Raw genomic sequence first — 57,337 nt, 5'->3', positions numbered from 1 at the left:
TCGCGGCTAAAGCCGCTCCCACAGCCGACCAGCAGCTAGCCTCTCGCACTCAGCACTCAGCACTTCAACCCTGCCTCTCATGGGCAATCGCCCGATGCCCGATATCCCGGCGGTAATAGACATCATCCCACTCAATCTTGTCCGCCAGGGCATAGGCTCGGTCGCGGGCATCGGCAATGGTGTCACCCAGAGCGGTGGCACAGAGAACGCGACCACCGGCGGTAACCACTCGGCCGTCCTTGTCGGCGGTGCCGGCATGGAAAACCTTTTCCATTCCATCTTCCTGCTGGGGTAGACCCTTGATCACATCGCCCTTGCGATACTCGCCGGGATAACCGCCCGCGGCCATGACAACGCCCACGGCGGCGCGATCGTCCCAACGGGCCTCGACATCGGCCAGGTCACGGTCCAGGGCTTCCAGGCACAGTTTGGCCAGATCCGAGCGCAGACGCATGAGAATGGGCTGGGTCTCGGGATCGCCAAAGCGGCAATTGAACTCCAGCACCTTGGGGCTGCCATCCGAGGCAATCATCAGGCCGGCATAGAGAAAGCCGGTATAGGGATTGCCGTCCTGGGCCATGCCCGACACGGTGGGGCGGATAACCTCGTCCATGATCCGCTGCTCGATTTCGGGCGTCACCAGGGGGGCCGGGGAGACCGCACCCATGCCACCGGTGTTGGGGCCGGTGTCACCATCGTCCCGGGCCTTGTGATCCTGGGAGGTGGCCAGGGGCAGAATATGTTCGCCGTCGGCCATGACGATGAAGGAGGCTTCCTCGCCTTCCAGAAACTCTTCAACCACTACCCGGTGGCCTGCATCGCCAAAGGCATTGCCTTCCAGCATGTCGTGGACGGCGGCAACCGCTTCTTCCACGGTCTGGGCAACCACAACGCCCTTGCCGGCGGCGAGGCCATCGGCCTTGACCACGATGGGGGCGCCACGCTCACGGATCCAGGCTTCGGCCTGCCTGGGGTCGGTGAAACTGTCGTAGGCGGCGGTGGGGATGCCGTGGCGGGCCATGAAGCGCTTGGAAAAGGCCTTGGAGCCTTCCAGCTGGGCCGCGCCCCGGTTGGGGCCAAAGCAGCGCAGATGATTCTCGCGGAAACGATCAACAATCCCTTCCACCAGCGGTGCTTCCGGACCCACGACGGTCAGCTCGATGGATTCGCGCAGGGCAAACTCCAGCAGCCCGTCGATATCGGTCGCCTGCAGTGGCAGATTGCTGATTCGGGGTTCCCTTGCGGTGCCGGCATTGCCCGGTGCGACGAAAACCTGATCCACCTCGGCGGAATGAGCCAGCTTCCAGGCCAGGGCATGTTCCCGGCCACCACCACCAACGACGAGTATTTTCATGATTCTTGCCTTCGGAGAACTTGGGGGTTAATTCACGGTTTTCGGATTCTATCATCCGGCTACGAGCTACGAGCTACGAGCTACGAGCTACGAGCTACGAGCTACGAGCTACGAGCCACGAGCTAGCCGTGCCTGCTCACCGTCCGTTGCTCGAAGCTCGTAGCTCAAAACTCAATGCCGGAAATGCCGCATGCCGGTGAAGACCATGGCGATGCCGTGCTCGTCGGCTGCGGCGATGACTTCATCGTCACGGCGGGAGCCGCCCGGCTGGATGACTGCCTTGACGCCGCGCTCTGCGGCGGCGTCGATACCGTCGCGGAAGGGGAAGAAGGCATCAGAAGCCATGGCGGCGCCGGTCAGTGACAGCCCGGCCTGTTCGGCCTTGATGGCGGCGATTCGGGCACTGTCCACCCGGCTCATCTGGCCGGCACCAATGCCCAGGGTGCGTCCCTCGCCTGCGTAGACGATGGCATTGGACTTGACGAAGCGGGCCACCTTCCAGGCGAACATCAGCTTTTCAAGCTCAGCCGCCTCGGGCTGGCGACGGGTGGGGAACTGAAGCTGATCCGGGCTGACAATGTCCACATCACGATCCTGGACCAGCAGGCCGCCGGCCACACGGCGATAGTCGTGCTGGCGAAGTGGTGCTTCCGGCCATTGGCCGCAGGCCATTACCCGGACATTCTTCTTGCCGGACAGGGCTTCAAGAGCATCGGCCTGGAAGCTGGGGGCAATGATGACTTCCAGGAACTGGCGGTCAACGATGGCCTGAGCGGTGGGCCCGTCCACTTCCCGGTTGAAGGCAATGATGCCGCCGAAGGCGGAGGTGGAATCGGTGGCGAAGGCGGCGTCGTAAGCCGCGACCAGATCCTGACCCTCGGCCACGCCACAGGGATTGCCATGCTTGACGATGACACAGGCGGGTTGCTCGAAGCTCTTGACGCATTCAAGGGCAGCGTCGGCATCGGCTACATTGTTGTAGGACAGGGGTTTGCCCTGGTGCTGCACGGCCGTGGTGATGGTGCCGGCCGGGGCGCGAAGGTCGGCATAGAAAGCAGCGGCCTGGTGGGGGTTTTCGCCGTAGCGCATATCGGCACGCTTGCGAAAGCTTGCCGCGTACTGATTGGGAAAGACCGGGGCGCGATCACCCTGCTCAAAGCGTTCAAGTGCGGCCGTCACGGCGGTGTCATAACGCGCGGTGTAGCCATAGGCCTGGATGGCCAGACGGAATCGGGTCTCGGCGCTGACCGTTCCCTGCTGCGCGTCAAGCTCCCGGCTGAGGGCATCGTAATCACCGGGGTTTACTACCACGGTTACTCGATCATGGTTCTTGGCGGCGGCGCGAATCATGGCCGGACCGCCGATATCAATGTTCTCGATGGCCTCTTCGAGGCTGCAGTCGGGCTTGGCCACGGTTCGCTCGAAGGGATAGAGGTTCACCACCAGCAGGTCGATGGCTTCAATGCCGTGCTCGGCCATCACCGCTTCATCCTGATCCCGTCGGCCGAGCAGGGCGCCGTGGATCTTGGGATGCAGGGTCTTGACTCGGCCACCCATGATTTCCGGAAAGCCGGTGACCTCGGCCACATCGGTCACAGGCAGGCCTTCTTCGCGCAACATGGCGGCAGTGCCACCAGTGGAAAGCAGTTCAACACCGTGACTGTGCAGGGTTCTGGCCAGATCGGCCACGCCGGACTTGTCGGAAACGCTAATGAGTGCCCGCTTTATGCTTTGCATGTTCATGGTCTGTTGCTGATGGCCCGGGGACGGGCGCTGTGATTGACACAAACCACCGGGACCCACGCCAGGGCGGGTCGGTTGGCGGTCAGGCTTGCGGCTGTCGTCGATTCAGTCGATCAGCCCGTGGGTTCGAAGCTTCTTGCGCAGAGTCGTCCGGTTGATGCCCAGTATCTCGGCAGCCCGCGACTGGTTGCCATCGGTGTAGCTGAGGACACGCCGCAAGAGCGGCTGTTCCACCTGCTGCATCACCATGGCATAGAGATCGTTGGGCGCGGTCCCGTCAAGGTCCTGGAAATAGCGTTCCAGAGCCTGATCAATCGCTTGACAGAGGGGAGCTGATTTATTCTCCCGGCTACCATTCAACACTGCTTTACCTTCGCTGTTGCCCCCATGGCCAGTCAGCCCGTCGATCGAATGATCCGGGGCTTCCTTGACGGCCAGTCCTCGAATGCTCATGCGGCGACTACCTCCCTTGCTTGTTCACCAGCGGATTGCCAGTGTCCACCGGCCAGCCAGGCTTCAGTCAGCGCCAGCTGTTCCCTTGCCGATGACAGACGAACCACTTGCTTTCTCCAGCTTTCCCCGTCGGGCCGGGTTCTGGAATACCAGCCCAAATGCTTGCGTGCGATGCGTACACCCGTGAATTCACCGTAAAACCGGTAAAGGTTTTCCAGATGTTCCAGCATGATTGCGCGGATCTCTTCCGTGTCGGGCGGAGGCAGCTTTCTGCCCGTTTCCAGATAGTGCACGATTTCGCGGAAGATCCAGGGGCGCCCCTGGGCAGCGCGACCTATCATGATGCCGTCTGCGCCAGTAAAGTCCAGTACTTCTTGAGCTCGCTCGGGAGAGTCGATATCCCCATTGGCGATGATCGGAATCGAAACCGCAGCCTTGACCGCGCGAACGGTTTCGAACTCCGCCTCTCCGCGATACATATCCACTCGCGTGCGGCCATGCAGAGCCAGTGCCTGAATCCCTGATTGCTCCGCAATCTGCGCAATGCGAAGGGCATTGCGATTGGATGGGGCTGGCCCTGTGCGGGTTTTCAGGGTCACCGGCACCGAGACGGCGGTCGACACGGCTTCCAGAATTCGGCCCACCAGTGCTTCGTCGGCCAGCAGGGCGGAGCCTGCCATGCGGTTGCAGACCTTCTTGGCCGGGCAGCCCATGTTGATGTCGATGATCTGTGCACCCTGGTCCACATTGAAGCGGGCCGCTTCGGCCAGTTGCTCGGGATCGGCGCCGGCAATCTGGACAATGATGGGTGCCCCCTCGCCGTCATGATTCATCCGCTGGCGAGTCTTGCGGCTGCTACGCAGGCTGGGGTCGGCGGTGACCATCTCTGATGGCGCAAAGCCTGCCCCCAGCCGTTTGCAGAGCTGACGGAAGGGCCGGTCGGTGACCCCCGCCATGGGCGCCAGCGCAACATTGTTGGGCATTTGGACCGGGCCAATGCGCAGCATGGGGTCAAGTCCTCAGGGCATGCAGTCATGCCGGCTTGCGGTGAGGGGAAGGGGGGGATTCTAGCGTTTTCGAGCGCCCCTGTCAGTGCCGATAGCTGGCGGCACCGCCCCGCTGGTGGCGACAGAGATAGGCCCCGTCTTCCTCCCAGCAGGCTTCCAGGTGAAAGCCCACCGCATCGTCTCCCGGGTCCAGCAGTTCCAACCGCAAAGCCAGTCTCGCGCCAGCCGCGATGGTGTCTTCCACCTCGGTTCCATGGACCCATTGCTCGGGCTGGAAGAAGCCCTGACCGCGACTCATTCCCCAGTGGTCCTCCAGGCGAACATAGATCGCCGGCAAGGGTTGTGCTTCGTCACTGGTGTTCTCCACCACCGCGGTGAGTCGCAGCACACCCGGGCGGTCGCTGCTGCCGGCGATGTCGGCGCGATGGATCTCCAGGGCAGCCAGGTCCCGGGGGACCGTCACTGGCTGGCCGATGGCCTCATAGGCTGCGGAGACGGGGTCACCAAGGATTCCGTGTTCACTCCAGTAGTCCCGTTCCAGGTGGATCATCTGCATTCCCAGCAGCAGGAGTAGCGTTACGCAGCCGAAGGTCCACAGCAGTGGGCGACCGGGGGCTTGAGGGCTGCTTTCCTCGGGCGCCATCCAGTCGGGAAGTGTTTCCTCGACGGCAGGCTCTTGCTTGTCTTCGATGTCGCCGGCGTCGTCACGGGCCGGAGTATCCGTTTCAAGGTCGTTGCCGCTGCTTTCAAACAGATCCTGGGTTTCGGGGGCAGTGGCCTGGGCCGGTTTCTCCGTGGCCTCGGTTTCCCCATCCGGCAGGTCATGCTGCAAGCGGCTGAGGGCATTGAAAGTGGTGGTACACAGTGAACAGCGTACTTCACCCTCGGCCGCCCGAAGGTGGTCGGTGCGTACCCGAAAATAACTTCCACATTGGGGGCACTGGGTGAACATCAGCCGGCCTTAGCTTCCTGGGAATCGCGGTCTTCGTCGTCCAAGTCTACGCTTTTCGGCCGTGGAGCAGGACCCATTCTTCCTGGCGTTCGAATTCCAGGTCGGGAAAGTCTGGGCGATAGGCCGCGGCGACGTCCTCGGCCTGTTCCTGCAGAATGCCGGTCAGGGCGATCCGACCGCCGGACGGCAGCAGGCCCGCTAGTCTCGGTGCCAGCTCAATCAGCGGGTTGGCCAGGATGTTGGCTACCACCAGGTCCACCTTGAGCGCTGGACAGCTTTCCGGATCATGAACGCTGAGCCTGTCGGCGACGCCGTTGGCGCGGGCATTTTCCAGCGTGGCCTGAAGTGCCTGCGGGTCGTTGTCCACGGCAATGATCTCCGTCGCGCCCAGGCGGGCGGCACTCACCGCCAGAATCCCGGAGCCACTGCCATAATCCATCACCCGGTCTCCGTCACCCACGGTATCGGCCAGCCAGGCCAGGCACATGGCAGTCGTGGGATGGGTGCCGGTTCCAAAGGCCAGGCCGGGCGGGATGCGCACCACGGTGGCGGTATCGGGGATGTCTGATTCCTGTTCGCCGGGGCTGATCCAGAAATCATCACGGATGCGCTGCGGCCGGGCATGCTGGGACCAGACCAGGCTCCAGTCCCGGTCCTCCAGCACTTCGACTTCCCAGTTTGGCTGTTCATTGCCGGGCCATGCCGCAAGCAGGGCCTCGCCCAGTGTCTGGCCACCCCGCTCGGCGGGGAACAGACCCGAAACCAGGGTCTGCTGCCAGAGCGGGGTTTCACCCACGCCGGGTTCCAGCAGGGGTTCGTCGCCGGCGTCTTCCAGCATGACGGCCTGGGCACCCAGCTCTTCCAGGATTTCCTCTACCTGTTCCGCCGGCAATTCCGCCGTGCCGACGATCAGTTTGAGCCAGTTCATGAAGCAGCGGGGCTCATGCCTGGTTGTCCAGCTTCTTGTGCAGGTAGTGGATATCGGTACCGCCGGCCTGGAAGTTGCTGTCCGTTACCAGGTCCTGGTGCAGGGCCACATTGGTGCGAATGCCTTCCACCACGATCTCGGTCAGGGCCTGGCGCATGCGGCGCAGTGCCGATTCCCGGGTCTCGCCATGGGCCAGCAGCTTGCCGATCAGGGAGTCGTAATAGGGCGGCACGGTGTAGCCGTTGTAGATGTGGGAATCCACTCGGATGCCCGGGCCGCCGGGAGCATGCCAGTTGAGGATGCGACCGGGGGAAGGCGCGAAGCTTCTCGGGTCCTCGGCATTGATCCGGCATTCCACCGCATGGCCCTGGATCTTGATGTCGGACTGCTTGTAGGACAGCTTTTCACCGCCAGCGATGAGCAGCTGTTCCTTGACGATGTCCACGCCGGTCACCATTTCGGTCACCGGATGCTCCACCTGGACCCGGGTGTTCATCTCAATGAAGTAGAAGTTGCCGTCTTCATAGAGGAATTCGAAGGTGCCGGCACCGCGATAGCCAATTTCCAGGCAGGCCTGGACGCAACGATCACCCATGCGCTGGCGTTCTTCCTCGCTGATCCCGGGGGCCGGGGCTTCCTCGATGACCTTCTGGTGACGCCGTTGCATGGAGCAATCACGCTCACCCAGGTGAATGGCGTTGCCCTGGCCGTCAGCCAGTACCTGGAATTCCACGTGCCGTGGTCGCTGCAGGTACTTCTCCATGTAGACCATGTCGTTGCTGAAAGCGGCCTTGGCTTCGTTCTTGGTGGTGTTGATGGCCTCGATGAGGTCTTGCTCTTCATGCACCACCCGCATGCCACGACCGCCGCCGCCACCGGCAGCCTTGATCAGGACCGGGTAACCAATCTCGGCGGCAATGCGCAGGTTTTCCCGATCATCATCACCCAGGGCGCCGCCGGAACCGGGAACGGTGGGCACTCCCGCCTCCTTCATGGCTTCAATGGCGGATACCTTGTCGCCCATCAGGCGGATCGTTTCCGCCTTGGGGCCGATGAAAACGAACCCGCTCTTTTCCACCCGCTCGGCGAAATCGGCATTCTCGGAAAGGAAACCGTAGCCGGGATGGATGGCCTTGGCGTCGGTGACTTCCGCCGCGCTGATGATGGCCGGCATGCTGAGGTAGCTTTCCGCCGAGGACGGCGGGCCAATGCAGACCGATTCATCGGCCAGCAGCACATGTTTTTGATCGCTATCTGCCGTGGAATGTACCGCCACGGCTTCGATGCCCAACTCGCGGCAAGCGCGCAGTACGCGCAGGGCGATTTCACCGCGGTTGGCAATGAGAACCTTGTCCAGCATGGAGTCTTTTCCTGTCGCTAGTCTGTGTCAGGCCGTGGGCCGTTCTTAGGACGTACCCCCAGTTGCGGTTAATCAGCCAATCACGAACAGCGGCTGCCCGTACTCCACCGGCTCGCCGTTTTCCACCAGGATCGCCTTGATGGTGCCGGACTTGTCGGCTTCGATCTGGTTCATCATTTTCATTGCTTCGACAATGCAGATGGTGTCGCCTTCCTTGACCTGCTGCCCCACTTCCACAAAGGGCTTGGAAGTGGGGGAAGGGGCCCGATAGAAAGTGCCCACCATGGGTGATTCCACCTTGTGACCGGCCGGAATGTCATCGCCGGCGTCATCAGCGGCAGCACCGTCATCCGCGGGCGCCGGACTCTGCTGGGCAGCCTGCGGCGCCGGAGCCGGGGCGGGAGGCGCGGCATAGTATTGCGGTTGGGCATTGGGCTGGTGGCGACTGATGCGGACCGATTCCTCGCCTTCGGTGATTTCGATCTCGGAGATGCCCGATTCCTCGAGCAGTTCGATCAGGCGCTTGACCTTTCTGATATCCATTGGTGCTCCCAGGGTCTTGTGTTCAGGATGATCGGAAACGCTGGTCCAGCGCCCGCAGGGCACATTCATAGCCCAAGGCGCCGAGACCGGAAATGCTTCCGATGGCGATGTCGGAGAAATAGGAAACCTGCCGGAACGATTCACGGGCAAAGGGATTGCTGAGATGGACTTCCACCATCGGCAGCGCGCTGGCGAGGACGGCATCTCGCAGGGCGATGCTGCTGTGGGTAAAGGCGGCGGGATTGAGGATCAGGCCATCGATCTGTGCGTCGGCCGCCCGATGAATCCGCTCGATCAGGGCGTGTTCGGCGTTGCTCTGAAAGCTGTCCAGCTGGTGGCCGAGATCCTCAGCCAGTTGTCGCAGGCGGGACTCGATCTCCGCCAGGGTGCTGTGGCCGTAGTGCGACGGCTCACGCTGCCCGAGGCGGTCGAGATTGGGGCCATTGACAACCAGAATGCTCGCCAAGACACGCGCTCCATTACCCAGAATTCCCGATTCATTCCCTGATCAAGGCCGGATGGCATCCTTTTCGGCGCTGATCGGCACCGTATCCGGGCAGGTTCGATAACGGGCAATTGTGGATCATCGTGGACGGCTTGTCCACGGTGTGGGCGGGAAATTTTGACAATTCGCCGACATTCGGGGCATATCGCCCCGTTATGTCAACAATCCGCTTGTGTGCCGACTCACTCGGCGTTCTGCCCTTCCAGGGCCGGGGCGAGCAGGGGCGGAACATCTTCGTCCACGATCAGGCCCAGATGGAAGTTCACGATCTTCCCGTTCCGGTCCACCACGAAAGTATGGGGCAGGCCGAGAGTGCTGCTGCCGAAGGCCTCGAGTACTTCCAGGGTTTCATTTTCCCCCACCATCAGGGGGTAATTGATGCCGTAGTCCTCGGCGAAGCGGATGACCGGCTCCGCCTCGTCCAGGGCAATGCCCAGCACGGTAACCCCCTGGTCGGCATAGTTCTCCTGCAGCTCCACCAGTAGTGGTACCTCTTCCCGACAGGGCGCACACCAGGTCCCCCAGAAATTGATCACCAGGATATCGCCTTCCCACTCGTCGACATGGCGTTCATTGCCTTCGGGATCAGGCATGGAGAAGCTGGGCAACTCTTCTGCCAGGCCGCGCTCGGGCGGCGCCTCGGGCGGCGCCTCGTTATTGCCGGCGGTGAACCAGTGGTAGGCGCCGAAACCAAGGATGCCGGCACCAATCATCAGGCCAATCAGGAGGGGAAGGGCAGTATCTCTCATTGCGAATTCATCCTTGCCTGGAAGTCTTCCTGGACCCGAGCCAGGTGGCGGTCAAATTCGCCTGGTGCCATGAAGCCCACCAGGCGCAGGGAGCGGATTTCCTCTCCCCGGTGATCAAAGAACAGGATGGCCGGGGGGCCGAAGAGTTCGTGGGCTTCGAGCAGTTCCCGGTGGTCTTGCGTGTAGTCGGTGACATCCGCCTTCAGCAGGTCGAAGCGCTCCAGCCGATCGCGGACGTCCGGATCGGTGAAGGTTCGCCGTTCCATGCGGACACAGTCCACGCACCAGTCGGCATAGAACTCCAGCATCAGCGGGCGATTGCGTTCCTCATCCAGATTGCTGGACAGTTCCGGCTGGCTGCCAATCATGGCAAAGGCGGGGGCGGTGGTCCCGCTGCCCGATCCCAGTTCTGTCAGCAGGCTGCCTTGCATGGGTCGCAAGGGGTCTTTGCCGCCCAGTGCGGCGGCAAGCAGCAGGACCATGCCCCAGGCCAGGATCAACAGGCCGGCACCCTTGCGGAAGCGGCGCCAACCGCCGGCGGCGGCATTGAGGTTATCCAGTGCGCCCAGATAGACCCCCGCCATGACCAGCAGTGCGGACCACAGCAACAGGCCGGCAGCGGCGGGCAGGATCCGCTCCAGCATCCACACGCCCACGGCCAGCAGCAGGAAGCCGAAGACGATTTTCACGGCATTCATCCACGGGCCGGTGCGGGGCATCAGGCGCCCGGCGGAGGTGCCCACTACCAGGAGCAGGATGCCCATGCCCATGGACATGGAGAACAGGGCCAGGCCACCGCGCACGGCGTCACCGGTCTGGCCAATGACCAGCAGGGCACCGGCCAGCGGTGCGGCCACACAGGGCCCGACGATCAAGGCGGAGAGAAAGCCCATGGCGCCGACGCCGGTGTAGTTGCCCGCCTGCTGTCGACTGGAGAGCCGGGAGAGGGCGTTCTGGAGGCTCTGGGGAACCTGCAACTGATAGAAGCCGAACATGGACAGGGCGAGCAGACCGAACACCAGGGCAAAAGTTACCAGTACCGCCGGATGCTGGAGGGCGGCTTGCAGGTTATGGCCCAGCAGGCCTGCGGCAACCCCGGCGGTGGTGTAGGTCAGGGCCATGGCCAGCACGTAGGTCAGGGAGAGGCCGAAGGCCCTTCGGGTGCTGACCCGTTCACCCTGGCCAAGAATCAGGCTCGAGAGAATGGGCACCATGGGCAGCACGCAGGGGGTGAAGCTCAAAAGCAGGCCGAAGCCGAAGAAGATCAGCGCGATCAGGGCCGGGTGGCCGTCGGCCACCAGACCGGCCAGGCGGTCCTGGTCGGAGGCGCCCGTCGGCGCTTCTACCGAGGGCTGCTCAGCATCCTGGCCAGCACCGCCGGATGCCAGAACCACCGGGCTGTCCCGATCCATTGGCGGATAGCAGAGGCCGGCATCGGCGCAGCCCTGGAAGCGGACATTGAGCATCACTTCCTGGCCGGGTTCCCCGCCCTCCACCGGAATCTCAATGACCGCTCGGCCACGGTGGACCAGACTTTCGCCGAAAAACTCGTCTTCAATCAGTTCCGCTTCGGGATAGATCGGCTCGCCCAGGCTCAGCCCCTCGGTCGGGGTGGTGAAATCGAAGCGGTGCTGATAGAGGTAGTATTCCTCGGCCACCGTCCACTCCACCTGCAAGGTGGATTCGTCAGGGGAGTGGACCGCCATCACGAAGGCTTCGTCCGGATGCAGGAAATCGCCGCCGGACATGCCGGGGACATCCAGACCCTGACTGAATGCAGAGCCCGTGGAGAGCAGGATCAGGGTTAAGGCGGTGAGCAGAGCCCGCCAGCTGTGTGTGAGACGGGCTTTTTTCATGGGCGGGTTTCGGCGCTTAGCCAATCCAGGTAGCTGTTCAGCCCGGCCTCGATGGGAAGGGCAATGACTTCCGGGACTTCATAGGGGTGGAGTTCGGGAATCCTCTGGATCAAGGCCTCCCGCCGGTCCTTGGCGGTCTTGATCACCAGCAGGCATTCTGGGTCCGTCTCCACCTTTCCCTTCCATTCGTAGATCGAGGTCAGGCCGGGAATGAGGTTGGCACAGGCGGCCAGCTTTTCCGCCACCAGCGCGCCGGCGATCCGACGGCCGCTGTCCTCGTCCGGGCAGGTACAGAAAATGACGCAATGCTCTGACATGGGTCGGTCCCGATTGCTGGTAATGGATGCAGACGGATTGCGGTCCATATGCAGGCGGGGAGGATAACGCGCCAGGCTGAACTGTGCCAGGGCCGCCCCCAGCAGGGCGAGACTGCGTCTCAGTCCTGATTCGCGAGCGCTTCCGCTTCCAGTCGGTGGCCGTTGCGGAACAGGATCAGGCGCTTGCCCGCCTGGCCGTCATCGGTTTCGGAGAAGACCAGCTCCAGGGGCTGGTTTCGGTGGAAAAAACGACCGTCCGGTGCCGGGTAAAGCGGGCGGCTGGGTCCATCGCCACTGCTCAGTAGGAGCCGGTCCCGATCTGCCTGGATGTGAATATCCTCGTCCGCGCCAATCCGGTAGATGCCGGCGTAGCGCTGAAGTTCCGCGGCGGGCCGCTGGGCGACTTCCCGTGAAGCCTTGCTCTCGGTGCGATGCATCCGGTGACCAAGCTGGACCGCCCCATTGGGGGTTTCAATGCGTAGCTGATCGACGGCGCCATCTTCCCCGGCCAGGAAGTGGACTTCGGAATCCACCCCCCGGGTGAAAAAACGCTGACCATTGATGGAATACAGTCGAAGCGGGGGACGGCCGGGGGCCCGAATGAACAGGTCCGCGTCACGCTGGCGGACTGTCACGACGAAACCCGGTGCCATCTGATAACGGCCGACGTAGAGGGCACCGAGGTCTCGGTCCAGCGGTTGTCCCTCGCGCAATGGGGGGAGTCCCTCGCCATTGCCTTCCAGGGTGGCGAAGCCCAGGGATTCAAGGTTGGTGCCGGTATTCGACAGCACCACCACGGAGCGCTCCTGATCACGGTCAAAGGCCGCGAAGGCTGAGTAGCCGGCAGTTCGCCCGCTGTGCCAGAAAATTTGCCGGCTATCGTCCTCAAAAAGCTGCCAACCCAGGCCCATGCCATAACCATGGTCCCCCAGATTCATTTGTGGCCGGGTGATCAGTGCCAGGGCATCGGCCAGCGGGCCGCTGGGATCACGATTCAGTTCGACCCAGCGCAGCAGATCCCGGGCACTGGCCTTGAGGCCGGCGGCGGGCTTGAACGCCGACAACTCCCAGGACGGGGCGCTGTTGAGGTCGTAATCGTGGCCGGGCGTCAGCTGATCGAGTATGCGGTCCCGCGGTCGGGCGGCAATCTCGTCCAGTGCCAGCGGTGCCAACAGCGCCTCTTCCACCTGTGTGGCGAAATCACTGTCTGCATATTCCGCCAATAGTTGTCCGAGCAGCGCGTAGCCGAGGTTGGAATAGGCGAAGTGCTTGCCGGGTTCACCGGCCAGCGGATGTTGCTCCAGGAAGGCATTCAGCCGCTCCGGGGTGTAGCTTTCAAACATCCGGAGAGGATCATTGGGGTCGAGATCGTCCGGTGTGTTGGGCAGGCCGCTGACATGGGTGGCCAGTTGCCACAGGGCAACCTCTTCGCGGAGGCGGCGGTCGAGGCGGGAGTCATCGGGCAGCAGGCGATTAACCGGATCGTCCAGGGACAGGTCGCCCGCGGCGATATGGGCGGCCAGCAGGGCGGCGGTGAAGGGCTTGGTCAGCGATCCAATCTCGTAGACGCTTTCCGGTGTGGGGGCGGTGCCCTTTTCCGTGGTGCCGCCAAAGGCCTTCCAGCTTTCCCGGCCATTTTCCCGCACGCCGATCAGGATGGAGCGATAGTGACCCGCCTCCACCCGTTCCTCGGCGGCTGCCCGGACCGTGTCGCTGACCAGGGGCGGCTCGGCCGTTGCCAGGCCGGGAAGCAGGGCGATAGCCGGGGCCAGCAGCAGACAGAGCCACAGCCACGGATTCGCGAAACGGCGGGCAGGGGACACTGCCAACCGCTCCGGCCTTGGTCGTCGCCCCCCTGACCGGGGTACAATGACTGCTCGCAAAGCTTCCATGCCTATTAGCTTACATCAGGCCAGCCAAATGTCCGCCACCGCCGAAGATATCAGTAACTCCGTCCGTCGCCAGGGCAAGCGCCTGCGCAACCAGACCGGCCGCGCCATCCAGGATTTCAATATGATCGAGGACGGCGACCGGGTCATGGTCTGCCTCTCCGGTGGCAAGGACTCCTATACATTGCTGGACATGCTGCTCCAGCTCCAGCGGGTGGCTCCGGTGCGATTCGAGCTGCGGGCGGTCAACCTTGACCAGAAGCAGCCCGGCTTCCCCGAGCATGTCCTGCCGGACTACCTGGAGTCCCTGGGCGTGGACTATCACGTGATCGAGCAGGACACTTATAGTGTGGTCAAGCGGGTGGTGCCGGAGAACAAGAGTTTCTGCGGCCTGTGTTCCCGCATGCGGCGAGGGGCGCTCTATGAGTACGCCCACCGGGAAGGCTTCAACAAGATCGCCCTCGGCCATCACCGGGATGACATCGTCGAGACCCTGTTTTTGAATCTCTTCAATGGTGGCCGCCTCAAGGCCATGCCGCCCAAGCTCAAGTCCGACGACGGCCGTAATGTGGTGATCCGTCCGCTCGCCTATTGCCGGGAGGAGGAAATCGCCCGCTACGCCCGTGCCTGCGAGTACCCCATCATTCCCTGCAATCTCTGCGGCTCCCAGGACAATCTCCAGCGCCAGGCCATCAAGGCGATGCTGGCTGAATGGGAAAAAACCGCCCCGGGCCGGATCGACTCCATATTCACCGCCATTCAGAACGTCTCCCCCTCCCAGCTGGCCGACCGGGCGTTGTTCGATTTCGCCAGCCTGCGGGTGGGAGAAAGTTCCCAGTAAACAGTTCCCAGTGAACAGTGGGCCGTGCCTGCCGAGCGGCCTGCTGTTTCCTGCAATGTTGGCACCAGACTGAGCGTTGAGAATGACCGGCTTCGCCGAAGTAGCACGGCATATCCGCCGGCACGGCCCCACTGTTCACTGGGAACTGTTCACTGGGAACTTTTTTCCCTCCTCCCCCCTTGACTCCGCAAAGACCGTCCCTATTATTAGCACTCGAATTCGGTGAGTGCTAACAAAGGTCCGCCTCCGGGCGTTGCCGGCGTAGGGCTCGCCATCCTTGTCAGTACCAACCTGAAACCGTGGAGGAGAGACTCCCATGAAGATGCGTCCGTTGCATGACCGCGTGGTCGTCAAGCGCGTTGAGGAAGAAACCAAGACCGAAGGCGGGATCGTGATCCCCGATTCCGCGGCCGAGAAGCCGATCCGTGGCGAAGTGGTCGCCGTGGGTAGCGGCAAGCCCCTGGATAGCGGCGAAACCCGCGCCCTGGATGTGAAGGTCGGGGACAAGGTTCTGTTCGGCAAGTTCGCCGGCACCGAAGTGAAGGTGGACGGCGAGGAAGTTCTGGTGATGCGCGAAGACGACATCATGGCGGTCTTCGAAGGCTGAACATCGCGCACCCGAAAGATCCGAAACATCTGTGGAAACAAATTTCAAAGAGGTGAACAGCAATGGCTGCTAAAGAAGTCCGTTTTGGTGAAAGCGCCCGTGGTCGCATGGTTCGCGGCGTCAACACCCTGGCCGATGCGGTCAAGGTGACCCTGGGCCCGCGTGGCCGCAATGTGGTGCTGGACAAGAGCTTCGGCGCCCCCACCGTGACCAAGGACGGCGTGTCCGTCGCCAAGGAAATCGAGCTGGACGACAAGTTCGAGAACATGGGCGCCCAAATGGTCAAGGAAGTTGCCTCCCAGACTTCCGACGAAGCCGGTGACGGCACCACCACCGCCACCGTGCTGGCCCAGTCCATCCTCAAGGAAGGCATGAAGGCCATCGCCGCCGGCATGGCGCCGATGGAAGTGAAGCGGGGCATCGACAAGGCCACCAAGGCCGCCGTCGAGGAAATCCGCAAGCTGTCCAAGCCCTGCGATGACGACAAGTCCATCGCCCAGGTGGGCACCATCTCCGCCAACTCCGACGAGGAAATCGGCCGACTGATCGCCGATGCCATGAAGAAGGTCGGCAAGGAAGGCGTGATCACCGTCGAGGAAGGCCAGGGCCTGGAAAACGACCTGGACGTGGTCGAGGGCATGCAGTTCGACCGCGGCTACCTCAGCCCCTACTTCGTCACCAACCAGCAGAGCATGACTGCCGAGCTGGAAGACCCCTACATCCTCATTCACGACAAGAAGATCTCCAACATCCGTGATCTGTTGCCGGTGCTGGAGAACGTGGCCAAGTCCAACAAGCCGCTGATGATCGTGGCCGAGGACATTGAAGGCGAAGCCCTGGCCACTCTGGTGGTCAACAACATCCGTGGCATCGTCAAGGTTGCTGCCGTTAAGGCTCCCGGCTTCGGCGATCGTCGCAAGGCCATGCTGGAAGACCTGGCTGTCCTGACCGGCGGCACCGTGATCTCCGAGGAAGTGGGTCTGTCCCTGGAGAAGGCTACCCTGGATCACCTGGGTACCGCCAAGAAGGTGCAGGTCTCCAAGGACGACACCACCGTGGTGGATGGTGGCGGCGACAACGCCCGCATCAAGGAGCGCGTTGACCAGATCCGTGGCCAGATCGAAGAGTCCAGCTCTGATTACGATCGCGAGAAGCTGCAAGAGCGCGTGGCCAAGCTGGCCGGCGGTGTGGCCGTGATCAAGGTCGGTGCGGCCACCGAAGTGGAAATGAAAGAGAAGAAGGCGCGCGTGGAAGATGCCCTGCACGCCACCCGTGCTGCGGTTGAGGAAGGCATCGTGCCTGGCGGTGGCGTGGCCCTGCTGCGTGCCCGCGTCGGCATCGAGAAGCTGACCGGCGACAACACCGATCAGAACACCGGTGTGGACATCCTGCGTCGTGCCATGGAAGAGCCCCTGCGTCAGATCGTCTACAACGCCGGCGGCAAGCCTGACGTGGTGGTGGCCAAGGTGGCCGAAGGCAAGGACAACTTCGGCTTCAACGCGGCCAAGAATGAGTTTGGCGACATGGTCGAGTTCGGTATCCTGGATCCCACCAAGGTGACCCGGACGGCCCTGCAGAACGCCGCTTCCGTGGCGGCTCTGATGCTCACCACCGAAGCCATGGTGGCTGAGCTGCCGAAGGACGATGACAACGCCGGTGCCGGTGCCGACATGGGCGGCATGGGCGGCATGGGTGGCATGGGCGGCATGATGTAAGACGCCGTTCCATCTCCGCTCATCCTCAGGGATGACTGGAAGGCCCCGCCTGATTTCAGGCGGGGCCTTTTCGTATCCGGATGTCGGCCGTTCTCCTTGGGCCACGCAAAGCACTAGCTTCGTGCTATCTTAGGGAAAGAGCGACCACAAATCGCAAAGGGAGCGGGATGAAAAGCGAGCCCGAGGAAGGCTGGAAAGCACGTTATCACACTGTACTTCAGCAGATGTCGGAGGAGGCCCGGGCGGCTGCGCGGCTCGAAGAGCGTCTGCGCCAGGCCGTCAGCCGGATCGCGGTATTGGGTCTGGGCGGCGATCGCGAATTGGACCGACGCCTGGAACGGCTTCGTCAGGCTATCCACACTGACACGGCCAGCGATGAAGTGCTCTCACTGGTTGATGCCATCAGTGCGCGGGTGCGCCTGCTGGCCGAGACCGCGGGTTCCGAGTCTCATGCCCCAGGTCGTGAGCCTTTGCGGGCCTTGCTGCTGAATCTGCTCACCCTGCTGCGCCGCCTGGACCCCGATGATGCGCGCCTGGCCGGCTTGCTGAGTCGCGTCCATCGGGCGGAAACGCAAGATCTGGCCGCCTTGTCGATGGCGGTGGAGAACCTCCTTACCGAGAAACTGAATGCGGCTTCCGAAGCCGCCCAGCGTGGCGTGTTTGGGCGTTTGCTAGGTGGCAGTCGGGCGCGAAAGGGACAGAGTGTTGAAGCCCTGGAGCTGATTATTGATCGGCTACAGACGCGCTGGCCGGAGCAGGGCTTGCAGGTTCTGGCGCAACGGCTCAAGCAGGAAGGCGGTGATGCCCTGATTCCGGTGGCGGTTGAGCTTGCCGGGATGATGGAGCAGGCCCTGGAGCAACCCGAGGATGACAGCGCGTCCGTCGAGCGGGTGAAGCCGGCGCTGGAGGGGCCAAAGGCCCTGCGCCAGGTACTCTCCGCCCTGCGGTTGCCCGATGAGTTCGCTGACTCAGCCGATGCCCTGGCCCGGCAGGCCGAGGAGGCCTTCAGTGATCCGGATTGTCTGGCCGGCTGGCTGACGGAGTTATCCGGGGTCATTCGCCACTATCGTACCCAGGTGGAACAGGAGCGGAAGGGCTTGCGGGCCTTCCTGGAGAAGACGCTCAATCGCCTGGCGGAACTTGATGGCCATATCGATGCCGAGGACGAGGAGCGTCGCCGCTCCGCAGAGCAGACTCACGAGGTGGATCAGCGCCTCAGTGGTAGTCTCCATGAAATGCAGCGAGGCATTGCCGACAGCCAGGACATGGGTCAGTTGCAGAAGATGATCACGCGGCATCTGGATGCCCTGGGCAAGGGCCTGAAATTACGCCGGCGCCTGGATGACGAACGGGAGCGGGCGATGGAAAGACGTTTTTCCGAAATGCGCGAGCGGGTGGAAGAGCTGGAGCGCGAGAGCGATCAGTTGCGCGACAGTCTGCGTCGAGAGTCACGACGTTCCGTGCTCGATCCCTTGACTCGTCTGCCCAATCGCCAGGCCTGGCGGGAACGCATCGGTTACGAACGGGCCCGTCAGCAGCGCCGCTCCCAACCACTGTCCTTGCTGGTTTGTGCCCTGGATGAGATCAATCTGATCAATGAGCGTCTGGGCCCCGAGGCTGGTGATGTGGCAATTGCCGATTTTGCCGAGAAGCTGGCAGGCAGCATCCGTCCTGGTGATTTCGTGGCCCGCCTGGAAGGGGTGGAGTTTGTGCTCATCCTGCCGGATATGGATGCGGATGCCGCGATTGAACAAGCCAAACGTCTGGGCGGGGAACTGGCCACCGGTGAGTTCACCTATGAAGACATTCCGTTCTCACTCTCCGCATTGTTTGGCGTGGCCAGTTTCGAGGAGGACGACGACAGTCCAGACAAGGTCTTGCGCCGTGCCCGCAGTGCCCTGAGAGAAGCCCGTGAGTCCGGCGAAACCTGTCGCTATGCGCCCAATGGTGTTGGCGCGGAGTCTGGCCGGCCGCCGATGGCCTGAATTCATCCCTTTGTCTTGCTGATGAACCAGCAGTGATGAATCCGGGGGTTTCGCTTGAAATCCTCGGGGATGCTGGCCTTGGTCATATCCTGAATCTTCAGCCCCTGACTGTCGTCGAGTTGCAGGCGGAAATCCCGCCGATTGCAGGAGAAGACCAGCAAGCCATCCGGGACCAGACGGTCCAGGGCGGCCTGAATGAGGGCCGGGTGGTCGCGCTGGATGTCCAGCGTGGTGTCAGTATCGCTGGAGTTCGAGAATGTGGGCGGGTCCAGCAGGATCAGGTCCCAGCGGCCAGTCTGACGATTGAGCCATTCCACGCAATCGGCACGGACCAGACGATGGTCGTCGCCTTTGAAGCCGTTGATCGCCAGGTTGCGTTCCGCCCAGCGCAAATAGTTGCGGTTGAGATCCACGCTGGTGGTGTTACGGGCGCCACCGAGTGCGGCATGGACGCTGGCGGTGCCGGTGTAGGCAAATAGATTCAGGAAACGTTTGCCCCGGGCTTTCTCCCGGAGCCAGGCCCGCACCGGCCGATGGTCGAGAAACAGGCCACTGTCGTTGTAGTCGCTCAGGTTGACGATCAGGCGGGCCGGCCCCTCCTGCACGGTCAATTCCAGCTCCCGCTGGTCCAGTCGATTGTATTGTTCACGGCCTTTTTGCGGTCGCCGGGTCCGCAGATGAATATTCTCGCCCGGGATGTCCAGGGCATGACTGACCGCGGTCAGTCCGGCCGCCAGTCGCCGACGGGCCTTGTCGGCCGGGATCTGCTTGGGTGCGGCGTATTCCTGGACCAGGGCGTGAGCGCCATAGCAGTCCACCGCCAGGGCGAATTCCGGGATGTCGGCGTCGTAGGCTCGAAAGGCGTCGGTCTCCTCTCGACGGGCCCAGCGGCGCAGGTGACGCAGATTTTTCTGCAGGCGGTTCTCCAGGTCTCGACCTTCCCGTGCCGGCGGCGACCATAGCTGAACCAGATGACAGTCAATGGCCCCGTTTCTGAAGCGATGACTGCGACGGCGATCCAGGCCGGTGTAGCGGTCCAGATCGGGCTCCGGCATAAGCATTGCGGCATGCCAGCGCTGGAAGGGCCCTCTCAGCCGTTCACCCAATCGGGTGTAGAGGCTGGGCAGGGCCTTGCGATCCTCCAGGCGTTCTCCGTAGGGCGGGTTGCCGATCACCAGGCCGGATTGGCAATTCGGCGGCGCCTCGAGCACCGTCATTTCCCGGTGGCTGAATACCAGCCAGTCTCCCAGGCCAGCCGCCTGGGCATTGGCGCAGGCAGCCGCAATAGCGTCCGGGTCCTTGTCATAACCGCGCAGAACGCCTGGCAGTGATGACAGTTGCCGCAGCTTGTGGCGCGCCTCGGACAGCAGTCGCTGCCAGTGGTCGGGGTCGTGTTGCGGCCAGCCGGCGAAGCCCCAGTGACTGCGATGGACGCCGGCAGGAATGCCCGCGGCCATCATGGCAGCCTCAATGACTAGGGTGCCGCTGCCACAGAAGGGATCCACGAGGTTGCCCTGTTCGGGCCATCCGGCGGCCATCAGCACGGCCGCGGCGAGATTTTCCTTGATCGGGGCGCTGACGCTGCGGCGGCGATACCCGCGCTGGTGTAGCGGCCCACCCCCGAGATCCCGATACAGGCTCAGACGCTCACCATCGAAATGGGCGTAAATCTGCACATCCGGACGGTCCGGGGTAAGCCTGGGACTTTCCAGTCCCTTGGCGCGGAGCTGGTCGACGATGACGTCCTTCAGGCGTTGCTGGCCGAAGCGGCTGTGGCGCAGCCATCCCCCGGTTCCCCGGAAGTCCATGCCCAGGCTGCCGTCGGGCGGCAATTGGGCAGCCCAGTCCACCTGGTCCACCGTGCTGACAAAGGCGGCGTCATCGTCCGCCGGTCCCTGATGGAGGGGGAGCAGCACACGGGAGGCAACTCGGCTGTGCAGGCAGCAGCGATAAACCCCTTCCAGGTCGGTCTCCACCCGAATCATCCGCCCGCTGCGGCCAGTGACCGGCAATGACAGGGCGGCGAGCTCCTTTTCCAGCCAGGGGCCGCAATGAGGAGGGCAGAGCAGGACCAGGTCCACGATTGACTCCTTGGGTATCTGTGAAAGGCCCAATTGGGGCCGTTGAGCGGGCATGATACCTGATCAATGCCCCTTATCACGGGGGGCCCCATAGGGGGCATTGGCATCCCCCACGCAGAATGTGGATAATGCGTGTGGGTTACGGTTGGACTGGGAGTGTTCAACCAAATCCCCAATTGCTTAAGAATACAAACGCGTTTCCTTTTAGAGGGAGGTTAGATCATGATCAACCGCAAGCAGTTTGCTCTTGCTGCCGCTGGTGCCTTTGCACTGAGTTCCGGTGCCGCCATGGCCCAGGGCAGTGTGGGCGCATACTACGCCGATTTTGGTGACCTGGACGGATTCGGCCTGGAGGCCGATTTCGTGGTTGCCGATCAGTTCCGCCTGTTCGCCGACGTTACTATGCTTGACGAAGGCGATGTCGAGCAGGATATCGTCCGTTTTGGTGGTGGTTACCTGATGCAGATGAACGACCAGATGTCTCTGGAGTTCGGTGCTTCCTTCCAGAACTGGGATTTCAGTAACCCCTTCTTCTCCTTTGACGATGATGCCATCGGTGTTCACGGTGCCCTGAACTACGCGGTCACCCCCGAGTTCACGTTCACGGCCAAGGCCGAGTTCCTGATGTTCGACATGATGGATGACGACGACATCGTGATCGGCCTGCGGGGCAGCTACAACGTGACCCCGGAAATCGCCATTTTTGGTGGTGCCGACATCTACAATCATGACGTGATCGACGAAACCCTGATCCGCTTCGGCGCCAGCTTCAACTTCTGAAGCGGTTGATCGGAATTGAAGGGATTCAGCTTGGCGGGGAGGCCGGATGGTCTCCCCGCTTTCTTTTTTCCTGACCCACCTTGCTGCATCATGGCCGGACTACTTCAGTGAACCGGCATGAGTGATGTGATGGACCTGCCCCCCGCCCCAGCCACCCATCTGAGCGAAAGTCAGCGACGGCAACTGTCAGAGCACGACGGCGATCGCCTGCTGGGAATCAGTCCCTTTTTGGCCTCGGCCTTCAATCGGGATGCCGGTCTCGCTGATTGGCTGCTGGCCGATGAGCGCCTCTCCCGCCCGCAAACTCCGGAATCCATTGTCGAGCGCGCCCAGCCGATAGCCGAGGCCGACAGTGAAGCCGAGCTCATGCGTCGGCTGCGGCAGGCTCGCAATCGGGAGCTGGTGCTGGCCCTCTGGCGTGACCTCACCGGGCGCTCCGAGCTTGCCGAAACCCTGGCGGCAGTCAGTGCCCTGGCGGACTGTCTGATCAGTCTGGCCCACGACTGGGTGGAGGCCGAGCTGCAACAGCGTCATGGTATTCCCCGCGATGGGCAGGGCAATGCGCAGCGCATGGTGGTCCTGGGTCTGGGCAAGCTGGGTGGTGGAGAGCTCAACTTCTCCTCCGATGTGGACCTGATCTTTGCTTTCCCGGAAGCTGGCGAGACGGATGGTGGTCGCGTTCTGGACAATGAGCAGTTCTTCACCCGCCTGGGCCGTCGCCTGATTCGGGTCCTGGATGAGATCACCCCGGACGGCCAGGCCTATCGGGTGGACATGCGCCTGCGGCCCTTCGGCGATAGTGGGCCGCTGGTCATGAACTTCAATGGCATGGAAACCTATTACCAGCTCCATGGCCGGGAATGGGAGCGCTATGCCCTGATCAAGGCCCGCCCGGTCGCCGGGGACCTGGCGGCGGGGGAGGCCTTGATGAAGGATCTTCAGCCCTTCGTCTATCGTCGCTACCTGGACTATTCGGTCTTTTCCTCGCTGCGGGAAATGAAGCAGGGCATCCGCCGCGAGGTCCGCCGCAAGGGCCTGGAGAACAACATCAAGCTCGGGCGGGGCGGCATTCGTGAGATTGAATTCATCGCCCAGTTGTTCCAGTTGATTCGCGGCGGTCGGGAGCCGGAGTTGCGCAGTCGTCGGCTGTTGCCGACGCTTGAGGCCATTGCACGGGCCGGTCATATCGATGCTGACGAAGTTCGAGGTCTGTTGGAGGCCTATGAGTTCCTGCGCATGCTGGAGAATCGCATCCAGGGGCTGCACGATGCCCAGACCCATGAATTGCCCCGGGACGACGATGATCGTCGGCGATTGCTGGCAGCCATGGACGAGGATAGCTGGGAGGCCCTCACCCAAAGGATCGGGGACGTACGCGAAGGAGTAGGGCGTGCCTTTGACGAGGTCTTTGTCGGCCCGGCCCTGCCGGAGGAGCAACGGCAGGACGATGTCTTCGCCGACCTCTGGGGGGAGCGTCTGGATGCCGACACGGCCCGAAAGCTGTTGCGACGCACGGGTTTTTCCGATCCCGAACAGGCCCTGTCGGTACTGGCACAGCTGCGTGCCTCACATGCCGTCCGCCGGATGGGCGAGCGGGGCCGGCAGCGACTGGACCGGCTGATGCCCTCGGTACTGCATCTTGCCGCCGGTCGATCCAACCCCGGTCAGAGCCTGAAGCGCATGGTCTCGGTTCTGGAGGCCGTCGCCACCCGCACAGCCTATCTCTCCCTGCTGGTGGAAAATCCCCGGGCCCTGGAGCATCTCGGCCGCCTGTGCTCGGCCAGCCCCTGGATCGCCGATCGCATTGCCCGTCATCCCCTGTTGCTGGATGAGCTGATTGACCCACGCATCTTTCAGCAGGCCCCGGATCCGGAGGATTACGCCCGCGAACTGGATGAGCTCTTGGCACCGGTCGGCGACGATCTTGAGCGGCTCATGGACGGCTTGCGCGAGTTTCATCAGGCTGCCGTGCTTCGGGTGGCGGCGGCCGATATCAGCGACTGCCTGGATGCACCCGCGGTCAGCGACCGGCTGTCACTGGTGGCCGAATTGATCCTGAAGCGCGTCCTGGACATCGCCCGCAACGGCCTCATCGCCCGTCATGGCCGGCCCCGCTGTAGTGCCCCCGAGCCGCGGGACAGCGGTTTCATCATCGTCGCCTATGGCAAGCTGGGCAGCGCCGAACTCGCCTATGGATCCGACCTGGACCTGGTCTTTCTGCATGACAGTGCCGGTGACGAACAGCAGACCGATGGCGATAAGCCGCTCGACAACGGCCACTTTTTCGCCCGCCTGGCCCAGCGCATCATCCATCAGCTCGCCACACCCACCCCTGCCGGCGTCCTGTACGAGGTGGACACCCGTCTGCGCCCCAGCGGCTCCGCCGGGCTTCTGGTAAGCAGCCTGCAAGCCTTTGAGGCGTACCAACTGGAAAAGGCCTGGACCTGGGAGCACCAGGCGCTTCTGCGGGCCCGTCCGGTGGCCGGTGATCCGGACCTGATGCGGGCTTTCGAACAAGCCCGAAGGACAATCCTGGCTCGTCCCCGGGATTTGGAGGGCCTGCACAAGGATATCCGGGAGATGCGGGCGAGGATGCTGGCCGAGCAGCCGGCGGGCGATGATCTCAAACGCCTGCCCGGTGGCCTGATCGATGTGGAGTTCCTCTGCCAGTATTGGACCCTGCAGCATGCCGTCGACAAGCCGGCGTTGCTGGAGGAAACCGGCACCATTCCCCTGCTGCGAACCCTTGCCGCCAATGACTGCATTGCCAGCGACGAAGCCGAAGCCCTGATCACTGCCGCGTCCGACTTCCGCGCCCACCTTCATGCCCGCACCCTGGCGGGCGAAGCCTCGGACTCCGAGGTGGAGCATCTGGCGGCACACCGCGAACAGGTCACGGCTATTTGGGAGCGGCACCTCGGTGGTTGAGTTGGTTGTTTCAGTGTCGGTGGGATTTGGTTCCGCTTGGCTTTGATGCGACCGAGGAAATCGCGGATAAATCCGCTCCCACGGTGCCTTTAGCGTATGCCGAAGCCGCCGTGGGAGATTCTATGTCTCACCGCAACCCCCTCAAGCGCATTTTGGCTGGTACTGAGTCTGATTTTTCATGAGTGCGAAAGCGACTCTGGCCAGCTTCCGGGCGAGCGCGACCAAGGCTTGGGTGGTTTTCAGGCCGCGCTCAAGATAGCGCTCGTAGACGGGCCGCCAAGTGGGGCTGTTCCGCGCTGCCATGGCGGCATTGTGTAGCAAACGCCGGAGCTCGGGATTGCCCTGCTTGGTGAGCTTTCGTCTTCCCTTGGAGACGCCTGAGTCTCGTGCCCGGACATCCAGTCCGAGAAAGGCGATAAAGGCATCCGAGCTTCGAAATGTGCCCCGGCGAAAGGTGGTCACAAGGGCGCTGGCAGTCAGCTCACCGATGCCTTCGACCTGGATGCACCGCCGATAATCCTCTGCCCAGCCATGCTCTTTCAGAGCCGCCTTGAGCCGCTTTCTGATCAGCTGATCCAAGCGCTCAATCTGGCGAATCACTGCTTTGAGACTGGTCCCCAGGCCTTTCATGTTTCCGAAGCTTTGTTGGAGCGCGATCCGAGCTGAGACCAAGGTCGCCCGGCGGCCTAGCAGCTGCTGGATGGCGCGATAGGCCTTGGGAGGCGGGCTCCAGGGCCGCAGATCCTCGCCCTCGTTCTTGAGGTAGCGGACCAGCAATTCGGCATCCGTGCGGTCGGTCTTGGCCCGTCCGCCGACGCTTTTGCGGTAATTGTGGAGCCGAAATCCGTCTACAAGATAGACCGTATGGCCCATGGCATGGGCCATTTCCACCAATTCCAGGTGGTAGGTGCTGGTAGCCTCGGCAGCAAGGGCGCTCTCCACTGGCAGGGCTTTCAGCCACTGCCGGATCGCGCGTTTCTGGTTGGAGATCGTCTCGGTGCCGGATTGATCGGAGCGCGCGCAGGACAATGTCTGCTTGCTGACGTCCACACCAACGATGACAGGCTGTACGGGCATTGCCATAACGGAGTCTCCAAGCTAGGGTTTTAATTGGCCTGTCGGGGTCACCTTAGTGCTGGCTTGCCAATATCGTCGGTCTATAGCCGGTGGGCGGCTCAGCCGATGGATTCCTTATCGGCACTTAGGGTGAGGGCGGGACGATATCTCCCACAGTCTGTGCTTAGCGCCAGAAGCGGCTTCAGTCCCTCCGCCCCGACAGGTCTCCTTTTTACCTGCCCGAGCAAAACATACAAGCGGCTTCAGCCGCGATTAAGAGCCTCCGGATCGCACCAAAACACGAGCCTGAACCAAACCTCTCGGCTGGCACCGCCCGGGTGATCCCACCAGGACCGTGGCCGGGACGCCCCCGTCACCGCTATCGAAGGGCACCACCCCAGTCAAAGCCACCGGTCAACCTGACCAGCCGGATTCCCTGTTATAATTCGCCCCGGCCGACTCCCCGGCCGGCAGGCAAATCACTCAATCCAGGAGGTCATCGTGGCGCAGAGCAAGGCCCAGGGTATCGCCCGGGATCAGGCGACCCCCAACGATCGCAAGCATTACGAAGTCACCCGGGATGATCTGCCCGTTCACTGCCCGATGCCCGGCATGAGCCTGTGGAACTCCCACCCCCGGGTCTATATCCCGGTGGCTGAGAAGGGCGAAGCCCGCTGCGGCTACTGCGGCGCCCTTTACGTCCTCAAGGACTGACCCCTCTTGTCCGCCCCATCGCCGACGGTCCTGTTCGTGCCCGTCAGCGGGTCGGGCGGATCCGGCGAGTATTACCGCTGTCTGGCCATCGCCCGGGCCCTGACGGGCCTGTGCCCCGACGCCCTGGTGCATTTCGTGGTCAGCCACGAAGCCAGGCTGGAGCGGGACCCGGCCTTTCAGTATCACGAGCTGCCCGACAGCCCCACCCGCGCCGTTCATGAGACCGTCGAGCACATTCGCGGCCTGTCCCCTGATCTGGTGTTCTTCGACTCCGCCGGCCGCATGGCCCAGTTCCGGGCAGCGCGCGAGAGTGGTGCCCGGGTCGTCTGGCTGAGTGATCGCCCTAACAAGCGGCGCAAGGCCTTCCGCCTGCGCATGATGCCGACGCTCGACCTGCATCTGATGGCCGCGCCCGGCGAGGCCGAACCCCGACTGGGTCCCTGGCATCGCCTCAAGCTGCGACTCTTCCCCCATCTGGCCACCCGCTTTTTCAGCGGCATTGCCCCGAGCGTGGACAGCGCCCGCCGACGCGAACTCTGCGAGGAACTGGGCCTGCCACAGGAGGACTATGTGGTGCTGGCCCCGGGCGGTGGCGGCTATCACTATCGGGGCCGGCCGGTACCGGAGATCATGCTGGGCGCCGCGGCAAAGGTCAGCGAGGCCACCGGCCTGGCCTGTGTCATGGTCATGGGGCCCCAGTATCAGGGTGAGGTGAACGACCATGAGGACCATGAGCGGGTGCGCGTGGTTTCCAGCCTGCCCACCCAGGATCTGACCCAGCTACTCCATGGTGCCCGCCTGGCGGTGATCGGGGCCGGCAGCATGATGACCGCCCAGACCCTGTCCATTGGCGTGCCGGCGGTCATGGTCCCGGCCGGCGGTGATGATCAGCCGCCCCGGATCGCCGAGTTCTCCCGCCGTGGCCTGGCCAGTGCTGCCGAGATGGATGAACAGGCCATCGCCGATGCCGCCATCGCCCTGGCTCAGGACGAGTCCCGCCGCCATGCCCAGCAGACCGCGGTCCGCGATGCCGGTATGCGTAATGATGTGGATGAGGTGGCGAAGGATCTGCTGGTTCTGCTCCGCCAGCGGTAACTATTGCCCCGCTGTAGGCGCGGATTTATCCGCGCCTACAGCGGGGTAGTAGAGGGCGTGCTGGTTCGCGACAGGGCTTCGCCGAAGCCCAGCTCCCACGGCTAGAATCTGCCAGCTCGTAGCTCGTAGCTCGTAGCTCGTAGCTCGTAGCTCGTAGCTCGTAGCTCGCTGCTCACTTCACATGCTTGCCTCCGGTCCAGCCCCCCTTGGCGAGCACTTCCTTGCCCAGCTCAATCGCGCTATCTTCCAGGTCGGTGGCCATGGAGTCGTTCCAGCGGTTGAGGAAGCCGTAGAGGGAGATGGCACCGAGAATCTCCACGATCTGATCTTCGTCCCAGTGCTCACGCAGGCGGGTGAAGATTTCTTCATCCACGGCATTGGGGACGGAACCGGCAGCCAGGGCAAAATCCAGTGCGGCGCGTTCGGCTTCGCTGTAGTGGGGGCTGGTTTGGTACTCCCAGACCGCATCGACCTTCTCCTTGGGGATACCCTTGATCTGGGCGGCGACCAGGGAATGGGCCTCGCAGTACTGACAGCCTGCGGCCCGGCTGGCGAAGTAGGCGATCAGTCGCTTGAAGCCCGGGTCCACGGCACCCTGGGGATCCATTACCGCCCGGGTCAGCTCACCGAAGGCTTTTACCATCTTCGGTCGGCGCTGCATGGTGAGCAGGCTGTTGGGGACGAACCCGAGAATATCCTCGAAGACTTGGAAATCCTCGGCCAGCTCGGGGGTGGCATCCTTGGGCAGAGGCTTCATATAGGCCATGGTGTCGGCTCCTGTTGGCATGCTGAAAAGTAGATTGGTCAGCATCGGGGACGCCGGTGACGGCGAAAAATTACTACTGCGCCATCAATGCATCCAGTTTTTCGGTGACTTCGGCCACGGTGATCCGCTCCATGACCTGCGGGTCGCGCACTCGCGTGCCCCAGCGGACGTCATCAACCCCTTTACCGGTCTCGGCCTTGAGGGCTTCTGGATAGTGATTGACGCACCACTGGCGGCTGAAATAGGGACCGGTGCGATCGGGATTGGAACTGGCATAGAGGCCGATCACCGGGGTGCCGGCGGCGGTGCCCATGTGCGCGGGGCCGGAGTCCGGGCAGACTACCGCCCGGGCCCGGCGAATCAGGGCGAACAGTTGCTTTAGACCGGTCTGGCCCACCAGGTTGGCGGGCTGATGGTGGCAGTGGCCCATGATGGCCTCGGCCATGTCCCGCTCCCGGTCCGTGGGTCCGCCGGTGATGATGGTGCCCAGACCATGGTGCCGGGCCGCGTGGTCGATCACCGCGGCATAGCGTTCCGGCCGCCAGTCGCGGAAGTTGCGCGACCGCTGACTGGAGCAGGGGCTGAGGATCAGGGCGGGGCCCTGATCGGGGATATGTTCGCGGGCGAAAGCCTCGTCGGCCTCCGGGACCGGGATGTCCCAGCGCGGTCGACTGATGTCGGCGCCAAGCTGGGCCGCGAATGCCAGCAGGCCTTCCATCACATGCTGTTGCGGCCGGGCGGGGATGGCCTCGTTGGTGAACAGCCACTGCCAGTCCCGGGCGCGAGCGCGGTCAAAGCCGATCCGGCGGCGGGCCGGAATCCGGCGGCTGGCCAGGCTGGCGCGCAGGGCCACCTGCATGTGCAGCAGGGCATCGTAGTCTCGTCCGGCCAGGGTCTGGCCGAGGGCTCGATAGCCGGACCATCCGGCCTTCTTGTCGAAACTGATAAACTCCACCCCTTCGATGTCGCCCACCAGGCTGGCTTCCAGTTTGCCGATCACCCAGGTAATGGGGGTATCCGGCCAGCGGTCCTGGAGGGCGCGAAGTACTGGCACTGTGTGGCAGACATCGCCAATGGCGGACAGGCGCAGCATGGCGATGGCGCGCGGTGCATCGCTGGAAGGGTAATCGGCGCTCATGAATTCTGAATCCCTGTTTCTAAGCCGGCAGGAAAGCTGCCTCATGCTAGCGGATGACCGCCGCCTGGGCCACCCGAAGCCCCAGCACTTCGAGCCCCGATGGTGGCAGGGGGCGGGTCGGGTGATTGGCGAGGCCAAGGGGCGGGGCAGTGCCTGGTTTCTGAACATCGACACCGAGCAATGGGTTCTACGTCATTATCGTCGGGGCGGCATGGTGAGCCGCTGGGTTGAAGATACCTATCTCTATACCGGCGCCGAGCGTAGCCGGCCCTTTCGGGAGCTGCGTCTGTTGCGGGCAATGGAAGCGCGGGGCCTGCCTGTTCCTGCCCCTGTTGGTGCCTGTCTCAGCCGCCAAGGGCTGCTTTACCGGGCAGACCTGATTAGCGTGCGGGTGCCGGGACAGCCCCTGTCCAAACGGTTGATGGAGGGTGACAGTGATCCCGGCCTGTTCCGGCGGGTCGGTGAGGTAATCGGACGCTTTCATGCCGAGGGCATATTCCATGCGGATCTCAATGCCCATAATATTCTGGTGGAAGGGGAGTGTGTCCATTTGATCGATTTTGACCGTAGCCAATGGCGCCGGCCCGGTCACTGGCAACGCCGCAATCTGGAGCGATTGCAACGCTCGGTGAAAAAAATCCTGGCGTCTGACTGGGCAGAAGAAGCTCAATGGCAGCAAGCCTGGCTGGCCCTGGAACAGGGCTGGCGGGATGTCATCAAAAAGGGTTGATAACGAGAATGAATATCCTGCGTGGTGTGTTGAGCCAGATCATCATCATTCCGGCCACGGTGGTGCTCATCGTGCCCATGATGTTGACCGCCCTGATCAAGCTGCTGGTGCCCAATCGGCGCTTTCGGCGTTTTGGAACCCGGATTGTCATCGGCATTGCCGAGATCTGGGCCTGGCTGGTGGTCCGAACCTTCAGGTTAGTGCTGCAGACCCGCTATGAAGTCAGTGGTGATCTTGATGTGGATCGGCAACACAGTTACATGCTGATCTGTAACCACCAGAGCTGGGTGGATATTCCGGTCCTGATTGAGGTCTTCGATGGCCGTGCCCCCTTCTATCGTTTTTTCCTGAAGCAGGAGCTGATCTGGCTGCCGTTGCTGGGCATGGCCTTCTGGGCCCTGGAGTATCCTTTCATGAAGCGTTACTCCAAGGCCGAGATCAGGAAGAACCCGGAAAAGCAGGGACGGGATCTGGAAGCCACAAAGATCGCCTGTGAGCGGATGCGCGGGCTGCCCGCAACCATCATCAACTACCCGGAAGGCACCCGCTTCACCTGGGCCAAGCATGAAAAGCAGGACTCACCGTTCACCAATCTCCTGCGTCCCCGTGCCGGGGGCATCTCCTTCGTGCTTAGCGCCATGAATGATCAGCTCGATGGCCTGATCGATGTCACCATTCGTTATCCGGGCGGCAAGCCGGGCTTCTGGCAATTCCTCTCCAACCGCGTTCCCCGTGTTCAGGTGCATGTCCGCAAGCTGCCCATCCCGACCGAGATGACTCAGGGCGACTACCAGAATGACCCGGAATTCCGGGCCCGCTTTCAGCAGTGGGTCAATCAGCTCTGGGAAGAAAAGGATCAGCGCCTGGAAAAGATGAAGGATTAGCCTCGCGCGGGGGGCGTCGAGAGGAAAGAAAAAGCGGCCTCGCGCAAAGTCGCCAAGACGCAAAGAAAGAAAAATCATATTGCTCGCGCAGAGACGCTGAGACGCAGAGAGGTTGCCTTTGTGGGAGGGAGCTTCTGGTCTGTGGGAGAGGCTTTAGCCTCGACAGTGCCATCAGCTGGTGGACATCGAGGCTAAAGCCTATCCCACAACATAACCCCCTCTGCGTCTCTGCGCGAAATAGCTTTTGAATTTTTGAATTTCTTTGCGCCTTGGCGCCTTTGCGCGAGGCTATCTTTTCTTTTGCCGTTTCTCGTGCTTTCGGTGTTCGGTGGTCTTGAAGCGGTTGTGGGTCCAGAGGTATTGCTCCGGGACGCGGCGGGCCTCGGCTTCGATAAGGCTGTTGACGGTGGCGCCGTCCTGTTCCGGACTCATCTCGGCCATGCCCTCGATGGGGGAATCAATGCGCAGCTTGTAGCCTTGTTTATCCGGCAGTCGCTCCACCCAGAAGGGCATGACCGTGGCGCCGCTGATGCGGGCGAGGCGATGGGTGGCCGGGTTGGTGGGGGCAGGGACGCCGAAGAAGGGCACGGTGACAGCGTTCGCTCCCTGGTAGCCCTGGTCGGGGGCATACCAGACGGTCATGTTTTGCTTCAGGCTCTTCAGCAGTTCTCGCACCGAGTCCCGTGGGATGGCCTTTTCGAAGTGGGCCTCGCGCCGGCGCTTGCTGATGTATTCCAGCAGTTCGTTGCGATTGGGCCGATACATGAGATGAAAGGGCCGGTAAAGAGAGAGCAGCCGGCCGCCGATTTCAAGGGTGGTGAAATGGGCAGACAGCAGAATGGCGCCCTTGCCTTTGTCCAGGGCCGCATCCAGATGCTCCAGGCCCTCGATCTCCACCAGACCCTTGAGGCGTCGGTCGGAAGCCCACCAGCACATGCCGATCTCGAACAGAGCGATGCCCAGGGCCTCGAAATGTTCCCGGATCAGTTGCTGACGCTTTTCTTCCGACCAGTCGGGGAAACAGACCCGCAGATTATATTCCGCCACCCGCTGGCGACGGCCCGCGAGCTTCTGCATCAGCCGACCAAGGACACGCCCCACCCGAATCTGAGCCCCATAGGGCAGGAGGATGGCTACCCGCAACAGACTAAAGGCCAGCCAGCCAATCCAGTAACGGGGGTGTAGAGGGGCTTTCATGTTGTTGTCACTCATCCTATTGATCTTGCCACAGGCAGAGAAAAAGAAAACACCAAAAGGCGGCCTCGCGCAAAGACGAAAAGACGCTAAGAAAACCAAAAGTGTATTTTCCCCTGAGGCGCTGAGATACTGCTATTCTGGTGCCGCTCCCACAGAGTAGTCACCCCACTCAAAGCCAACCCTCCGCGCCTCAGCGCCTCCACGGTAAAAATGGTTTTGAATTTCTCTGCGCCTTTCCGCGAGGATGCATTTTTCTTTCTACCTGGTGATGTTCATCGTCCACCCAGATAACGGGCCTTGCGCCAGCGTTTGTGGAGTTTGGTCTTGAAGCGGTCGAAGGACCAGAAGTATTGCTCGGGCATCTGCCGGATCTGCTCTTCCAGGATGGCGGTGGTCCTTTCGGTGTCGGCCACCGGGTCGTCGCCGGGAAAGTCTTCCAGGGCCGGCAGCAGGTGCAGGCGGTAGCCACGGGCACCCGGCAGGCGCTCCGGGTAGAAGGGCACCACCGGGCTGCCGGTGGCCTTTGCAATGCGGGCGGTGGCGGTATTGGTGGGCGCCGCCAGGCCGAAGAAGGGAATCATGGCGTGGTTGCCGCGGGTGTAGGCCAGGTCGGGGGCATACCAGACGCAATGGCCTTCCTTCAGTCGGCGCATCAGTTGCCGGATGCTGTCGCTGGGGATGACGCCATCGAAGTGGCGGCGTCTTGAGCGATGCACCACGTATTCCAGTACCGGGTTCTTGTTGGGCCGGTACATGAGGTGAAAGGGGGTGAACAGGCCCAGCAGGCGGCCACCGATCTCGAAGCTGGTGAAGTGGGCACTCATGATCAGCACACCCCGGCCCTGGGCCTTGGCGGCCTCCAGATGTTCCAGACCCCGGACCTCCACCAGTCGCCGCAGACGGCGGTCGGAGGCCCACCAGCCCAGGCCAAGCTCGAAGATACCCACGCCGACCGATTGAAAATGAGCCTTTGCCAGTCGACGGTGTTCGGACCGGGATTTTTCCGGGAAGCAGCGGCGCAGATTGGCATAGGTGAACAGCCGCCAGCGCCAGGCAAGGTAATACAGGCCACGACCGAGTGTCCGGCCCATCGCCACCAGCAGGGGATAGGGCAGCAGCAAGAGCAGTCGAAGCAGGCCCAGTCCCAGCCAGGCGGGCCAGTAGAGCGGGGATAGGGGCAGGCGGGGCGGGGTCGGCTCTTTTTTTGACATGACCGGATTATAGCGCTTCGCGTCAGGCCTGTTGAGCACGGTGGCTGTGCATGGTCAGCCGCGGAAACCGCTTGCCCCGTGCTATCATTCCCGCCCTGATTGGACCGCATTCAAAGGGGTTTTCGCGTGGAGCTGCCGGATTTCGCCAACGCCCGGGTGATTGTCCTGGGTGATGTGATGCTGGATCGCTACTGGCAGGGTCCGACCGGGCGAATTTCGCCCGAGGCACCGGTGCCGGTGTTGCGGGTTGATGCCGAGGAGGCCCGTCCGGGGGGTGCGGGGAATGTGGCTTTGAATCTGGCCGCCCTGTCGGTGAAAACCGAACTGCTGGGCTGCGTGGGCCGCGACGAGCCGGGTGAATGTCTTGCCGAGCGCCTGGATGCTGCCGGCATTGGTCATCGCCTGAGCCACTGGGATCGCCCCACCATTACCAAGCTGCGTGTAATCAGTCGTAACCAGCAGCTGATCCGTCTGGATTTCGAGGATGCCCGGCCGGCCGCGGCGCCCGCTGATCTGGAAAAGGCATTCGAGCGCAGCCTGGGTGACGGCGATGTGGTCGTGCTGTCGGATTATGCCAAGGGCGCCCTGTCCGGCGTGGAAACCCTGATCCGCCTGGCCCGCGACCGTGGCCTGCCGGTCCTGGTCGATCCCAAGGGCACAGACTTCAGTCGTTACCGTGGTGCCACATTGCTGACCCCCAACCTGGGCGAGTTTGAGGCCGTGGTGGGGGCCTGCCCGGATGAGCAGACCCTGGTGGAGAAGGGCGAGCTGCTGGTGCAGACCCTGGATCTGCAGGCACTGCTGGTGACTCGCAGTGAGCGGGGCATGACGCTCATCCGGCCCGGCTTCGATCCCCTGCACCTACCGGCGCGGGCCCGTGAAGTGTTTGATGTCACCGGTGCCGGCGACACCGTGATCGCCATGCTGGCCGGGATGCTTGCCGCCGGTGAAGATCTGGCAGCGGCTGCTCGTCTGGCCAATCTTGCCGCCGGACTGGTGGTGGGCAAGCTGGGGGCGGCGACCGTGACGCCCTCGGAATTGCGTCTGGCCATGCACGATGCCGGTGCGCCGGAGGCGGCGGTGATGGATGCCTATACTCTGGAACATGCCATCCACCATGCCCGTGAGCGGGGGGAGCGGGTGGTCATGACCAACGGCTGTTTCGATATTCTGCATGCCGGGCATGTGAGTTATCTGCGCAAGGCGCGTGCCCTGGGTGATCGTCTGGTGGTGGCGGTCAATGACGATGATTCCGTCCGCCGCCTGAAAGGCGAACAGCGCCCCATCAATCCCCTTGCCCAGCGCATGAGTGTATTGGCCGGCCTGGAAGCGGTTGACTGGGTGGTGCCGTTCTCGGACGACACGCCGGAACACCTGATTTGCAAACTTCTGCCGGATTTACTGGTCAAGGGAGGAGACTACCGGCCCGAAGATATTGCCGGTCATGATTGCGTGGTGAGAAACGGGGGCGAGGTTCGGGTGCTGGACTTCATCGATGGTCTCTCCACCAGTGCCATCCTTGCCCGGGCAAGCGGGCGTGAGCAAAGCTGAACAGCGCTGACATGAGTCGACTGCTCTACAATGCCGCCCTGGCGGCGCTGATGCCGGTGGCCTTCCCCTATCTGGAATGGCGGGCCCGACGCCAGGCGGGGCTGGGCGATGCCTGGCGGCAGCGTCTGGGTTGGGTAGAAGATCGACCTGCCGGTGATGGGCCCATCTGGGTTCATGCGGCCAGTGTCGGCGAGGTGCAGGCGGCCTTGCCCCTGTTGCGTGCCCTGGATAATGCCATGCCGGACCGGCGCCTGGTGGTGACCACCTTTACCGCCGCCGGTGCCCGGCGGTTGGCCGAATCCGCAGGCGACCGCGTGATTTGTCTGACCCTGCCCTATGATCTGCCCGGGCCGGTCAACCGCTTCCTGGACCGGGTCCGCCCCGCCGCTCTCCTGGTGACCGAAACCGAACTCTGGCCCAATCTTTTCCATGCCGTGCATGCGCGTGGCATACCGCTGATGCTTGGCAGTGCCCGATTGAGTGAGCGGGCCTTTCGTCGTTATCAGCGTCTCAGTGGACTGCTGGCGGAAACCGTTTCCCGCATTGATCTGATTGCGGCTCAGAGTGATGGCGATGCCGAGCGCTTCCGGGCCTTGGGTGCCGCCACTGAGTGCGTGGAGACCATGGGTAATGTGAAGTTTGATCTCCATGCCTCCAGTTCCGTGGCCGAGCGGGGCACCGGCTTGCGGCGGAGCCTATTTGGGGACCGGCCGGTCTGGATTGCCGGCAGCACGCGGCAAGGTGAAGACGAGCAGATCCTGGACGCCTTCGAGCAGGTTCGCCAGGATCATGGTGATGCCGTCCTGGTGCTGGCACCGCGTCATCCTGAACGGGGCGCTGCCCTGCGCCAACTGGTCAAGGCCCGTGGCCTGGTGTCGGCGCAGCGGAGTGCCGAGCAATCGGCCGATGGAGTCGATGTCTATATCGTCGACACTCTGGGCGAGTTGATGACCTTCTATGCGGCCGCGGACGTGGCCTTCGTGGGCGGCAGCCTGGTGCCGGTGGGCGGTCACAATCTGTTGGAGCCCGTGGCCCTGGGTGTGCCCGTCCTCACCGGCCCCTACCATGACAACGCCATGGATGTGGCGGAATTGCTGATGGGGGCGGGTGCCGTTCGCCGGGTGGGCGGCGCGGATGAACTGGCCGCGAGGGTCAGTGAACTGTTGGCGGACGGTGAAGCCCGGGCCCGCCAGGCGGCGGCAGGCTGGAAAGTGATTGAAGCCAATCGGGGGGCTGTGGACCGCCTGGTGACTCGCCTGGCTCGCTTGATGGGTGAGGAGCTGCTGACCTAGCCGGGCCTTCCATGGGAAGGCCCGACGGGTCTCGGCCAGCTTTTAAGTGCGGGGCTCAAGCCCTTCCATGTCCAGCTCTTCGGGATCGATTTCCTCATCATCGACCATCGCCCCGGGCGAAGCACCCAGCAGGGCGTTGATTTCCATGATGTCGTTGGCATTGAGGGCGCCGGTGGCGACCCGCAGGCGCATCTTGTTCAGCAGGAAGTCGTAGCGGGAGCGGGCGTAGCTGGTCTGGGCCTCGAACAGGGCCCGACGGGCGTCCAGCACATCGACGGTGGTTCGGGTACCGACTTCAAAGCCCGCCTGGGTGGAAGTCAATGCGGTTTGACTCGACTCCACCGCCTGGGCGAGGGCGCGCACCCGTGAACGCTCCGAATGCACCCCAAGATAGGCATCCCGCGCTTCCCGCTCGGCCTGGCGGGCCAGACGTTCCACTCGGCTGGTCTGGGCCAGCATGCGCTGACGGGCTTCCGTGGTCTGGGAGCTGACCCGTCCGCCGGAGAACAAGGGCACATTGAGCTGTACCTGGAACTGGTAAAGTTCCTGCTCGAAGAAATCCGGCTGTCTGAAATCCTGTTCGTCGATACGTGTCTCGCCGCTGCTTTCAACATCCGAATAACTGGCGGTCAGCTCGAGGGTGGGATAGTGACCGGCCCGGCTCTGGGCGAGGCTTTTCTCGGCAGCCTCCAGGTCAAAGCGTGCCGCCACCACATTGAGATTGTTGGCCTGTGCCTGAATGACCCAGGCTTCGGGGTCCGCCGGGACGGGCAACTGGAGGTCCATGTCATCGATGGGGGCGGCGATCTCCCCAGGGTAAATGCCGATGATCTCCCTCAGCCGCTCCCGGTAGACATTCACATTGCGTTCGGCACTGATTCGGTCGGCAACGGCCTGGTCGTAGGCGGCGCGAGCCTCCTGGACATCGGTGATCGCCACCAGACCGACTTCGAAACGGCGTTCAGCCCGGTCCCGCTGCCGCAGGATGGCTTCCTCGTTGGCTTCAGACGAGGCGAGCTGATCCAGGGCCGCGAGCAGGTCGAAATAGCCTTCCGCGGTACGGATGGCCAAATCCTGCATGGCGGCTTCGAAGTCGGCCTCCGCGGCCGCCACTTCAGCCTGGGCCCGGCCCATTCCCTGGAAGGCGCCCCAGTCGAAAATGACCTGACTGAGATCGAGTGAGTAAGTGGTGGTGGTGTCGTCGGAGCGCGCCGCATCCAGCGGCACCTGTCCAGCCTGGCTCACTCGTCTTTCCCGGGTGCGGTCCTGATAGGAGACCGTCAGTGACAGTTGGGGCAGGAGGTTGGCCCTGGCCTGGGGGTAGGCCTCGCGAGCGGCGTCACGGTTGGCGCGGGCCTCCCTGATGGCCGGATCATTCTCCACTGCCAGCTCGTAGATCTGCAGCAGGTTCATCATTTCAGACTCGGCTTGTGCCTCGGCGAGAGGGGCCGACAGGCCGAGCAGGCACAGCGCGAGGATCAATGGCCGAAGTGACATGGTCACGACTCCTTATGCGATTTGGTGTTGTAGGTGACTATATCAGCTGATCTGAAAAATGCAAGTCAGTGGATCATGGGCCGGCATTTCAGCCCTCATGAGTAGCGGGGAATGTCGTCATCCACTTCCTGTGACCAGGCGTCGATGCCACCCAGAAGATTGGAGACATCTTCAAAGCCCTGTCGTTCCAGGAAGTCGGCCGCCATGGCACTGCGGACGCCGTGGTGGCACATGACGATGAGTGGCCGTTGGCGTGGGATACGATCCAGGCACTGGGGAAGCTGGGCGAGCGGAATGTGCAGGGCCCCGTCCACAGCCGCCAGGGCCAGCTCGGATGGCTCACGGACATCCAGCAGGCTGGCCTGGCCGGATTGCAGCAGCTTGTGGGCCTCTCGGGCGGGCAATTCTTGCATTGGACTGCACCCCTCTCCGCGGGTGGCAGTGGGCGGCGTCAGAGCTCGAACACGCGCGGGTCGAAGGCGTTCAACAGGGCCGGCAGATTGGTTTCAAAGAGATGCTCCCGGGCCCAGTCATCCTCGGCCATGCGGGTGATCAGCTGTGCTTCCATGGCCGGTGCGCGGCCGGTGACCACGAACAGTCGTCCGCCCACGGTCAGTTTTTCCCGAAAGCTGTTGTGCAGACTGGGCATGGAGCCGGTAACCACGATGACGTCAAAGCGTTCATCGGTCCACTCCAGGGTGCTGGATTCCTGGACCTGACCACGAACCTTTTTGGTGTCGGTCGCCTTCCAGTTGGCTTCGGCCTGTTTGACCAGATCCTCGAAGCAGTCAACGCTCAGCACCTGTCCGCCGAGGGCGCCAAGGCAGGCGGCCAGATAACCACTGCCCGTGCCCACCTCAAGCACCCGGTCGCCCGGCTGCACATTGACTGCCTGGAGCACGCGGCCCCCGACCTTGGGCTGCATCATGATCTGGCCATGGTCCAGCGGGATATTGGCCTCGGAGAAGGCCAGTGCGCGATAGGCTGAGGGCACGAAGTCCTCGCGCGGCACGGTTTCCATCACCTCCAGCACCCGAGGATCAAGGACTTCCCAGGCGCGGACTTGATGTTCCACCATCAGGTGGCGGGCTTCACGGTCGGTCTGCAGGCTAAACGGCGTCTGTTCCATGGCTTTTGGTCTGCGTTAGAGGCGGCTTCGGGGGCCGCCAAGGATAAGGCGGCGGCCCCCGCAAGGCAAGTGTCTTCAGCCCCCGTCCGCGTCTTCAAAGCAGTGGAAGTTGGCTGCTGGCCTTTCCCCCTGGCGCTGGAAGGAGCCGCCAAGGCATATCAACGAGGCGTCGCCGGCGGCGGCTTCCAGGGCCGCGCTCTGGCCACTGGCGCTTAGCAGCTGGGGTGGCTGGAAAGGCGCAATCACCAGGCTGCCGTTCTCAACCTGCAACAGGGCGATACCGTCCCGGGTATGGCTCTGATCCTGATCGTCGGTCAGATTCTCGAAGCGACCAAAGACAACGATGCCGTCGTCGATATGGCTCAGCCCGGTAATGCGACCGTCCGCCCGGAAGTCGCTGCTGATGGCATCGCCGTCACCCTCACCGTCGTCCAGCCCCAGACGCCAGCTGCCGTTTTCTCGCCAGGCGAGGGCCAGTTCGTCGCCGATCCGGGTCATGCGTGCCCCTTCTTCGCTGCCCGGTGCCCAGCCGAGGAGCTCGCCGGTGCCGGCGTCAAAGGCGGCCAGACCCTGCCGGACTTCGTCTTCATCGTTTTCCCGGACAGCATTGAACTCACCGGCCACATGGACCCGATTGCCCAGGACGTGCACATCACGGACCCGTCCATCGGGGCCATCGCCCATACGCCAGCCACCGTCGAGGTTGCCGTTGGCATCCATGGCCGCAAGCCGGTCGACTGAGCCTTGCAGGACGAAGCCGTCAAAATCGCCGCCCAGGATCAGATGGCTGTCGCTGTGGTCAGTGCTGAGCAGGCCGCCTTCACTGGGTCGGGGAATACGCCAGTCCGGGTCCGGTTCAAACTCGTGATCCAGGCGGACCGCGAACTGCCGGGTCTGGGAAATCGCCGGGTGGCTGAAGCGTTCGAAATCGCCGACCACCCAGGCCCAGTCCTCATCAACCCGGATATCGCGAACACCGCCGCCGCCCAGAAAGTGATTCAGGTCGGTCTTCAGTCGTCCTTGGCCGTCCAGCACGGTGATGCCGCTGGCTCCATCCAGCCAGTAGCTGATGCTGCTCATGCGGCCGGCAAGAACCAGGCTGTCATCAGCCACCGCCGCGGCCAGCACCGCCCCGTCGGCCCCGAGGGCGAAATCCTCTCGAACCAGGGGGCGGCCGTCGTCGTCGAGATCGTCTGACGACAGCCGGGCGAGGTGAGCCACCCGGTAATGATCCGTGGGCAGTGGCCGGTCCAGTCGGCCGATGTCGCGGAAATTCCCCCCGACAATCAGGTCGCCTTCGTGGGCCAGGATGTGATCAACGATGTGATCGGGCGCCGGATTCCAGGCCTGCGTTTCTCCTTCGGAGTTGATTCGGGCCAGATTGCGGCGGGTTTCCCCAGCGATCTCACCGAAGCTGCCGCCGACAATCAGGTCATCGTCATGCACTGCCAGGCTGCGCACCGCCGGCAGGGGGGGGAGGCCCTCATAATCGTCGCTATTCGGGCCGCGCACCTCCACCGACCAGTCATCCAGCTCCAGGGAAGTATTCAGGGCGGCGAGATAATCCCGGTCGCTGCCGTCGATGGCGGAGAAAAAGCCGCCAACCATGAGCCGCTCGCCCCAGCTCGCCAACGTCTCTACTGGCCCGTCGGCGGCGGCAATATCCGCCGCTTCCCCCTCCAGGGTCCAGGCGGCCAGGAAATCACCGGCCGGTTCACCCTGGAATTCACCGCCGGCCACCAGGTGGTCAGCAAAAACGGTGGTGGTGCTTACCGGGCCGCCGGGGCTGGTATTGGCCCACTGGGGCAGGGGGTTGCCATCGCTGTCCAGGACACTGAGGTAGGCATGGGCGTTATCCCCATCAAGGCCTTGAAATTCGCCGGCCACCACCAGGTCCTCATCCAGCCACTCCAGGTGCCGGACCGGGGCATCGGCTGCCGGGGCCCAGTCCTTATCCAGATTGCCGTCGGCCGTGACCCTGATGAGGTAGGCCGTCTCCTCGCTGGGCAGGCGCATGTCGCCGCCGAGGAAAACGTCCCCGTCCGGGCCGACGGCCAGGGTCTGGATCTCGCCTGTGATTTCGGGGAAGGGCTGCAGGGCCGCATCCCTTTGATCCATTCTTGCTACGGCACCGCTGACCAGCCCCGTGCCGGCAAACTCGCCACCGATCAGCAACCCCCCATCGGCAAGGCTTCTGAGGACGTGGACCGGGCCCGCAAAGCCGAGCTCGGCTACCCGCCGATCGACTCGGGTTGCCACGCTGGCGTTGCCGTAATGTGCCCGTACGCCCACCGTCCAGTCATGGCCGATGGTCAGGCCGTCGATGGCAAAGGGTGGGCTGACATTGTTTGCCTGATCCCCAAGGCCGGCATCGTCCTGAGACTCCCAGAAGACATCGACCTGGTCGGCATCGGCAAAGGCGCTGCCGTCGGCCCAATCCAGCAGGATCTCGCCCCGACGGGTGTGAGCACTGAAAATCGCCGGCGCATCATGGCACAGGGCTTCCAGGGTCAGGTCCTCTTCGGGCATCTCGCCATCGGCCCCCGGCAGGTCGCAGGCCTGTTCGTCCGGGGATTCCACTCGCTCGACCGAGAAGGCCGTTCCCGCCTCAATGGGTTCCGGGAAGGCCACCGGGGTATCGTTCTCGCTCAGCACGATTTCCTGATCGCCTTCGCGGAGCACCAACTGTTGTCCCGGCGCCAAGCCTTCCACAGTGACGGCGAGCTCGTGACTGCTGACGGCATCATCATCGTCATCGCCGTCGTCATCGTCATCGCCGTTATCCCCGTCATCGCCATTGTCACCATTGCCGGGGCTGTCACCGCCGTCATCGCTATCGCTGCTGGAACTGCCGCCACAGGCAGCCAGGCTAACGGCCAACGAGAGCAGCAGGATCACAAGACAGAGGCGGATTCGTGACAACAGATTCTGTGGCGCATCGAAATGCATGGTGTACTCCGGCGATTGCAATGGGGCTGAAAACCCTACGCGGGGAGGACCGGCGATGCTGTGACCTGGTTCACGAAAAAGCGTCTGGAGCGATGGCAGCCCGACCGCCGGCAAGTGACCTGTCTGACTTGATTCCGGGGCCGGCTGATGCCACTCTGGCGCCCGTCCATGGGGGTGTCCCGACAAGGGGCTGAGAGACCGCTGGAATGCGCGGAAACCCCACGAACCTGATCCGGGTCATGCCGGCGCAGGGAATGGAGCGATTCGCCCGCATTGGCGGATCGGGGACTACCCGCCATTTCTGAGCCTCGCCCGGATCTCCATCGGCAAGACCACTGGAGGTCCGAACCATGAGCGCCATACCGAAAGATCTCAAACTCCGCACCGCCGAACTCAAGGAAGAATCCACGCGGCCCTTCCCGGGCTCCCGCAAGGTCTATGTCACCGGCAGCCGGGAAGACATTCGGGTGCCCATGCGGGCGGTGAGCCAGCATGAGACCCCGGCCCTGTTCGGTGTCGAATCCAATCCCGACATCTACATCTATGACACCTCTGGGCCCTACACCGACCCGGAGGCCGAGATCGACCTCACCCGTGGCCTGCCGGCCCTGCGCGCGGCCTGGATTGCCGAGCGCGGTGACACCGAGGAGCTGTCCGGGCCCACCTCTGAATACGGGCGAAAGCGGCTGGAGGACGAGCGCCTGGACGGACTGCGCTTCGACAACCGGCGCAAACCGTTGCGCGCCAAGCCCGGCCATAATGTCAGCCAGATGCATTACGCCAAGAAGGGCATCATTACCCCCGAGATGGAGTTCGTGGCCATTCGCGAGAACATGAAGCGGGCGGAGCTGGCCGATTCCAATCTGGGCCATCAGCATCCGGGCCAGTCCTTCGGCGCCGCCATTCCGGCCGAGATCACGCCTGAGTTCGTTCGGGACGAAGTGGCCCGCGGCCGGGCGATCATCCCCAACAACATCAATCACCCCGAATCCGAGCCCATGGCCATCGGCCGCAATTTCCTGGTCAAGATCAACGCCAACATGGGCACCTCGGCGGTGACTTCGTCGATTGCCGAGGAAGTGGAGAAGATGGTCTGGTCGGCCCGCTGGGGCGGGGACACCATCATGGATCTGTCCACCGGCAAGAACATCCACGAAACCCGCGAGTGGATCATCCGCAATTCGCCAGTGCCGGTGGGTACCGTGCCCATCTATCAGGCCCTGGAGAAGGTCAACGGCGAGGCCGAGGCCCTGACCTGGGAGATATTCCGTGACACCCTGATCGAGCAGGCCGAGCAGGGCGTGGACTACTTCACCATCCACGCGGGCGTACGTCTGCCCTATGTGCCCATGACCGCCAAGCGCCGCACCGGCATTGTTTCCCGCGGCGGCTCGATCATGGCGAAGTGGTGCCTGGCTCATCACCGGGAAAGTTTCCTCTACGAGCACTTCGAGGAAATCTGCGAAATCATGAAGGCCTATGACGTGGCCTTCTCCCTGGGCGATGGCCTGCGGCCGGGCTCCATCGAGGATGCCAATGACGAGGCCCAGTTTGCCGAGCTGGAAACCCTGGGTGAGCTGACCCAGATCGCCTGGGAGCGTGATTGCCAGGTGATGATCGAGGGCCCCGGCCATGTGCCCATGCAGTTGATCAAGGAAAACATGGACAAGCAGCTGGAGCACTGCGGCGAAGCGCCTTTCTACACCCTGGGCCCGCTGACCACCGATATTGCCCCCGGTTACGACCACATCACCTCGGGGATCGGCGCGGCCATGATCGGCTGGTACGGCACGGCCATGCTCTGCTACGTCACCCCCAAGGAGCATCTGGGGCTGCCCAATCGAGAGGACGTGCGCGAGGGCATCATTACCTATCGTATCGCGGCCCATGCAGCGGATCTGGCCAAGGGCCATCCCGGCGCCCAGATTCGGGACAATGCCCTGTCCAAGGCGCGTTTCGAGTTCCGCTGGGAGGATCAGTTCAATCTCGGCCTGGATCCGGAAAAGGCCCGGGAATACCACGACGAGACCCTGCCCAAGGACTCGGCCAAGGTGGCCCATTTCTGTTCCATGTGCGGGCCGAAGTTCTGCTCCATGCGCATCAGTCAGGAAGTCCGTGAGTACGCGGACGAGAAGGGTCTCAATGATGCCGAACAGGCTCTGGAAGAGGGCATGAAGGAGAAAGCCGAGGAGTTCCGGGAGACCGGCGGCGACTTGTATCGCAAGGCCTGATTGATCTCCGGCTGGACCGCTGACTTTGTTGGCGGTTCAGTCGGGTATTTTTTGCCAAGTATGGTTGGCTTCGATTCCGGCCGTTGAAATCGCGGATAAATCCGCTCCTACGGCGGCATCGGCATACGCTAATGGCACCGTAGGAGCGAATTTATTCGCGATTAAAAGCCTCCGGATAGCACCAGGACCGAAGCCGGAACGCCCCCCGTCACCGACATCGCAGGGTCCTAGCCAACTCGAAGCCACTCCCCCACCGATCCTCAGCTCCGAAAAGGCCGTGCCATGACGCGCTCATAGGCGGCATCGCCCAGGTGCTCGCGGACGAGTTCGCGGAAGAGTTCGGCCATCTCCGGCCGATCCCGCCAGTTGTAGATCAGCACACGCCAGTCCCGCGTCATGCGATAGTCCCGGCGCGGTCCCGGGCGGTAGGCGCGTGTGTCATCCAGGTCCACAAAGGTCGGACCCCGCTCGGAAAAACGAATGTTGGTCCAGTTGAGATCCCCATGGGCCAGCCCCGCGGCATGGATGCGGCCTACCCGGGCGATGATTTCGCGGGCATCGGCGAGTACCCGGGCCTCGTTCATGTGCTCGGCGGTGAGGTGCTCGATCATATTGGGGCCCGAAACCCAGGTGCCGATAAAGACCGGGTCGAATTGCAGCGGGCCGACCCGGTGCTCGAAGCAGATGACTCGCTCCATGGCGGGAATCCCCAACTCGGCCAGTCGGCCACAGGCCCACCAGGAACGCCAGGCCTTGGAGCGGCGAACGGCCCGGGTCCAGCGCTTCATGGGCGTGGCACAGCGGTAGCGTTTGGCCACCATCTCCTGGTCGCCCAGTCGCAGGCGCGCCACCAGACTCATGGCCTTGTCCTTGAGCCGGTGAGTGATCCGGGACTCGGGGATATCCGGGAGCTCCCGCAGCAGTGAGTCCAGGCCTTCCAGGTCCTGCCATTGCTTTTCGATCAGCAGTTTTCTTCTCAAGCCCGGACTCCGCTGTCTGGATGGTAGGCTGAATGATACCAGCGGTGCGGCAAATTGCGCTCGCTGGAGGAGGAAGGGCCATGAACGCTGACATATACCAGTCCATCCCCGCGCCGGGCCTGTGGGCCGATGTGGTTCTGCTGATCCATGCCGGCATCGTCCTGTTCGCGGTGCTGGGCCAGTTGCTGATCATGGTGGGTGGACTATTGGGCTGGCGCTGGGTACGGGGATTCTGGGTGCGGATCTGCCACCTGCTGCTGGTGGTCTATGTGGCCGTGCAGGCCTGGCTTGGCGAGCTCTGTCCTCTCACCGTGTGGGAGCATGAATTACGGCGCGCGGCTGGCCAGTCGCCGCATGACCGGGGCTTTGTCGAGTTCTGGCTCGGCCAGCTCATCTACTACGACCTGCCCGCATGGGTATTTCTGCTGATGTACACCGGCTTCGCCTTTCTGGTGGCCCTGACCTGGTGGTGGATTCCTCCACGCTCGCCCAAGCGGCGCTAGCCCCGGTCCTGTCACCCGATCTGGTCGCTGGGTCCCGGGAGCGCTTGAAAGCGACCCGGGATCCAGCGACATTTGATTCCTAGCGCTCAAATACGATTTCACCATTGACGACGGTGAGTCTAATTTCGATGTCCTTGAGCGCCATCTCATCCACGGCGAAAGGGTCTTCTTCCAGCACCACGATATCCGCGAGCATGCCGGGCTCAAGCCGTCCCTTGAGATTCTCATTCCCCTCGGCGTAGGCATTGTTGGCGGTGTAGGCCTTGAGCGCGGTTTCCAGGTCAATGCGCTCCTCGGGGTACCAGCCGCCCTCGGGCTCGCCATCCAGGGTTTTTCGAACCACTGCCGCATAGATGCCCTGCATGGGATTGGCCGGATACCAGGAGGCGTTGGTGCCGGGCCAGTCGCTGCCGAAGCTGAGCATGACGCCGGCCTCATCAAGGGTGCGGAAGGCGTAGGCCCAGCGCGATCGATCCGCGATGCGTTCCTCCATCCAGCGCATGTCGTCGATAGCGTGGAAGGGCTGCATCTCCGCGATCAGATTCATTTCGGCCATGCGTTCGGCCACATCGGCATCACGCAGGACCTGGGTATGAATCACCCGCAGACGCCGGTCGGCGGGGCCATTGGCTTCGATCATCTTTTCATAGAGATCCAGAAGATGGTCGATGGCCTCGTCACCGATGGCATGGACCTGTGGCCACTGCCCGGCGGCATCAGCAGCCTTGAGCAGTTCCAGCATATTGCCCTCGGGGTACATCATGTCCCGCCATTGGCCGCGAGAATCGATATGTTCATAGGGCTCATGGAAGCGCGCGGTGGAATTGCCCATGATGCCGTCCACAAAGCCCTTGAGACCGCCAATCTGCAACATGGGATCACCGAAGCCGTGGGTGATGCCGACTGCCGCCAGGGCCTCCCAGCGATCCAGGGTAGGGCGGGCGTAGACGCGGGTGGTGAGCCGATCCTCGCGGTGCAGGTGCTGAAAGACCTTGAGCTGTTCCGGGGTGGTGATGTCGTGGATGGTGGTCACCCCCTGTTCACGCAGCCGCTCCAGGGCCACTTCGGCTTCGGCCAGTCGCTGCTCGAAAGGCTTCTCGGGCACCTTGTCCCGCAGAGTCTCGCCGGCTGCGGGTGACAGGCGACCGCTGGGTTCGCCATTGCGGCATTCCACGCCTTCCGTCTCGCAGTCAAAACCGGCGTGCTCCAGAGCTGCGCGGCTGGCCAGCCAGAGGCTTTCGTCCCAGTTCCAAAGCAGCACCGGGCGGTCATCGACAACCGCTTCCACGATTTCGCCGTCGGGATTGTAGGCATCGGCCGGTGGTTCACCATCGACCTGTCCGTCACCGTGCTCCCAGGCCTCGTAGGCGCCCCACAGGCCGCCGGTGATCCAGCTATCCGCGGGCATCCGCCGGTGGGCCTCGTCCAGCTCCTGGCGGAAGCCGACGTCATCGGAAACGGCAAGCAGATTGATACCGAGCAGCAGTTCACCGGCGCGGTTGAAGTGGGTGTGGTTGTCAATGAAACCCGGGACAATGCGGCCGCCATTGACTTCGATCACGCGGGTATCAGGGCCGATATGCGCCGCCAGGTCCTGGTGCTCACCCACCGCAAGAATCCTGTCACCACGGACCGCCACCGCGTCGGCATCGCCCTCCCTGTCCGCCGACCACACCGGCGCGCCATGGATCACCAGGTCTGCAGTCGGTCGATCTTCCCCTGCCAACTCTGGATCTGCTTCGCAGGCCATCAGCAGGCTGGCGAACAAGGCCAGGCTGATCGAGGTCAAAACATTTGAATCCCGCATGCGGCTCTCCTTGTGATTCCGCTAGACTCGGTGATGATTCGGGGTCTCCGGGGAGTGTAGTGGCTTTGCCGGGCCGAGCAAGGTGGCTTGTCAATTTTTGAGGAGGGGCACGTTATGAAAAAGCGATGGGTTTTTCTGCTGTTATCGGTATTGCTGGTTCTTGGGGGCTGTGCGAGCACTGGCGAGCGCTCGGAGCGAGAGCGGACCAATGAGGCGTACAAGGCCCACGCCGGTTCAAGCAGCAGCAGTACGACCTTTTCCCGGGTCGATGCCTGGAAGCCGGTGGGTGGGACGCATATCGCCGTGCGCAATCGGCGGGGCAATTACTATTTATTGGAGTTGGCCGTGGGTTGTGACGAGGCCTTTCGCGGGCCCAGCCCCCTCGGTCAACGACCGGGGGACCTGCATGGCAGGGTGGGTAATTATCCCGGGGGGCAGCGCCTAATAATCGAGCAGCGAAGCCGAAACCTGCTTTCACAGGGGGATCGGATACGGATCGGCGATCAGCGCTGTCGAATCACCCGCATCTTTCCCATCGATCGGGACGCCCTGGTCAAGGAGCTGGAAGACATGGGCGTGCAGGACCGGTTTCTGCGACGCTGATTCCAGGGCTTGACATTGTGGATTACGGTTGTAGTCTTAAGGGTAGGCTTACAACTGTGGTCCACGTCATATGAAAATCAGCGATGCCGAAGTCCGCGTCATGGAGGCCCTGTGGGCGGCCCAGCCTCTGGGTTCCGGAGAAGTGGTGGAAGCGGTTTCCGCCCATGAGGACTGGAGTCCGAAGACGATCCGTACCTTGCTCGACCGGCTGCACCGCAAGGGTGCGGTGCGCCGGGAGAAGGCAGGGCGTCAGTATCACTATTGGCCCTGTCTGGCCCGAGAGGAATGGCTTCGACAGCAGACCGGTGAGCTAATTGGCAAGCACTGTGATGGCCGCCTGGCCCCCCTGGTGTCGGCCTTTGCCAGTAATGAATCCATTTCCGAGCAAGACCGTCGGGAGATTCTCGCCCTGCTTGAGGAGATGGATTCATGAGCATGCTTACTGATTGGTTGCTGCAGTCGGTCATCCATCTTAGCTGGCTGATTCCATTGGCCTGGCTCCTGTCACGGCTTCTTCGTCATTACTGCAATGCCCGGACCGCCTACGCGGCCTGGTTGCTGCTTTTGCCGGCCGTGCTGCCCCTGCCGCAGTGGCCGTCCACATTCACGGTTAGTCTCCCCGCCGTCACCGTGTCACCGGGCTCTGCCGCCGGGCCCGCCGGCGGAGAGTCCGCAGCGGCTGTGGGCATGCTGCTGCCTGGGCTACTCCTGATCTGGGCAATCGGCGCGCTGTTCATGGCCGCATTCCTGCTCTGGCGCCAGGGTCGATTTGAGCTGGCCCTGCGCCGTGGTCGGGAAGGCGGCGTGTCCCCGGAGTTGATGACCATCCTGCGTGACGCCGGTGTCCCCGGTTGGCTGCCGGTGCGTCGCAGCCGTCACTGCGAGGGGCCCATGCTGCTTGGGGTTCTCTATCCCCGCCTGTACTTGCCCAGCCGCATCTCGCCGGAGCTGAGGGCCCATCTGCACCTGGCGGTGGCCCATGAAATGGCCCACCTGCGCCACGGCGATAGCCTCTGGAATGGCGTGTTGCTGCTGTCACGGGCCTTGTTCTGGTTCCATCCCCTGGTTCATCTGGTCTGGTTCCGGATTCGCCGGGACCAGGAACTGGCTGCGGATGAATCAGCCCTGGCCCGGATTCCCAATCGCGACCGGGTCCATTACGCCCGACTGCTTTGTGCCTCCAGTGGTCTTGAGCCGCACCAACTGGGTTTTGGCTGGATGTCACGCGGCTCGCTGAGGGAGAGAATTATGATGATTGCGGATAGCAAAGGGGGGCGACTGCCCTGGCCGTTTGGTCTTTCAATTGTGTTCGCCACCGTGTTTTTGTCCGGGATGGTGATCGCCGGAACCGACAGTGACGGTTCTCTGGCCAGTGACTCCGAGGAGTTGGTGGTTTTAAGCGAGGTGGACCCCGAAAAGGACCACCCGAGCTCGCTCCAACCGATCGTTATGGTGGCCCCGGCCTACCCAAGAAATGCGGTGATCCAGGGCATTGAAGGTTACGTGGTGCTGGAGGCCACGGTCCGTCCGGACATTGAGGACGTTCAGTCATCACAGTTGGTGGATATCCAGGTCGTGGAGGCCGAACCCCAGGGGGTCTTCGAAGAAGCAGCTCGCGAAGCCTTCAGTCAATGGCGGGTCTCCCCCTTGCGCAGCACAGACGGTGAACGCCGACCGGGGCGGGTGCGCCAGACGATGCACTTCCGTCTCGACGAGGACTGAATCCGCCCCAGCCTGGATCGCGGATGAATTCCTCCCGTGGCGGATTCATCCGCGATCTTCCCCCGCTTCCGCTCCCCACGCCAGGCCGAGAAGGGGATTTCTTCTGAAACCAGCATGAAGGTATATTGTGACCTTCAATCGGACTGGTCTTCTCAGGGAAGACTTTGATGAAGTCACCCGGGTACGCCGGGACTGATTCAGCTCCCTCGAGTGGTGAGGTATCACAATGCGCTGTCTTGGATTATCGATGCTTGTTCTGGCTCTGATGGGCCTGATTGCCTGTGCCGAGCACGGCGCGGATAACGGTGACGTTCCGCCGGTGCCGGAGAACGTCGAGGGGCCACCCCCGGAAGCGGAGCAATCCGACTCCGGTCTGGCCTGGATTGTTCTTTCCGAGGGGCAAGGTGATCGTCATCCTCGGCCGGAGGACCAGATCACGGTCCATTACAGCGGCTGGCAGACCGATGGGGAAATGTTCGACAGTTCCGTGGTCCGCGGCGAGCCCAATACCTTTCCACTAGGGCAATTGATTGAGGGTTGGGTTGAAGGTCTTCAGCTCATGACCGAAGGGGAAAAGCGACGCTTCTGGATTCCGGGGGAGCTGGCTTACGACGAGCGGCCCGACCGTCCCGATGCCCCCAAAGGCATGCTGGTTTTCGACGTGGAGCTCATTGAGATTCACGACCAGTCGGATTGAGCATGAGCGTTGAAGCCCGACAAGCAGCGGAGCGTGACCGGATACAGGCCCTGCGGGGCGGGTTTCGGGAGCGCGGTTATGTGCTGGCGCGGCAGGTCATCGGTCGCAATGCCGCCATGCTGTATGCCCAGTCGGCATTGATGCAGCGAGACGATTACTGGATGCCGGAGCCGGCCTATCAGGCGCGAGGCCGCTATGCCGATGCTTTCGGCGAGGCGATTCTTGCCCAGTTGACGCCCCTGGTCTCTGAAATTACCGGCCGCCGGCTGGAGCCCTGCTACTCCTTTCTCCGAATCTACCAGGCCGGTTCCCAGCTCCGGCCCCACCGGGACCGACCCTCCTGCGAATTCAGCGTCACCATGCATGTCGGCAAGGGGCCTGGGGCAGGCGACTGGCCGATCTGGATTGAAGGCCCCGACGGGCCCAGCGCGGTGAGCATGGAGCCCGGCGATCTGATGGTCTACCGCGGTGCTGCGCTTTCCCACTGGCGAGAGCCGTTCCACGGCGATGTCTGGGTGCAATTGTTTCTCCACTATGTGGATGCCGATGGCCCCTATGCCCATTATCGCTATGATGGGCGCCGCCGCCTTGGCGCCTTCCGTATCGGAGAGGATCAACGTGACTTGCCTGATCCCTCCCGTCTGAATCCCGAAGATGGCTGCTGGTGTGGCAGCGGGCTTATGGTAAAGGGATGTCATCCGGCAACCCTTGAATCCTGAGGGCGGCGCTGGCAAATCCCCAAGTTTCCGGCTAGTATCCCCAAACTTGGGAGGAGAGCCTATTCCTGTTCTTGAGGGGGGACAAGGAGTTTTGTGATGACTGCCTTTCTCGTCGTAGTTGCTATTGGTGCCCTCATCAGCTTTTCAGTGATGGTCTGGCGCGATGCTGATGCGCGTGTCCGCCGTCTAGCCCAAATTGCCGTGATCGTGGCCGGTGCGGGTTTGCTGGTAGAGATGGTTGCTACGGGGTTTAACCTGATCAATATCACACCGGGCTTCAGCTTCGTCATTGCTGCCGGGCTTGCCTTTGGTCTGGCCCTCCCGGGAATGATTCTTTACGCCATGCCGAAGTGAATTTGATTACAAGGCTGGTAATGCCGGATTTGTTTGCTATAGTTTGACTAGGTATTTGGGGATTATGTGATGTTGCAATCCTCCACACTGGCTACGCATGGCTTGTGGTGGACGGCTTCGTATCATGGATATGCATTCCATCATAGGGACGTGAGAAAGTAATTTTCTTGCCTATTTAGTCTCCCTGCCCCTCAAGAATTTGCCAATTCTGAATTATATTGAGGGGGAGGGATGTCTACTCCGAGATTGTATCCTCGCTGTCTTGCTTCACGCTTGGTTCTAGCATCGCTTACGGCTCTGCCGCTTCTCCTGTTTGGGGCTCCTCTGCTGGGAGAGCCAGATATCGTCATTGATGGTAGTTACGAATTGGTCATAGATGTCGCCGGGGATGAGCAGGTCCGCCGCGGTGACACGGTGGAATTTGCTGCAGAGATTCAGAACGTGGGTGACGGCAACGCTGTTGCTGTGGAGATCAATCAAGACCTGCACCCCCATCTTGATCTCGACAGTGATTCTATCCAGATCTCTCCAATTGCGGTGGATGACGACTATATCGGTCATCGTGATCAGCCCCTGTCGGTTGATGCCAGTAGCGGCCTGCTCTCCAATGACCGATCACTCTACCCTGTTGGCGGCAGCCCCCCTTCGCTAGCTGTGAATGTCGAAGACTCCGATAGTGTCAGTGATCAGGGTGGTAGCCTGGATCTCAACGATGATGGCAGTTTTCAGTACACGCCTCCCTCAGGCTACGAGGGGAGCGACAGCTTTAGTTATACCCTCGAGTCCAGCGATGGGCTTAGCGATACGGCAACGGTCGACTTACAGGTGATCGAGCCAGTGATCTATGTCAGCAACCGCTCTGATACTGGAGTTTCTCAGTGTGACAGTGCTGACTATGAGAATATTGGCGATGCAGTATCTGCGCTTAGCGAGGGGCTTATCTTTATCTGCGCCGGCGACGACTACATCGAAAATGTAAGCCTTCAGCAAGGACAGCGCCTGGTCGGACAGGGAGAGGGTCTTGTGATGGATGGCAATGAGATTGTCCCGCCCGGCGATCGACCGGTGCTTAGAGGGGCTGGCTCGGCGGATGCCGTCATTACCATGTTGTCCAACTCGGAGATTAGTGGTCTGACCGTTCGGACCACACTGCCGCGCGCCGTGCAAGTCACTGATTCCTCCAATATTCGAATTCATAACAATCGTTTCGAAGCCGTGCCCGGTGGTCAGCAGGTAGCTGATGAGCCTTTGATTGATGTTCGCGTGAGCGGCTCCTCCGTATCCGGCCGAGTCGACATTACAGATAATCCCTTCATTGAGACGACAGAGCCTGCGGGTTCGCCCCGGCATCTAATTAGTGTGCAAACCGGCAGTCAGGCGGAAATATGGGGCGAAATCAGTGGCAATGGTCCCATTGGGAACGAAGAGCCCTGGGTGGAACAGGCAATCACTATCGAAGCTCGGGGTCGAAGTACTCTGGTCATGCGGATTGAAGACAACGAAATTGATTCAGATATGGCGGGTCAGTTCGTATCGGGTATCAGCGCCACTGCCAATAGATCGATTTTGCATATGGTGCTGGCCGGTAATCATGTGAGATTGCGCGGAGACGGGGGTGATCTCGATTTCATCGACGGCATCTTGCCTACCATGAATAGTGAAGATTTTGATGACCCGATATTAGACTTCTGCATCAATTTCGGCACCAATAATATTCATGTCCAGGACGCAAACCTTTCTACTCCAGAAGATGCTTCAGAGTACTTTATCAATCGATTCTCGCCAGATTTTCCCCCCATGCAGATTCAGGACCTGGGGGGTGATGACCACGACTCGGTTGAGAATCATATCCAGCTCAGGGATGAAAGGGGCACTCAAGTCCGCGTGCTCACTACAGACGATAATGCGGTGACCTTTCCGGCTCAGTCAGGAAGCTTCACCAATGGAGTGTGTATGACGCCAGAAGATCAGAGCTAGTCGTCAAATCTTCCAGTAATTACGGTAGGAGTGATTATTATGCCAGAGCCTTACCTCGGAGAGATTCGACTGATGGGCTTTCCCCGCCCACCAAAGGGTTGGGCGTTCTGTGATGGATCTAGTCTCCCGGTCAACCAGAACCAGGCTCTCTTTGCATTGCTCGGAACTCGCTACGGTGGAGATGGACACAGCAATTTCAGGGTTCCAGATCTAAGGGGGCGGGTTCCGGTCAACCTAAGCAAGAATAATGAGATCGGAGAGCGCGGTGGTGTGGCAGCTCACACCCTTTCAACTGTCGAGATGCCCGCCCACAGTCATACGATTCAGGCTACATCCAATGCGGGAGGTAGCAATGATCCTGAGGGCAAGCTCTTCGCAGCTATTGATGATCAATCTATTTATACGGGTGGTTCTGCCGATCTACCCATGGGGGATGGCATGGTGACTGAGGTGGGGCAGGGTGAGCCGCACAGCAATATGCAGCCGTATCTGGCTTTGAATTTCTGTATAGCGCTGGTTGGGATTTATCCAAGCCGACCCTGAGGGAGAAAGACTGTGGATCAATTTTTGGGGGAAATTCGAATCTTTGGTGGGAATTTCGCGCCGCGTGGCTGGGCGGTGTGTGATGGACGCGTGTTACCGATCAAGGATTATGACGCTCTTTTTATGTTGATTGGGACTGAATATGGCGGCGATGGTGAAGAGACTTTCGCACTGCCCGACCTACGGGGGAGGCTGCCTCTTCACCGATCGCAATCACTTCCGCAGGGGCACAGCGGTGGTGACGAAACGGTCAGCCTGAGTAGGCAGCAGCTTCCAGAGCACAGTCATACGCTCAGGGCCGGGTCCGATAATGCGGACAAGGGTGCGCCAGGCTCTAATGTCCTGGGGCGAGATGCCAGTGTCAATCTTTACGCCAACCTGGGCCAGCCGGATGTGGGCATGTCCGATTCAAGTATTGGCCATACCGGCGGTGGCCAGCCGCATGAGAATATGATGCCGTTTTTATGCGTAAATTTTATTATCGCCCTTACGGGTGTCTGGCCGTCAGAGGACTAAGGGGGTATTTATGGATCCATTTATCGGCGAGATACGCTTGCTAGGATTTGATTTTCCACCTAATGGGTGGGCACCTTGTGATGGCCGAGTCATGCCGGTTTCCCAGTATACCCCGCTTTTTGCCGTTATTGGTACGACTTACGGTGGCGACGGGCGAACAAGCTTCGCGTTGCCCGATCTGAGAGCGAAAGTGCCATTGGGGCTCGGGCATGGGCCTGGCCTTAGTCCCCGGAACCTGGGTGAATCAGGTGGCGAGACCGCAGTGAGTATTACTGAGTCGGGATTGCCGCCACATCGCCACGAATTGTTGACCGTGCCCAGCGGACGCAATCCAAGTGCCAATACTAATGACCCGGTGGATAACCGTGTCGGATCACAAGGCGGTAGTCTGTTTCAGGAAGGTGCGCCCAATGCATCACTCGACCCAAGTTGTTTGTTGCCAGCTGGTGGTGGAAGGCCGCACGAGAATCGCCAACCATATCTGATAATGAATTTCTGTATTGCCCTGACGGGTATTTTTCCACCGAGACCATGATGCATCGCCGTTCTATTATGGGTGTCCCATTGTCTGGTTCTTGCCTCTACCGTGTAATGGTGTCAGCTAGATAAATTGGCGTTCGCCGCGTGTTTTTAAAAATGGGTCGCGGATCTTGGGATCATCAATTCGTCCCGGTGGAAACCGGATGAGTAAGTTTTGGCTTGCATGGTCAGTGGCATAGTTGGCCAGGGAGTAGTGCCAGTATGATAATACGTCGAAGATTCGGCTGGTTCAGATGCAAGTTATGGCGTGCTGCGATAGCTGCCGTGGTTCTGGCTCCCTTGGTGTTTTATGCGACCGCCGCAATGGCTGACAGCGAAACTGTACAGGTTGAAGTGGGAGAACTTGAGGCGGGCAAAAATGTGACCGTCCGGTTCCGGGCCCAGGTTGCTGCAGATTTTCCCTCCGGAGAGGATGATGTGGATAGTGTTACGACTGTCTCCGGCAGCGGCTTCGCGGATGTGATTTCTTCTACGCAGGTTCCCGTGGCTTCTGTCTTGACACAGACCTCCATAGAGGGTTTCGAGCAGGATGGGGGTTCGGTCTCTCATATTCAGTTTGGGGAGTCTGTCGATGTGAGAGTTTCTGTCGACTCCGACCCCGAAGGTGGGCCCGTTCCGACCGGAGAGTCAGTGACTGTGGGAGGTGGCGGAGATGGCTGCGATGCTGTCTTGGATGATGATGGCGAAGGCGGCTGTACCTTGCACCCCACGGAAGGCGGTAGCCAGGCCTTCGAAGCAAACTTCTCCGGCAGTGACGATTTTGATGGTAGTCAGTCAGGGTCAACAGCACTGCTTATCAATCGATCGCCCAGCTTCGACACTTCACCGGTGACCGATGCAGGTGAGGCTGTGCTTTATGAATACATCCTTTCCGTGAGCGACCCTGATGGAGATCCCATTAGCTTGTCGGCGACTTCGCTCCCAGCTTGGCTGAATTTCGACGACAATGGTGATGGTTCTGGTGAGTTATGGGGTACCCCGAGTGATGCTGACGTCGGTGACCACGGTGTTCAAATCCTGGCGGAGGATGGAGTAGGGGGCGAGGCAGTGCAGAGCTTTACAGTTTCTGTTGAAGCCAATCTGCCGCCAGAAATTACAAGTCATGCGGTTACCGAGGCCGATGAAAGCCTCCTCTATGAGTATGAGGTAGCGGCAACTGACCCGGATGGCGACCCAATTAGCCTATCAGCACCAGTTATGCCTGCATGGTTAAGTTTTAGTGATAACGGTGACGGCACCGGATTGCTTTATGGCACTCCAGGGGGGGCGCATGTCGGTGTGCATGATGTTCAGATAGAAGCTGCGGATGGCAGGGGTGGTGAGGATGTCCAGGCGTTTTCGGTAACAGTCCGGGAGAATCAATCGCCGGAGTTCACAAGCATGCCTGTGAAAGAGGGCGATGAGCAGCGGATTTACAATTACACCGTATCAGCCACTGACGAAGATGGCGATACTGTTGCCCTGAGCCTTGAGGCAGGCCCGGCATGGATGAGTTTTTCTCAAGATGTGGACGAACCCGGTAGCGCTGAGGGAACTTTGAGTGGAACACCTCCCGAGCCCGGTGACTGGTCCGTCGAATTACGGGCGGATGACGGGCGGGGTGGTCAGGATGATCAGATTTTTATAGTTACAATCAATGAGAACAACTCACCAGAGTTCCAATCCAGTCCAGTGGAAGAGGGTGGTGAAGGCCTGAGCTATGAGTACGAGATCGTTGTTACCGACCCAGATGATGACCGCATTAGTCTGAGTCTGACCTCTGCAAGCCATTCCTGGTTGGCCCTGACGCAAACTATGGATGAGCCTGGTGAGGCTCGGGGGTTGTTGAGTGGCAGTCCGGAGATGGGGGATGCCGGCGATTACAGTATCGTTATTCAAGCGGAAGACGAACGTGGTGCAACCAGGGATCAGGGCTTTACTCTGGTCATTGCTCAGAATGACCCGCCAGTGTTTACCAGTTCCCCGCTTACCGAAGCTTTTGAGGGTGTCGAGTACAGTTATTTGGTCACCGCTGAGGACGGCAATGATGATCCGCTATCTATTTCTGCCGCTGATCTTCCGGATTGGCTGACCCTGAGTGACCAGGGGGACGGGACGGCCTTGCTTGAGGGTTTGCCAGGCGATGATGCCGTGGGTACTCACTCCGTGTCGCTCTCGGTGGAAGATGGCCGGGGAGGTGAGGATCTCCAGTCTTTCGGGATTGAAGTGGAGGCGAACAATCCGCCCGAATTCACTAGCTCCCCGGTAACCGAGATCCGTGAGGGTGGGGAATATCTTTATCCAGTGACCGTGACAGATATGGACGGTGATCCGGTGAGCCTGAGTGCGCCAACGCTGCCGGAT

Annotated in this window: 50 protein-coding genes and 1 riboswitch; of the genes, 25 read left to right on the top strand and 25 right to left on the bottom strand. The window is 61.8% G+C overall.

Translation table 11 applies throughout. The features are described 5' to 3' along the window. Positions 1–64 precede the first annotated feature (64 nt). From purD to VCB98_RS09480, 13 genes are all read right to left on the bottom strand, one after another. On the bottom strand, positions 65–1,354 hold the full coding sequence (purD, locus tag VCB98_RS09540) for a phosphoribosylamine--glycine ligase (RefSeq protein WP_346052020.1): 1,290 nt from the start codon (positions 1,352–1,354) through the stop codon (positions 65–67). 171 nt (positions 1,355–1,525) lie between these two features. Next, entirely contained in the window at positions 1,526–3,091 is a 1,566-nt protein-coding gene (gene purH, locus VCB98_RS09535) for a bifunctional phosphoribosylaminoimidazolecarboxamide formyltransferase/IMP cyclohydrolase (protein WP_346052023.1), read from the bottom strand. 111 nt (positions 3,092–3,202) lie between these two features. Next, positions 3,203–3,550: a DNA-binding transcriptional regulator Fis gene (gene fis, locus VCB98_RS09530; RefSeq protein ID WP_346052019.1), complete on the bottom strand. Its 348-nt coding sequence runs from the start codon at positions 3,548–3,550 to the stop codon at positions 3,203–3,205. Beyond that, positions 3,547–4,557, bottom strand: coding sequence for a tRNA dihydrouridine synthase DusB (gene dusB / locus VCB98_RS09525; protein ID WP_346052018.1), 1,011 nt, complete (start codon positions 4,555–4,557; stop codon positions 3,547–3,549). The genes fis and dusB overlap by 4 nt, the downstream gene beginning before the upstream one ends. 82 nt (positions 4,558–4,639) lie before the next feature. Beyond that, positions 4,640–5,509 (bottom strand): zinc-ribbon and DUF3426 domain-containing protein, encoded by an 870-nt coding sequence (locus VCB98_RS09520; protein WP_346052017.1) that lies wholly within the window; start codon positions 5,507–5,509, stop codon positions 4,640–4,642. A gap of 46 nt (positions 5,510–5,555) precedes the next feature. Continuing rightward, a complete protein-coding gene (gene prmA, locus VCB98_RS09515) occupies positions 5,556–6,437 on the bottom strand; it encodes a 50S ribosomal protein L11 methyltransferase (RefSeq protein WP_346052016.1) in 882 nt (293 codons plus the stop codon). A gap of 13 nt (positions 6,438–6,450) precedes the next feature. After that, entirely contained in the window at positions 6,451–7,797 is a 1,347-nt protein-coding gene (gene accC / locus VCB98_RS09510; RefSeq protein ID WP_346052015.1) for an acetyl-CoA carboxylase biotin carboxylase subunit, read from the bottom strand. Positions 7,798–7,869: 72 nt separating this feature from the next. Then, positions 7,870–8,340: an acetyl-CoA carboxylase biotin carboxyl carrier protein gene (gene accB, locus VCB98_RS09505; RefSeq protein ID WP_346052014.1), complete on the bottom strand. Its 471-nt coding sequence runs from the start codon at positions 8,338–8,340 to the stop codon at positions 7,870–7,872. A 22-nt stretch (positions 8,341–8,362) separates the two neighbouring features. Next, positions 8,363–8,806 (bottom strand): type II 3-dehydroquinate dehydratase, encoded by a 444-nt coding sequence (gene aroQ, locus VCB98_RS09500; RefSeq protein ID WP_346052013.1) that lies wholly within the window; start codon positions 8,804–8,806, stop codon positions 8,363–8,365. A gap of 221 nt (positions 8,807–9,027) precedes the next feature. After that, a complete protein-coding gene (locus VCB98_RS09495; protein WP_346052012.1) occupies positions 9,028–9,594 on the bottom strand; it encodes a TlpA family protein disulfide reductase in 567 nt (188 codons plus the stop codon). Continuing rightward, the gene (gene dsbD / locus VCB98_RS09490) at positions 9,591–11,450 is read right to left on the bottom strand and encodes a protein-disulfide reductase DsbD (RefSeq protein ID WP_346052011.1); all 1,860 of its coding nucleotides are present in this window, start codon (positions 11,448–11,450) and stop codon (positions 9,591–9,593) included. The genes VCB98_RS09495 and dsbD overlap by 4 nt, the downstream gene beginning before the upstream one ends. Beyond that, on the bottom strand, positions 11,447–11,767 hold the full coding sequence (gene cutA, locus VCB98_RS09485; RefSeq protein WP_346052010.1) for a divalent-cation tolerance protein CutA: 321 nt from the start codon (positions 11,765–11,767) through the stop codon (positions 11,447–11,449). The genes dsbD and cutA overlap by 4 nt, the downstream gene beginning before the upstream one ends. A gap of 119 nt (positions 11,768–11,886) precedes the next feature. After that, complete coding sequence (locus tag VCB98_RS09480) at positions 11,887–13,590, bottom strand: serine hydrolase (protein WP_346052009.1); 1,704 nt, start codon at positions 13,588–13,590, stop codon at positions 11,887–11,889. Between the two features lie 97 nt (positions 13,591–13,687). Between VCB98_RS09480 and ttcA the strand changes: the two genes are divergently transcribed. The 4 genes from ttcA to VCB98_RS09460 all read left to right on the top strand — a co-directional run bounded on the left by ttcA (position 13,688) and on the right by VCB98_RS09460 (position 18,804). Further along, positions 13,688–14,497: a tRNA 2-thiocytidine(32) synthetase TtcA gene (ttcA, locus tag VCB98_RS09475; protein ID WP_346052008.1), complete on the top strand. Its 810-nt coding sequence runs from the start codon at positions 13,688–13,690 to the stop codon at positions 14,495–14,497. A 316-nt stretch (positions 14,498–14,813) separates the two neighbouring features. Further along, on the top strand, positions 14,814–15,104 hold the full coding sequence (groES, locus tag VCB98_RS09470) for a co-chaperone GroES (protein ID WP_346052007.1): 291 nt from the start codon (positions 14,814–14,816) through the stop codon (positions 15,102–15,104). A gap of 62 nt (positions 15,105–15,166) precedes the next feature. Further along, positions 15,167–16,819 (top strand): chaperonin GroEL, encoded by a 1,653-nt coding sequence (gene groL, locus VCB98_RS09465; protein WP_346052006.1) that lies wholly within the window; start codon positions 15,167–15,169, stop codon positions 16,817–16,819. A gap of 167 nt (positions 16,820–16,986) precedes the next feature. Then, entirely contained in the window at positions 16,987–18,804 is a 1,818-nt protein-coding gene (locus VCB98_RS09460; protein WP_346052005.1) for a sensor domain-containing diguanylate cyclase, read from the top strand. A 2-nt stretch (positions 18,805–18,806) separates the two neighbouring features. On the opposite strand, the gene rlmKL is transcribed toward VCB98_RS09460, so the two are convergent. Further along, positions 18,807–20,885, bottom strand: coding sequence for a bifunctional 23S rRNA (guanine(2069)-N(7))-methyltransferase RlmK/23S rRNA (guanine(2445)-N(2))-methyltransferase RlmL (rlmKL, locus tag VCB98_RS09455; RefSeq protein ID WP_346052004.1), 2,079 nt, complete (start codon positions 20,883–20,885; stop codon positions 18,807–18,809). A 222-nt stretch (positions 20,886–21,107) separates the two neighbouring features. On the opposite strand from rlmKL, the gene VCB98_RS09450 reads away from it, so the two are divergent. Together VCB98_RS09450 and glnE are read left to right on the top strand one after the other, a co-directional pair. After that, a complete protein-coding gene (locus tag VCB98_RS09450) occupies positions 21,108–21,665 on the top strand; it encodes a hypothetical protein (protein WP_346052003.1) in 558 nt (185 codons plus the stop codon). Between the two features lie 117 nt (positions 21,666–21,782). Then, complete coding sequence (gene glnE, locus VCB98_RS09445; RefSeq protein ID WP_346052002.1) at positions 21,783–24,593, top strand: bifunctional [glutamate--ammonia ligase]-adenylyl-L-tyrosine phosphorylase/[glutamate--ammonia-ligase] adenylyltransferase; 2,811 nt, start codon at positions 21,783–21,785, stop codon at positions 24,591–24,593. A gap of 141 nt (positions 24,594–24,734) precedes the next feature. On the opposite strand, the gene VCB98_RS09440 is transcribed toward glnE, so the two are convergent. Continuing rightward, a complete protein-coding gene (locus VCB98_RS09440; protein ID WP_346052001.1) occupies positions 24,735–25,676 on the bottom strand; it encodes an IS110 family RNA-guided transposase in 942 nt (313 codons plus the stop codon). Positions 25,677–26,150: 474 nt separating this feature from the next. Between VCB98_RS09440 and VCB98_RS09435 the strand changes: the two genes are divergently transcribed. Both VCB98_RS09435 and VCB98_RS09430 read left to right on the top strand, forming a co-directional pair. Then, complete coding sequence (locus tag VCB98_RS09435) at positions 26,151–26,363, top strand: zinc-finger domain-containing protein (protein ID WP_374729207.1); 213 nt, start codon at positions 26,151–26,153, stop codon at positions 26,361–26,363. Between the two features lie 6 nt (positions 26,364–26,369). Further along, positions 26,370–27,458, top strand: coding sequence for a glycosyltransferase family protein (locus tag VCB98_RS09430; protein ID WP_346052000.1), 1,089 nt, complete (start codon positions 26,370–26,372; stop codon positions 27,456–27,458). A 172-nt stretch (positions 27,459–27,630) separates the two neighbouring features. Here the strand turns inward: VCB98_RS09430 and VCB98_RS09425 are convergent, their stop codons facing one another. After that, a complete protein-coding gene (locus VCB98_RS09425; RefSeq protein ID WP_346051999.1) occupies positions 27,631–28,224 on the bottom strand; it encodes a carboxymuconolactone decarboxylase family protein in 594 nt (197 codons plus the stop codon). 73 nt (positions 28,225–28,297) lie between these two features. After that, a complete protein-coding gene (locus VCB98_RS09420; RefSeq protein WP_346051998.1) occupies positions 28,298–29,362 on the bottom strand; it encodes a glycosyltransferase family 9 protein in 1,065 nt (354 codons plus the stop codon). Between VCB98_RS09420 and VCB98_RS09415 the strand changes: the two genes are divergently transcribed. Further along, entirely contained in the window at positions 29,361–30,092 is a 732-nt protein-coding gene (locus VCB98_RS09415) for a 3-deoxy-D-manno-octulosonic acid kinase (RefSeq protein WP_346051997.1), read from the top strand. The genes VCB98_RS09420 and VCB98_RS09415 overlap by 2 nt on opposite strands. 8 nt (positions 30,093–30,100) lie before the next feature. Continuing rightward, entirely contained in the window at positions 30,101–30,976 is an 876-nt protein-coding gene (gene yihG / locus VCB98_RS09410) for a 1-acylglycerol-3-phosphate O-acyltransferase, YihG family (protein WP_346051996.1), read from the top strand. A gap of 288 nt (positions 30,977–31,264) precedes the next feature. Here yihG and lpxL read toward each other — a convergent pair whose 3' ends face one another. Together lpxL and VCB98_RS09400 are read right to left on the bottom strand one after the other, a co-directional pair. Further along, positions 31,265–32,173 carry an LpxL/LpxP family Kdo(2)-lipid IV(A) lauroyl/palmitoleoyl acyltransferase gene (lpxL, locus tag VCB98_RS09405; RefSeq protein WP_346051995.1) on the bottom strand — a complete coding sequence of 303 codons (909 nt, stop codon included), beginning with the start codon at positions 32,171–32,173 and terminating at the stop codon, positions 31,265–31,267. A 272-nt stretch (positions 32,174–32,445) separates the two neighbouring features. Further along, positions 32,446–33,384: a lysophospholipid acyltransferase family protein gene (locus VCB98_RS09400; RefSeq protein WP_346051994.1), complete on the bottom strand. Its 939-nt coding sequence runs from the start codon at positions 33,382–33,384 to the stop codon at positions 32,446–32,448. Positions 33,385–33,561: 177 nt separating this feature from the next. On the opposite strand from VCB98_RS09400, the gene hldE reads away from it, so the two are divergent. Next, on the top strand, positions 33,562–34,935 hold the full coding sequence (gene hldE / locus VCB98_RS09395; protein WP_406672716.1) for a bifunctional D-glycero-beta-D-manno-heptose-7-phosphate kinase/D-glycero-beta-D-manno-heptose 1-phosphate adenylyltransferase HldE: 1,374 nt from the start codon (positions 33,562–33,564) through the stop codon (positions 34,933–34,935). An 11-nt stretch (positions 34,936–34,946) separates the two neighbouring features. Next, positions 34,947–36,227, top strand: coding sequence for a lipid IV(A) 3-deoxy-D-manno-octulosonic acid transferase (waaA, locus tag VCB98_RS09390; protein WP_346051993.1), 1,281 nt, complete (start codon positions 34,947–34,949; stop codon positions 36,225–36,227). Positions 36,228–36,269: 42 nt separating this feature from the next. Here the strand turns inward: waaA and VCB98_RS09385 are convergent, their stop codons facing one another. The 4 genes from VCB98_RS09385 to VCB98_RS09370 form a co-directional block, all read right to left on the bottom strand. Continuing rightward, on the bottom strand, positions 36,270–37,724 hold the full coding sequence (locus tag VCB98_RS09385; protein WP_346051992.1) for a TolC family outer membrane protein: 1,455 nt from the start codon (positions 37,722–37,724) through the stop codon (positions 36,270–36,272). A gap of 95 nt (positions 37,725–37,819) precedes the next feature. After that, positions 37,820–38,137, bottom strand: coding sequence for a rhodanese-like domain-containing protein (locus VCB98_RS09380; protein ID WP_346051991.1), 318 nt, complete (start codon positions 38,135–38,137; stop codon positions 37,820–37,822). Positions 38,138–38,175: 38 nt separating this feature from the next. Further along, on the bottom strand, positions 38,176–38,853 hold the full coding sequence (locus tag VCB98_RS09375; protein WP_346051990.1) for a protein-L-isoaspartate O-methyltransferase family protein: 678 nt from the start codon (positions 38,851–38,853) through the stop codon (positions 38,176–38,178). A gap of 75 nt (positions 38,854–38,928) precedes the next feature. Further along, positions 38,929–41,802, bottom strand: coding sequence for a hypothetical protein (locus VCB98_RS09370; RefSeq protein ID WP_346051989.1), 2,874 nt, complete (start codon positions 41,800–41,802; stop codon positions 38,929–38,931). A 160-nt stretch (positions 41,803–41,962) separates the two neighbouring features. Beyond that, positions 41,963–42,073: riboswitch (TPP riboswitch) on the top strand. Positions 42,074–42,152: 79 nt separating this feature from the next. Between VCB98_RS09370 and thiC the strand changes: the two genes are divergently transcribed. Then, entirely contained in the window at positions 42,153–44,033 is a 1,881-nt protein-coding gene (gene thiC / locus VCB98_RS09365; protein ID WP_346051988.1) for a phosphomethylpyrimidine synthase ThiC, read from the top strand. A 260-nt stretch (positions 44,034–44,293) separates the two neighbouring features. Here the strand turns inward: thiC and VCB98_RS09360 are convergent, their stop codons facing one another. Continuing rightward, the gene (locus tag VCB98_RS09360; RefSeq protein ID WP_346051987.1) at positions 44,294–45,013 is read right to left on the bottom strand and encodes a lipopolysaccharide kinase InaA family protein; all 720 of its coding nucleotides are present in this window, start codon (positions 45,011–45,013) and stop codon (positions 44,294–44,296) included. A gap of 80 nt (positions 45,014–45,093) precedes the next feature. Here VCB98_RS09360 and VCB98_RS09355 point away from each other — a divergent pair, with 80 nt between their 5' ends. Then, positions 45,094–45,516, top strand: a complete 423-nt coding sequence (locus VCB98_RS09355; protein ID WP_346051986.1) for a DUF2784 domain-containing protein — start codon at positions 45,094–45,096, stop codon at positions 45,514–45,516. Positions 45,517–45,595: 79 nt separating this feature from the next. On the opposite strand, the gene VCB98_RS09350 is transcribed toward VCB98_RS09355, so the two are convergent. Continuing rightward, the gene (locus VCB98_RS09350; protein ID WP_346051985.1) at positions 45,596–47,323 is read right to left on the bottom strand and encodes an amidohydrolase; all 1,728 of its coding nucleotides are present in this window, start codon (positions 47,321–47,323) and stop codon (positions 45,596–45,598) included. A gap of 114 nt (positions 47,324–47,437) precedes the next feature. On the opposite strand from VCB98_RS09350, the gene VCB98_RS09345 reads away from it, so the two are divergent. The 11 genes from VCB98_RS09345 to VCB98_RS09300 form a co-directional block, all read left to right on the top strand. Further along, a complete protein-coding gene (locus VCB98_RS09345; protein WP_346051984.1) occupies positions 47,438–47,926 on the top strand; it encodes a DUF6491 family protein in 489 nt (162 codons plus the stop codon). A gap of 70 nt (positions 47,927–47,996) precedes the next feature. Further along, on the top strand, positions 47,997–48,359 hold the full coding sequence (locus VCB98_RS09340) for a BlaI/MecI/CopY family transcriptional regulator (protein ID WP_346051983.1): 363 nt from the start codon (positions 47,997–47,999) through the stop codon (positions 48,357–48,359). Further along, positions 48,356–49,648 carry a M56 family metallopeptidase gene (locus VCB98_RS09335; protein ID WP_346051982.1) on the top strand — a complete coding sequence of 431 codons (1,293 nt, stop codon included), beginning with the start codon at positions 48,356–48,358 and terminating at the stop codon, positions 49,646–49,648. The genes VCB98_RS09340 and VCB98_RS09335 overlap by 4 nt, the downstream gene beginning before the upstream one ends. Positions 49,649–49,895: 247 nt before the next feature. After that, positions 49,896–50,345, top strand: a complete 450-nt coding sequence (locus VCB98_RS09330) for an FKBP-type peptidyl-prolyl cis-trans isomerase (RefSeq protein WP_346051981.1) — start codon at positions 49,896–49,898, stop codon at positions 50,343–50,345. Between the two features lie 2 nt (positions 50,346–50,347). Beyond that, positions 50,348–51,064: a hypothetical protein gene (locus VCB98_RS09325; RefSeq protein WP_346051980.1), complete on the top strand. Its 717-nt coding sequence runs from the start codon at positions 50,348–50,350 to the stop codon at positions 51,062–51,064. 96 nt (positions 51,065–51,160) lie between these two features. Further along, positions 51,161–51,418 (top strand): hypothetical protein, encoded by a 258-nt coding sequence (locus VCB98_RS09320; protein ID WP_346051979.1) that lies wholly within the window; start codon positions 51,161–51,163, stop codon positions 51,416–51,418. A gap of 366 nt (positions 51,419–51,784) precedes the next feature. Beyond that, a complete protein-coding gene (locus VCB98_RS09315; protein ID WP_346051978.1) occupies positions 51,785–53,395 on the top strand; it encodes an Ig-like domain-containing protein in 1,611 nt (536 codons plus the stop codon). Positions 53,396–53,434: 39 nt separating this feature from the next. Then, on the top strand, positions 53,435–53,938 hold the full coding sequence (locus VCB98_RS09310; RefSeq protein WP_346051977.1) for a phage tail protein: 504 nt from the start codon (positions 53,435–53,437) through the stop codon (positions 53,936–53,938). Between the two features lie 12 nt (positions 53,939–53,950). Next, positions 53,951–54,454, top strand: a complete 504-nt coding sequence (locus tag VCB98_RS09305) for a phage tail protein (protein WP_346051976.1) — start codon at positions 53,951–53,953, stop codon at positions 54,452–54,454. A 10-nt stretch (positions 54,455–54,464) separates the two neighbouring features. Further along, entirely contained in the window at positions 54,465–54,989 is a 525-nt protein-coding gene (locus tag VCB98_RS13955; RefSeq protein WP_374729205.1) for a phage tail protein, read from the top strand. 308 nt (positions 54,990–55,297) lie between these two features. Next, positions 55,298–57,337: putative Ig domain-containing protein (locus VCB98_RS09300; RefSeq protein WP_346051975.1), on the top strand; the 2,040-nt coding region annotated here is incomplete at its 3' end.

This window comes from Natronospira elongata, from assembly GCF_034931365.1.
GTDB classification, from domain to species: domain Bacteria; phylum Pseudomonadota; class Gammaproteobacteria; order Natronospirales; family Natronospiraceae; genus Natronospira; species Natronospira elongata.
Note: the sequence above shows the minus strand (reverse complement) of the source record. Positions and strands in the feature narration are given on the sequence as shown.

Excerpts from the sequence above, each read along its gene's own strand:
- VCB98_RS09440 (WP_346052001.1), bottom strand. The coding sequence starts at position 25,676 with ATGGCAATGCCCGTACAGCCTGTCATCGTTGGTGTGGACGTCAGCAAG.
- VCB98_RS09520 (WP_346052017.1), bottom strand. The coding sequence starts at position 5,509 with ATGTTCACCCAGTGCCCCCAATGTGGAAGTTATTTTCGGGTACGCACC.
- VCB98_RS09420 (WP_346051998.1), bottom strand. The coding sequence starts at position 29,362 with ATGAGCGCCGATTACCCTTCCAGCGATGCACCGCGCGCCATCGCCATG.
- VCB98_RS09350 (WP_346051985.1), bottom strand. The coding sequence starts at position 47,323 with ATGCGGGATTCAAATGTTTTGACCTCGATCAGCCTGGCCTTGTTCGCC.
- VCB98_RS09415 (WP_346051997.1), top strand. The coding sequence starts at position 29,361 with ATGAATTCTGAATCCCTGTTTCTAAGCCGGCAGGAAAGCTGCCTCATG.
- prmA (WP_346052016.1), bottom strand. The coding sequence starts at position 6,437 with ATGAACTGGCTCAAACTGATCGTCGGCACGGCGGAATTGCCGGCGGAA.
- groL (WP_346052006.1), top strand. The coding sequence starts at position 15,167 with ATGGCTGCTAAAGAAGTCCGTTTTGGTGAAAGCGCCCGTGGTCGCATG.
- VCB98_RS09335 (WP_346051982.1), top strand. The coding sequence starts at position 48,356 with ATGAGCATGCTTACTGATTGGTTGCTGCAGTCGGTCATCCATCTTAGC.
- yihG (WP_346051996.1), top strand. The coding sequence starts at position 30,101 with ATGAATATCCTGCGTGGTGTGTTGAGCCAGATCATCATCATTCCGGCC.
- purH (WP_346052023.1), bottom strand. The coding sequence starts at position 3,091 with ATGCAAAGCATAAAGCGGGCACTCATTAGCGTTTCCGACAAGTCCGGC.
- VCB98_RS09425 (WP_346051999.1), bottom strand. The coding sequence starts at position 28,224 with ATGGCCTATATGAAGCCTCTGCCCAAGGATGCCACCCCCGAGCTGGCC.
- VCB98_RS09370 (WP_346051989.1), bottom strand. The coding sequence starts at position 41,802 with ATGCATTTCGATGCGCCACAGAATCTGTTGTCACGAATCCGCCTCTGT.
- fis (WP_346052019.1), bottom strand. The coding sequence starts at position 3,550 with ATGAGCATTCGAGGACTGGCCGTCAAGGAAGCCCCGGATCATTCGATC.
- VCB98_RS09320 (WP_346051979.1), top strand. The coding sequence starts at position 51,161 with ATGACTGCCTTTCTCGTCGTAGTTGCTATTGGTGCCCTCATCAGCTTT.
- VCB98_RS09495 (WP_346052012.1), bottom strand. The coding sequence starts at position 9,594 with ATGAGAGATACTGCCCTTCCCCTCCTGATTGGCCTGATGATTGGTGCC.
- VCB98_RS09330 (WP_346051981.1), top strand. The coding sequence starts at position 49,896 with ATGCTTGTTCTGGCTCTGATGGGCCTGATTGCCTGTGCCGAGCACGGC.
- ttcA (WP_346052008.1), top strand. The coding sequence starts at position 13,688 with ATGTCCGCCACCGCCGAAGATATCAGTAACTCCGTCCGTCGCCAGGGC.
- VCB98_RS09325 (WP_346051980.1), top strand. The coding sequence starts at position 50,348 with ATGAGCGTTGAAGCCCGACAAGCAGCGGAGCGTGACCGGATACAGGCC.
- thiC (WP_346051988.1), top strand. The coding sequence starts at position 42,153 with ATGAGCGCCATACCGAAAGATCTCAAACTCCGCACCGCCGAACTCAAG.
- VCB98_RS09310 (WP_346051977.1), top strand. The coding sequence starts at position 53,435 with ATGCCAGAGCCTTACCTCGGAGAGATTCGACTGATGGGCTTTCCCCGC.
- hldE (WP_406672716.1), top strand. The coding sequence starts at position 33,562 with ATGCTGGATCGCTACTGGCAGGGTCCGACCGGGCGAATTTCGCCCGAG.
- purD (WP_346052020.1), bottom strand. The coding sequence starts at position 1,354 with ATGAAAATACTCGTCGTTGGTGGTGGTGGCCGGGAACATGCCCTGGCC.
- accC (WP_346052015.1), bottom strand. The coding sequence starts at position 7,797 with ATGCTGGACAAGGTTCTCATTGCCAACCGCGGTGAAATCGCCCTGCGC.
- cutA (WP_346052010.1), bottom strand. The coding sequence starts at position 11,767 with ATGTCAGAGCATTGCGTCATTTTCTGTACCTGCCCGGACGAGGACAGC.
- dusB (WP_346052018.1), bottom strand. The coding sequence starts at position 4,557 with ATGCTGCGCATTGGCCCGGTCCAAATGCCCAACAATGTTGCGCTGGCG.
- lpxL (WP_346051995.1), bottom strand. The coding sequence starts at position 32,173 with ATGAAAGCCCCTCTACACCCCCGTTACTGGATTGGCTGGCTGGCCTTT.
- VCB98_RS09380 (WP_346051991.1), bottom strand. The coding sequence starts at position 38,137 with ATGCAAGAATTGCCCGCCCGAGAGGCCCACAAGCTGCTGCAATCCGGC.
- accB (WP_346052014.1), bottom strand. The coding sequence starts at position 8,340 with ATGGATATCAGAAAGGTCAAGCGCCTGATCGAACTGCTCGAGGAATCG.
- glnE (WP_346052002.1), top strand. The coding sequence starts at position 21,783 with ATGAGTGATGTGATGGACCTGCCCCCCGCCCCAGCCACCCATCTGAGC.
- VCB98_RS09375 (WP_346051990.1), bottom strand. The coding sequence starts at position 38,853 with ATGGAACAGACGCCGTTTAGCCTGCAGACCGACCGTGAAGCCCGCCAC.
- VCB98_RS09345 (WP_346051984.1), top strand. The coding sequence starts at position 47,438 with ATGAAAAAGCGATGGGTTTTTCTGCTGTTATCGGTATTGCTGGTTCTT.
- dsbD (WP_346052011.1), bottom strand. The coding sequence starts at position 11,450 with ATGAAAAAAGCCCGTCTCACACACAGCTGGCGGGCTCTGCTCACCGCC.
- VCB98_RS09340 (WP_346051983.1), top strand. The coding sequence starts at position 47,997 with ATGAAAATCAGCGATGCCGAAGTCCGCGTCATGGAGGCCCTGTGGGCG.
- groES (WP_346052007.1), top strand. The coding sequence starts at position 14,814 with ATGAAGATGCGTCCGTTGCATGACCGCGTGGTCGTCAAGCGCGTTGAG.
- VCB98_RS13955 (WP_374729205.1), top strand. The coding sequence starts at position 54,465 with ATGGATCCATTTATCGGCGAGATACGCTTGCTAGGATTTGATTTTCCA.
- waaA (WP_346051993.1), top strand. The coding sequence starts at position 34,947 with ATGAGTCGACTGCTCTACAATGCCGCCCTGGCGGCGCTGATGCCGGTG.
- VCB98_RS09460 (WP_346052005.1), top strand. The coding sequence starts at position 16,987 with ATGAAAAGCGAGCCCGAGGAAGGCTGGAAAGCACGTTATCACACTGTA.
- VCB98_RS09355 (WP_346051986.1), top strand. The coding sequence starts at position 45,094 with ATGAACGCTGACATATACCAGTCCATCCCCGCGCCGGGCCTGTGGGCC.
- VCB98_RS09450 (WP_346052003.1), top strand. The coding sequence starts at position 21,108 with ATGATCAACCGCAAGCAGTTTGCTCTTGCTGCCGCTGGTGCCTTTGCA.
- VCB98_RS09385 (WP_346051992.1), bottom strand. The coding sequence starts at position 37,724 with ATGTCACTTCGGCCATTGATCCTCGCGCTGTGCCTGCTCGGCCTGTCG.
- VCB98_RS09400 (WP_346051994.1), bottom strand. The coding sequence starts at position 33,384 with ATGTCAAAAAAAGAGCCGACCCCGCCCCGCCTGCCCCTATCCCCGCTC.